Annotated in this window: 54 protein-coding genes, 1 rRNA gene and 1 pseudogene (1 of these 56 running past the window's edge); 31 read left to right on the forward strand and 25 right to left on the reverse strand. The window is 45.7% G+C overall.

Features of this window, described 5'->3' with window-relative positions:
• Positions 1 to 223 (reverse strand): 16S ribosomal RNA (locus K5Q99_RS07565); the annotation flags it as partial.
• Between the two features lie 571 nt (positions 224 to 794).
• Between K5Q99_RS07565 and K5Q99_RS07570 the strand changes: the two genes are divergently transcribed.
• Positions 795 to 1,343, forward strand: a complete 549-nt coding sequence (locus K5Q99_RS07570) for a gamma carbonic anhydrase family protein (protein ID WP_006083786.1) — start codon at positions 795 to 797, stop codon at positions 1,341 to 1,343.
• A 134-nt stretch (positions 1,344 to 1,477) separates the two neighbouring features.
• Here K5Q99_RS07570 and K5Q99_RS07575 read toward each other — a convergent pair whose 3' ends face one another.
• Positions 1,478 to 1,753: a DUF1488 family protein gene (locus K5Q99_RS07575; RefSeq protein ID WP_220776501.1), complete on the reverse strand. Its 276-nt coding sequence runs from the start codon at positions 1,751 to 1,753 to the stop codon at positions 1,478 to 1,480.
• Positions 1,754 to 1,758: 5 nt separating this feature from the next.
• Positions 1,759 to 2,607 (reverse strand): shikimate dehydrogenase, encoded by an 849-nt coding sequence (aroE, locus tag K5Q99_RS07580; RefSeq protein WP_220776532.1) that lies wholly within the window; start codon positions 2,605 to 2,607, stop codon positions 1,759 to 1,761.
• A gap of 152 nt (positions 2,608 to 2,759) precedes the next feature.
• Here aroE and K5Q99_RS07585 point away from each other — a divergent pair, with 152 nt between their 5' ends.
• Positions 2,760 to 3,197: a group II truncated hemoglobin gene (locus K5Q99_RS07585; RefSeq protein ID WP_220776502.1), complete on the forward strand. Its 438-nt coding sequence runs from the start codon at positions 2,760 to 2,762 to the stop codon at positions 3,195 to 3,197.
• 34 nt (positions 3,198 to 3,231) lie between these two features.
• Here the strand turns inward: K5Q99_RS07585 and hemF are convergent, their stop codons facing one another.
• The 6 genes from hemF to K5Q99_RS07615 all read right to left on the reverse strand — a co-directional run bounded on the left by hemF (position 3,232) and on the right by K5Q99_RS07615 (position 8,278).
• Positions 3,232 to 4,140 (reverse strand): oxygen-dependent coproporphyrinogen oxidase, encoded by a 909-nt coding sequence (gene hemF, locus K5Q99_RS07590; RefSeq protein WP_220776503.1) that lies wholly within the window; start codon positions 4,138 to 4,140, stop codon positions 3,232 to 3,234.
• Positions 4,141 to 4,165: 25 nt separating this feature from the next.
• Entirely contained in the window at positions 4,166 to 4,732 is a 567-nt protein-coding gene (gene tsaC, locus K5Q99_RS07595) for an L-threonylcarbamoyladenylate synthase type 1 TsaC (RefSeq protein ID WP_220776504.1), read from the reverse strand.
• 156 nt (positions 4,733 to 4,888) lie between these two features.
• The gene (locus tag K5Q99_RS07600) at positions 4,889 to 5,452 is read right to left on the reverse strand and encodes a DNA topoisomerase family protein (RefSeq protein ID WP_220591587.1); all 564 of its coding nucleotides are present in this window, start codon (positions 5,450 to 5,452) and stop codon (positions 4,889 to 4,891) included.
• 119 nt (positions 5,453 to 5,571) lie between these two features.
• Complete coding sequence (locus K5Q99_RS07605) at positions 5,572 to 6,045, reverse strand: DUF494 family protein (protein WP_006083793.1); 474 nt, start codon at positions 6,043 to 6,045, stop codon at positions 5,572 to 5,574.
• Between the two features lie 2 nt (positions 6,046 to 6,047).
• A complete protein-coding gene (gene dprA / locus K5Q99_RS07610) occupies positions 6,048 to 7,064 on the reverse strand; it encodes a DNA-processing protein DprA (protein WP_220776505.1) in 1,017 nt (338 codons plus the stop codon).
• An 83-nt stretch (positions 7,065 to 7,147) separates the two neighbouring features.
• The gene (locus K5Q99_RS07615) at positions 7,148 to 8,278 is read right to left on the reverse strand and encodes a LysM peptidoglycan-binding domain-containing protein (RefSeq protein ID WP_220776506.1); all 1,131 of its coding nucleotides are present in this window, start codon (positions 8,276 to 8,278) and stop codon (positions 7,148 to 7,150) included.
• 125 nt (positions 8,279 to 8,403) lie between these two features.
• Here K5Q99_RS07615 and def point away from each other — a divergent pair, with 125 nt between their 5' ends.
• The 5 genes from def to K5Q99_RS07640 are packed head-to-tail and all read left to right on the forward strand — an operon-like array spanning position 8,404 to position 14,056.
• Positions 8,404 to 8,910, forward strand: coding sequence for a peptide deformylase (gene def / locus K5Q99_RS07620; protein WP_220776507.1), 507 nt, complete (start codon positions 8,404 to 8,406; stop codon positions 8,908 to 8,910).
• Between the two features lie 14 nt (positions 8,911 to 8,924).
• Positions 8,925 to 9,881 (forward strand): methionyl-tRNA formyltransferase, encoded by a 957-nt coding sequence (gene fmt / locus K5Q99_RS07625; RefSeq protein WP_220776508.1) that lies wholly within the window; start codon positions 8,925 to 8,927, stop codon positions 9,879 to 9,881.
• A 1-nt stretch (position 9,882) separates the two neighbouring features.
• On the forward strand, positions 9,883 to 11,169 hold the full coding sequence (gene rsmB / locus K5Q99_RS07630) for a 16S rRNA (cytosine(967)-C(5))-methyltransferase RsmB (protein ID WP_220776509.1): 1,287 nt from the start codon (positions 9,883 to 9,885) through the stop codon (positions 11,167 to 11,169).
• A 15-nt stretch (positions 11,170 to 11,184) separates the two neighbouring features.
• Entirely contained in the window at positions 11,185 to 12,594 is a 1,410-nt protein-coding gene (trkA, locus tag K5Q99_RS07635; protein WP_106648741.1) for a Trk system potassium transporter TrkA, read from the forward strand.
• Between the two features lie 19 nt (positions 12,595 to 12,613).
• Complete coding sequence (locus K5Q99_RS07640) at positions 12,614 to 14,056, forward strand: TrkH family potassium uptake protein (RefSeq protein ID WP_106648743.1); 1,443 nt, start codon at positions 12,614 to 12,616, stop codon at positions 14,054 to 14,056.
• Positions 14,057 to 14,131: 75 nt separating this feature from the next.
• Here the strand turns inward: K5Q99_RS07640 and hemG (K5Q99_RS07645) are convergent, their stop codons facing one another.
• Entirely contained in the window at positions 14,132 to 14,683 is a 552-nt protein-coding gene (hemG, locus tag K5Q99_RS07645) for a menaquinone-dependent protoporphyrinogen IX dehydrogenase (RefSeq protein ID WP_220776510.1), read from the reverse strand.
• Between the two features lie 200 nt (positions 14,684 to 14,883).
• Between hemG (K5Q99_RS07645) and K5Q99_RS07650 the strand changes: the two genes are divergently transcribed.
• Positions 14,884 to 15,192, forward strand: coding sequence for an ArsR/SmtB family transcription factor (locus K5Q99_RS07650; protein ID WP_006083802.1), 309 nt, complete (start codon positions 14,884 to 14,886; stop codon positions 15,190 to 15,192).
• A 65-nt stretch (positions 15,193 to 15,257) separates the two neighbouring features.
• On the opposite strand, the gene hemG (K5Q99_RS07655) is transcribed toward K5Q99_RS07650, so the two are convergent.
• From hemG (K5Q99_RS07655) to pepQ, 4 genes are all read right to left on the reverse strand, one after another.
• Positions 15,258 to 15,782 carry a menaquinone-dependent protoporphyrinogen IX dehydrogenase gene (gene hemG, locus K5Q99_RS07655; RefSeq protein WP_220591581.1) on the reverse strand — a complete coding sequence of 175 codons (525 nt, stop codon included), beginning with the start codon at positions 15,780 to 15,782 and terminating at the stop codon, positions 15,258 to 15,260.
• 2 nt (positions 15,783 to 15,784) lie between these two features.
• Complete coding sequence (locus K5Q99_RS07660) at positions 15,785 to 17,242, reverse strand: TrkH family potassium uptake protein (protein WP_106648749.1); 1,458 nt, start codon at positions 17,240 to 17,242, stop codon at positions 15,785 to 15,787.
• Positions 17,243 to 17,319: 77 nt separating this feature from the next.
• Positions 17,320 to 17,934, reverse strand: coding sequence for a YigZ family protein (locus K5Q99_RS07665; RefSeq protein ID WP_220776511.1), 615 nt, complete (start codon positions 17,932 to 17,934; stop codon positions 17,320 to 17,322).
• Positions 17,935 to 17,960: 26 nt separating this feature from the next.
• Positions 17,961 to 19,283: a Xaa-Pro dipeptidase gene (pepQ, locus tag K5Q99_RS07670; protein ID WP_220776512.1), complete on the reverse strand. Its 1,323-nt coding sequence runs from the start codon at positions 19,281 to 19,283 to the stop codon at positions 17,961 to 17,963.
• A 490-nt stretch (positions 19,284 to 19,773) separates the two neighbouring features.
• Between pepQ and fadB the strand changes: the two genes are divergently transcribed.
• The 6 genes and pseudogenes from fadB (at position 19,774) to K5Q99_RS07700 (ending at position 28,876) form a co-directional block, all read left to right on the forward strand.
• Positions 19,774 to 21,924 (forward strand): fatty acid oxidation complex subunit alpha FadB, encoded by a 2,151-nt coding sequence (fadB, locus tag K5Q99_RS07675; RefSeq protein ID WP_220776513.1) that lies wholly within the window; start codon positions 19,774 to 19,776, stop codon positions 21,922 to 21,924.
• A 22-nt stretch (positions 21,925 to 21,946) separates the two neighbouring features.
• On the forward strand, positions 21,947 to 23,110 hold the full coding sequence (fadA, locus tag K5Q99_RS07680; RefSeq protein WP_220776514.1) for an acetyl-CoA C-acyltransferase FadA: 1,164 nt from the start codon (positions 21,947 to 21,949) through the stop codon (positions 23,108 to 23,110).
• A gap of 243 nt (positions 23,111 to 23,353) precedes the next feature.
• Positions 23,354 to 24,513: pseudogene (locus K5Q99_RS07685) on the forward strand (diguanylate cyclase domain-containing protein).
• 170 nt (positions 24,514 to 24,683) lie between these two features.
• Positions 24,684 to 24,929, forward strand: a complete 246-nt coding sequence (gene tusA / locus K5Q99_RS07690; protein WP_006083810.1) for a sulfurtransferase TusA — start codon at positions 24,684 to 24,686, stop codon at positions 24,927 to 24,929.
• A 47-nt stretch (positions 24,930 to 24,976) separates the two neighbouring features.
• Complete coding sequence (locus tag K5Q99_RS07695) at positions 24,977 to 25,423, forward strand: MOSC domain-containing protein (RefSeq protein ID WP_106648758.1); 447 nt, start codon at positions 24,977 to 24,979, stop codon at positions 25,421 to 25,423.
• 264 nt (positions 25,424 to 25,687) lie between these two features.
• Positions 25,688 to 28,876, forward strand: coding sequence for an amidohydrolase family protein (locus tag K5Q99_RS07700; protein ID WP_220776515.1), 3,189 nt, complete (start codon positions 25,688 to 25,690; stop codon positions 28,874 to 28,876).
• 179 nt (positions 28,877 to 29,055) lie between these two features.
• Here K5Q99_RS07700 and K5Q99_RS07705 read toward each other — a convergent pair whose 3' ends face one another.
• Positions 29,056 to 29,652, reverse strand: a complete 597-nt coding sequence (locus K5Q99_RS07705; RefSeq protein ID WP_220776516.1) for a DNA-3-methyladenine glycosylase I — start codon at positions 29,650 to 29,652, stop codon at positions 29,056 to 29,058.
• 117 nt (positions 29,653 to 29,769) lie between these two features.
• Here K5Q99_RS07705 and glyQ point away from each other — a divergent pair, with 117 nt between their 5' ends.
• Both glyQ and glyS read left to right on the forward strand, forming a co-directional pair.
• Positions 29,770 to 30,675, forward strand: a complete 906-nt coding sequence (gene glyQ / locus K5Q99_RS07710) for a glycine--tRNA ligase subunit alpha (protein WP_006084781.1) — start codon at positions 29,770 to 29,772, stop codon at positions 30,673 to 30,675.
• A gap of 10 nt (positions 30,676 to 30,685) precedes the next feature.
• Positions 30,686 to 32,755, forward strand: a complete 2,070-nt coding sequence (gene glyS, locus K5Q99_RS07715) for a glycine--tRNA ligase subunit beta (protein WP_220776517.1) — start codon at positions 30,686 to 30,688, stop codon at positions 32,753 to 32,755.
• A 100-nt stretch (positions 32,756 to 32,855) separates the two neighbouring features.
• Here glyS and K5Q99_RS07720 read toward each other — a convergent pair whose 3' ends face one another.
• Positions 32,856 to 33,896 carry an HDOD domain-containing protein gene (locus tag K5Q99_RS07720; protein ID WP_220776518.1) on the reverse strand — a complete coding sequence of 347 codons (1,041 nt, stop codon included), beginning with the start codon at positions 33,894 to 33,896 and terminating at the stop codon, positions 32,856 to 32,858.
• Positions 33,897 to 34,230: 334 nt separating this feature from the next.
• Here K5Q99_RS07720 and K5Q99_RS07725 point away from each other — a divergent pair, with 334 nt between their 5' ends.
• A complete protein-coding gene (locus K5Q99_RS07725) occupies positions 34,231 to 35,151 on the forward strand; it encodes a 5-oxoprolinase subunit C family protein (protein ID WP_220776519.1) in 921 nt (306 codons plus the stop codon).
• 91 nt (positions 35,152 to 35,242) lie between these two features.
• Here K5Q99_RS07725 and K5Q99_RS07730 read toward each other — a convergent pair whose 3' ends face one another.
• Genes K5Q99_RS07730 through K5Q99_RS07745 form a run of 4 tightly spaced genes read right to left on the reverse strand, consistent with a single transcriptional unit; the run spans position 35,243 to position 37,488 of the window.
• Positions 35,243 to 35,578, reverse strand: a complete 336-nt coding sequence (locus K5Q99_RS07730; RefSeq protein ID WP_220591571.1) for a c-type cytochrome — start codon at positions 35,576 to 35,578, stop codon at positions 35,243 to 35,245.
• The gene (locus K5Q99_RS07735; RefSeq protein ID WP_220776520.1) at positions 35,575 to 35,958 is read right to left on the reverse strand and encodes a cytochrome C; all 384 of its coding nucleotides are present in this window, start codon (positions 35,956 to 35,958) and stop codon (positions 35,575 to 35,577) included. The genes K5Q99_RS07730 and K5Q99_RS07735 overlap by 4 nt, the downstream gene beginning before the upstream one ends.
• Positions 35,958 to 37,184 carry a sulfite oxidase gene (locus tag K5Q99_RS07740; protein WP_220776521.1) on the reverse strand — a complete coding sequence of 409 codons (1,227 nt, stop codon included), beginning with the start codon at positions 37,182 to 37,184 and terminating at the stop codon, positions 35,958 to 35,960. Before K5Q99_RS07740 ends, K5Q99_RS07735 begins: the two co-directional genes overlap by 1 nt.
• A 1-nt stretch (position 37,185) precedes the next feature.
• The gene (locus tag K5Q99_RS07745; RefSeq protein WP_220592983.1) at positions 37,186 to 37,488 is read right to left on the reverse strand and encodes a c-type cytochrome; all 303 of its coding nucleotides are present in this window, start codon (positions 37,486 to 37,488) and stop codon (positions 37,186 to 37,188) included.
• A gap of 241 nt (positions 37,489 to 37,729) precedes the next feature.
• Between K5Q99_RS07745 and K5Q99_RS07750 the strand changes: the two genes are divergently transcribed.
• Complete coding sequence (locus K5Q99_RS07750; RefSeq protein ID WP_220776522.1) at positions 37,730 to 38,392, forward strand: glutathione S-transferase family protein; 663 nt, start codon at positions 37,730 to 37,732, stop codon at positions 38,390 to 38,392.
• Positions 38,393 to 38,473: 81 nt separating this feature from the next.
• On the opposite strand, the gene gyrB is transcribed toward K5Q99_RS07750, so the two are convergent.
• The 4 genes from gyrB to dnaA form a co-directional block, all read right to left on the reverse strand.
• Positions 38,474 to 40,891: a DNA topoisomerase (ATP-hydrolyzing) subunit B gene (gyrB, locus tag K5Q99_RS07755; RefSeq protein WP_220776523.1), complete on the reverse strand. Its 2,418-nt coding sequence runs from the start codon at positions 40,889 to 40,891 to the stop codon at positions 38,474 to 38,476.
• A 16-nt stretch (positions 40,892 to 40,907) separates the two neighbouring features.
• Complete coding sequence (recF, locus tag K5Q99_RS07760) at positions 40,908 to 41,990, reverse strand: DNA replication/repair protein RecF (RefSeq protein ID WP_220776524.1); 1,083 nt, start codon at positions 41,988 to 41,990, stop codon at positions 40,908 to 40,910.
• A gap of 201 nt (positions 41,991 to 42,191) precedes the next feature.
• Complete coding sequence (gene dnaN / locus K5Q99_RS07765; RefSeq protein ID WP_106648780.1) at positions 42,192 to 43,292, reverse strand: DNA polymerase III subunit beta; 1,101 nt, start codon at positions 43,290 to 43,292, stop codon at positions 42,192 to 42,194.
• Between the two features lie 19 nt (positions 43,293 to 43,311).
• Positions 43,312 to 44,700 (reverse strand): chromosomal replication initiator protein DnaA, encoded by a 1,389-nt coding sequence (gene dnaA / locus K5Q99_RS07770; RefSeq protein ID WP_006083826.1) that lies wholly within the window; start codon positions 44,698 to 44,700, stop codon positions 43,312 to 43,314.
• Positions 44,701 to 45,146: 446 nt separating this feature from the next.
• Here dnaA and rpmH point away from each other — a divergent pair, with 446 nt between their 5' ends.
• The 5 genes from rpmH to mnmE all read left to right on the forward strand — a co-directional run bounded on the left by rpmH (position 45,147) and on the right by mnmE (position 48,998).
• Positions 45,147 to 45,284, forward strand: a complete 138-nt coding sequence (gene rpmH / locus K5Q99_RS07775) for a 50S ribosomal protein L34 (protein WP_006083827.1) — start codon at positions 45,147 to 45,149, stop codon at positions 45,282 to 45,284.
• 15 nt (positions 45,285 to 45,299) lie between these two features.
• The gene (rnpA, locus tag K5Q99_RS07780; protein ID WP_105250802.1) at positions 45,300 to 45,656 is read left to right on the forward strand and encodes a ribonuclease P protein component; all 357 of its coding nucleotides are present in this window, start codon (positions 45,300 to 45,302) and stop codon (positions 45,654 to 45,656) included.
• On the forward strand, positions 45,623 to 45,877 hold the full coding sequence (gene yidD, locus K5Q99_RS07785) for a membrane protein insertion efficiency factor YidD (protein ID WP_006083829.1): 255 nt from the start codon (positions 45,623 to 45,625) through the stop codon (positions 45,875 to 45,877). Before rnpA ends, yidD begins: the two co-directional genes overlap by 34 nt.
• A gap of 3 nt (positions 45,878 to 45,880) precedes the next feature.
• Positions 45,881 to 47,509: a membrane protein insertase YidC gene (yidC, locus tag K5Q99_RS07790; protein ID WP_220776525.1), complete on the forward strand. Its 1,629-nt coding sequence runs from the start codon at positions 45,881 to 45,883 to the stop codon at positions 47,507 to 47,509.
• A 127-nt stretch (positions 47,510 to 47,636) separates the two neighbouring features.
• Positions 47,637 to 48,998: a tRNA uridine-5-carboxymethylaminomethyl(34) synthesis GTPase MnmE gene (mnmE, locus tag K5Q99_RS07795; RefSeq protein WP_220776526.1), complete on the forward strand. Its 1,362-nt coding sequence runs from the start codon at positions 47,637 to 47,639 to the stop codon at positions 48,996 to 48,998.
• 90 nt (positions 48,999 to 49,088) lie between these two features.
• Here mnmE and K5Q99_RS07800 read toward each other — a convergent pair whose 3' ends face one another.
• On the reverse strand, positions 49,089 to 50,642 hold the full coding sequence (locus K5Q99_RS07800) for a POT-type proton-dependent oligopeptide transporter (protein ID WP_220776527.1): 1,554 nt from the start codon (positions 50,640 to 50,642) through the stop codon (positions 49,089 to 49,091).
• 250 nt (positions 50,643 to 50,892) lie between these two features.
• Between K5Q99_RS07800 and mioC the strand changes: the two genes are divergently transcribed.
• The 8 genes from mioC to atpE all read left to right on the forward strand — a co-directional run.
• Positions 50,893 to 51,333: an FMN-binding protein MioC gene (gene mioC / locus K5Q99_RS07805; RefSeq protein WP_220776528.1), complete on the forward strand. Its 441-nt coding sequence runs from the start codon at positions 50,893 to 50,895 to the stop codon at positions 51,331 to 51,333.
• Between the two features lie 439 nt (positions 51,334 to 51,772).
• Positions 51,773 to 53,662, forward strand: a complete 1,890-nt coding sequence (gene mnmG, locus K5Q99_RS07810; protein ID WP_220776529.1) for a tRNA uridine-5-carboxymethylaminomethyl(34) synthesis enzyme MnmG — start codon at positions 51,773 to 51,775, stop codon at positions 53,660 to 53,662.
• Between the two features lie 117 nt (positions 53,663 to 53,779).
• Entirely contained in the window at positions 53,780 to 54,400 is a 621-nt protein-coding gene (gene rsmG / locus K5Q99_RS07815) for a 16S rRNA (guanine(527)-N(7))-methyltransferase RsmG (protein ID WP_006083835.1), read from the forward strand.
• Positions 54,401 to 54,473: 73 nt separating this feature from the next.
• Positions 54,474 to 55,262 (forward strand): ParA family protein, encoded by a 789-nt coding sequence (locus tag K5Q99_RS07820; RefSeq protein WP_012090674.1) that lies wholly within the window; start codon positions 54,474 to 54,476, stop codon positions 55,260 to 55,262.
• Positions 55,263 to 55,271: 9 nt separating this feature from the next.
• The gene (locus K5Q99_RS07825) at positions 55,272 to 56,150 is read left to right on the forward strand and encodes a ParB/RepB/Spo0J family partition protein (protein ID WP_006084765.1); all 879 of its coding nucleotides are present in this window, start codon (positions 55,272 to 55,274) and stop codon (positions 56,148 to 56,150) included.
• 225 nt (positions 56,151 to 56,375) lie between these two features.
• Positions 56,376 to 56,759, forward strand: a complete 384-nt coding sequence (locus K5Q99_RS07830) for an ATP synthase subunit I (protein ID WP_126493379.1) — start codon at positions 56,376 to 56,378, stop codon at positions 56,757 to 56,759.
• Positions 56,760 to 56,771: 12 nt separating this feature from the next.
• The gene (gene atpB / locus K5Q99_RS07835; RefSeq protein ID WP_220776530.1) at positions 56,772 to 57,566 is read left to right on the forward strand and encodes a F0F1 ATP synthase subunit A; all 795 of its coding nucleotides are present in this window, start codon (positions 56,772 to 56,774) and stop codon (positions 57,564 to 57,566) included.
• A 64-nt stretch (positions 57,567 to 57,630) separates the two neighbouring features.
• Positions 57,631 to 57,671: the 5' end (the start) of a F0F1 ATP synthase subunit C gene (gene atpE, locus K5Q99_RS07840; RefSeq protein ID WP_006083840.1), read on the forward strand. 211 nt of this gene lie beyond the right edge of the window; only the first 41 of its 252 coding nucleotides appear in the window; the start codon lies at positions 57,631 to 57,633; the stop codon falls past the right edge of the window.

The following is a 57,671-nucleotide window of genomic DNA, read 5'->3' on the forward strand; positions in this document are numbered from 1 at the left end:
TCGCGGAAGGCCCGAAGGTCCCCTCCTTTCCCCCGTAGGGCGTATGCGGTATTAGCAGTCGTTTCCAACTGTTATCCCCCTCGACTGGGCAGATCCCTAGGCATTACTCACCCGTCCGCCGCTCGCCACCTCAGGAGTAAACTCCCTTGTGCTGCCGCTCGACTTGCATGTGTTAGGCCTGCCGCCAGCGTTCAATCTGAGCCATGATCAAACTCTTCAATTAAAGTTTTGTTGCTTCCGTCTTACGACTTCAGCGGCTCAATGAATTCTGATTTTTTGTTTCTCGCTAAAAGAAACAAACTGTACATATTGCTATGAACACTCATTGTTACATTGATTTAAATTTTTGACTGCCAACCCGAAGGTTAAGCAGTTTCGATTAACTCAACACCTGTGAGTGCCCACACAGATTTCTTGTTTTATCTTGTTAAAGAGCAACTCAATATTCGTAAGAGAACTTGAGTACCACACTGAGCGCCGAACGCTTCCAGGTGGCTAGGGCTGCGTATTCTACGCATTTCCCGTTTCGCGTCAAGGAGTATTTTCAACTTCTTGCTGCGCTTGAATTAAGTGCCATTCTCAACAGAGAGTAAGCCACTCAATTCAACTTAACTCGTCAGCTGGCTTTCGCTGTCTGCCGTGTCAGTGGATGCGCATTATAGGGAGATTGAGAAAGTGCGCAACCCCTATTTTTAAGATAATTGTCATTTTCTCACTGTTCGTTGGATATTTGACCTGACCAGCTAGTTTTTAACCTTTATAATGCAAAAAACCACTCAATTAGGGACTTTTCTATGTCAGGGCCACTCAGAACTTACCAAGGTATTCATCCTCAATTAGGCAATAATGTGTATGTAGATGAAGCTTCGGTGCTTGTTGGCGATATTGCGTTAGATACTGATGCCAGTATTTGGCCTATGGTGGCGGCGCGTGGTGATGTTAACCATATTCGTATTGGTAAGCGCTCGAACGTGCAAGACGGTAGCATATTGCATGTGACGCGTAAGTCAGCTGCTCGTCCCGATGGTCATCCACTGATTATTGGTGATGATGTGACTATTGGTCACAAAGCGATGCTTCACGGTTGCAAAGTCGGTAACCGAGTATTAGTGGGCATGGGCGCGATTATTCTCGACGGTGCGATTTTAGAAGATGATGTGATCTTAGGTGCGGGCTCTTTAGTGCCACCGGGCAAGGTATTACAAAGCGGCTATTTATATGTAGGCAGCCCAGCTAAGCAGGCTCGTCCATTAACACCTGCCGAAATGGCCTTTTTGCCAGAATCTGCCGACAACTATGTCAGACTGAAAAATGAATACTTAGTTGAGTTACAAAACATCTAGTCACTTAGCGCAAATATCTTATAGTTAGTTGCTTAGTATCACTATCGCTATATAAGAAAGGCGGTAGAGACTTAATCAGTCTCTACCGCCTTTTGCTATTCGCTGATTCAAAAAACTATCTGAGTCCGATAAGTTTAGCCTAAGTGTACTGCGCCAAACTCATCAAACTCTTCGGCTTCAATTAAGTTTTCTGCCATTTCTTCGGCATCAAATCTCACCGCATCAAACAATGCCAGCATAGCGGCGGCTTCATCGGTGCTCGGCTGCTTGGAGAAATCATTCAGCTCGGCCAACTTATTCGCACTGATATAACACTTGATGTTCATCCCCTGCGACTGAGCGATAAAGCAGACTCGCTTGTGGGCATCGTCCCAATATTGCAGATCGGGGAAAAGAATACTTTGATTCATGCTTCCTACTTAGGCTCTGCCATTAGTTTGTCCCGCAAAAGCGTCAACACCACTTGGGTGTCGGGCTCAATACCTCGCCATAGGGTAAAACTCTTAGCCGCTTGTCCGACTAACATGCCGAGCCCATCAATAACCTTAGCTGCACCTTGAGATAGCGCCCATTGGTTAAACGCGGTGACCGAGGCGCCATACATCATGTCATAACACACTGTTTGGGTGGTGATGATATGTGCTGGCAAAGGTGGCAACTCGCCCGCAAGACTCGCCGAGGTTGAATTGATGATGATATCGAACTCGCCCGCAAGCTCATTCATTTCTACGGCGGTGACTCTATTTGCGAAAGCACCGTTATCCACCGAAGTAAAGATATCGACCAGAAGCTGTGCCTTAGTGTGAGTGCGATTGCTGATGGTCAGTTGCGCAATTCCCGCATTTAATAACGGCAGAACACAACCGCGCGCCGCGCCACCAGCACCAATAAGTAACACGCGCTTATCTTGCAAGCTGCCTAAGTTAGCGATGAGATCGGTCACCAGCCCTAAGCCATCGGTGTTATCACCGCGAATAGTGCCATCGGCCAATAAACTTAAGGTGTTTACCGCGCCAGCAAGCTTGGCCTCTGGGCTGAGACTGTCACACAGCGCAAAAGCTTGCTCCTTAAAAGGCACTGTCACATTCGCGCCCTTGCCGCCCGCATTGAAAAACGCCGTCAGTGAGGCTTCAAAACCATCGACCGGCGCGAGAATGGCTTCATAGGTTAATAACTCTTGGGTAGGCGCGGCAAATTGTCCATGGATGAACGGCGATTTACTGTGGCTAATTGGATTGCCAAACACTGCGTATCTGTCTGTCATAGCGATATGAAATTTTAGGTTCAATGGCTTTGCAGTCTACCGCGCTTTTGAGCCCACGCAAGACGAATTATGCTCAACTAAATTTCACGCTGGGTTTCACGCTATAATGCGCCATCGGCTCAATACACTCTATTTAGTGAACGACTATTCCAATGAACTGGCTTAAAAAGATTTTTAGTAAACACACTCCACCGCAGGATGATCGCGATCCGAGTCAGTCTAACGCCTATGACTTAATCGGCGGCGAACAGGTAATCCGTGCTATCGCAAAATGCTTTTATCAAAAGATGGCAAGTTCGGCAGAAACGACAACTCTGCTTGCCATTCATAGGGCACCCATTGCGGAGTCTGAACAAAAGTTGTTTGAATTTTTAAGTGGTTGGCTCGGCGGGCCGCAGCTCTATCAGCAGAAATATGGTCATCCGGCATTGCGAGCACGACACATGCATGTCGATATTGATGAGGCGATGCGCGATCAATGGCTGTTTTGTATGAAATTTGCGATTGAAGAACACATTAAAAAGCCAGAGCATCGAGCCGCCATCTTTGAGGCGATTTCAACTCTGGCCGATCATATGCGTAATCAATAAAGTGGATGCTGTATCCACTTCATAAGATTACTGGCTAAACCCAGTCGCGGGGTTTGAGGTAGTTATCGTACAAATCTGCCTCTGGGCTTCCCGCCTCTGGCGTATAAGCATATTGCCAACGCACTAATGGCGGCATCGACATTAAGATAGACTCGGTACGGCCGCCTGTCTGCAGACCAAACAAGGTGCCTCTGTCGTAGACTAAGTTGAACTCAACATAACGACCACGGCGATAGAGTTGGAACTGACGCTCGCGCTCACCGAACTCAGTATCCTTACGACGCTCAACAATCGGCGCATAGGCCGTTAAGAAGCCATTGCCCACGGCTTGCATAAAGCTAAAGCTTTGCTCGAATCCTGCTTGATTCAAGTCATCGAAAAACAGTCCGCCCACACCGCGGGTTTCATTACGATGCGGCAGGAAGAAATACTCATCGCACCATTTCTTATACTTGGGATAAACCTCATCCCCGAAAGGCGCACAAATATCCTTAGACGTCTGGTGCCACTCGCGCACATCTTCTTCAAATGGATAATAAGGTGTTAAGTCAAAACCACCGCCAAACCACCACACGGGATCGGCACCCTCTTTTTGCGCGATAAAGAAGCGCACATTGGCGTGAGTCGTCGGTATATACGGATTGTTAGGATGGATCACTAAAGACACACCCATAGCTTCAAAACTGCGACCCGCCAGTTCTGGGCGATGCGCCGTTGCCGACGCTGGCATAGCTGCGCCAGTCACATGGGAAAAGTTAACTCCAGCTTGCTCGAATACTGCACCTTGGGTTAATACTCGGCTCGTGCCACCACCGCCTTCGGCGCGGGTCCATGAATCAGCGGCAAAGGTCGCTTGACCATCTAACTTTGCTAAACCGGCACAAATTCGGTTTTGTAAATCGAGTAAATACGCTTTTACCACTGCAGCATCAGGCACACTCATCTTGTTATCCTTATTATTGGTTTGCTCATTGTCCATTTCGTAAAATTTTGCCGCTACGCGCATCGATAATGGTCGAGGGTTGACGTTGTTCGCCGAGTTCGCCTAATACGAGTGCATCGATTTTACCGGAAAAATCAGCGAGGATTTCAGCGGTAGTTAATGCGGGATCTTCACCTGCAAGGTTAGCGCTGGTCGACACTAAAGGTTTATTAAGCGCGCGGCACAGGGCTTGTACCCCAGCGTGGGCCGACACTCGCACTGCGATAGAGTCAAATTCGCCACAGAGGTATTTTGAAACATGCGCTTTGATTGGCATGACAAAGGTAAAAGGCCCTGGCCACTTGGAAAATGCAAATTCAAGCTGCTCAGCCGTTAATTGCGATTCATCAACATAAGCTAAAAGCTGCTGAAAATCACTGGCGACTAAGATCAGTCCTTTCTGCCATGGGCGCTGTTTTACCGCCAATAACTTTTGGATAGCAGTGTCGTTATCTGGGTCGCAACCTAGGCCATAAACCGCCTCGGTTGGATAAGCGATAACACCACCGTTAAGCACAATATGTTTTATGTCAGATGGGTGCAGCTGCAACATCTTAGGATCACCTTTTAAGTATTGTCGATTTCAACAATCAAATTATTGGATAAATTCGAATACTTCGAATACTGACCGCCCCATCAGCGGTCAGCCGAGGATTATACGCAAGCCACTTTCATCGGCCAAATATTAAGATGCAGGTCACACAATAAACTAAAGTGGTCTTTTGTATTTACAGCTTTTTTGCGGGCATTCTAAACGCATCCCTGCCGCACCTTTACGCTCGACTAAGATCCCAAAACCACAACTCGGGCAAGCTTCAGCAACCGGAGGATAATTCACAATAAATTTGCACTTAGGGTAAGCGCTACAGGCATAAAAACTTTTTCCGAAGCGGCTCGTTCTGTGCTCCAGTTTACCCGTTTTGCATTCTGGGCAAGAGATATCAGGCTTGTCGCTCGCTTGATCCTGTTTTTCAATATGCGTGCAGCTAGGATATTGAGTACAACCGATAAAGATCCCAAATCGCCCAGACTTGACCGCCAACTCGTGGCCGCATTCAGGGCAGACAGAACCTTCAATCACTTGAGTTTCAATGGATTCGTGCTGCACTAATGGGCGAGTGTAATTACAGCTAGGGTAATTATTACAACCAATAAAACCGCCGTGCTTACTGTGTTTGACCGATAACTCGCTGCCACATTCAGGGCAAAGTTCGTATTCTTTTTCCAGTGCGTGTTCGTGGGCACTAAATAATTGTTCATCAATCTTAGACATAATCATTCACCACCTGTCGTAGCGCATTAAGATATCAAGCGCAGTGCCACCAAGGAATTTATGGCATCAAAAAAGGAGGTCTTAGCCTCCTTTCTCTCATAATTCATCTTTCACAACGATTAAGAATGTAGTCGGCCTTCGGGCTGTTCGAAGATTAAATCTTCCATTTGCTCATAAGCGGACTCATGACCAGGAGCGTTAAACAACACCATTAAGATAACCCATTTGAGATCTTCTAAAATCAGGGTTGGCTCATCCAACTCCATGACTCTATCGATCACCATTTCACGGGTTTCGACATTCAGCACTTTAACTTGCTCTAAAAACAGCAAGAAACCGCGGGATTCCACATCCAGCTTGTCCATTTCGTCCTTTGTATAGATACGAAACGAATGCTGATCGTGATTACAAAGATAAGGTTTATCCCCTTCTTGTAATTCTGCTAAGCGCTCTAACCAAGTTAACGCTTTTAAAATCTCGGATTGATGAAATCCGGCACGAGTGAGTTCCTTGGTTAACTCGTCTTCATCAACTAGTAGTTCAACTTCACTGTGAACATAGTTTTCAAATAGATACATGAGGATATCAAACATGGCTAGCTCCTCTTTACTCTGACGTAACCACCGGGTACTGCAATCACCCAACCTTGCAACTCAAGTTCAAGCATTTGTTCTAACACCAGATCTATCGTTTTCCCACTATGTTCAACTACTGCATCAATGGATGTAGTTTCATAACCTACACTAGCTAACAGAGACGAAAATGGCAAATTACAAATCTCGCCTTGCTGTATATGGTGGCATAACTTCAATTCTTCAAGGTGGTAAGCGGTTAAACTTGCCAACTCCTCCACTATATCGGCGGCTGTTTCCACAAGTTTTGCCCCATCACGTAATAAATCATGGCAGCCTTGATGGTAACCGCCCAAGATTGAGCCCGGAACGGCAAACACCTCACGCCCTTGCTCCATCGCCAATCTCGCTGTGATTAAAGAACCGCTTTTACGGCAGGCTTCAACCACAAGTGTCCCTAAAGAAAGACCGCTAATAATCCGATTTCGTTTCGGGAAATTCCCCGCAAAGGGACCGACATCTGGCCAAAACTCGCTAAGTATACAGCCTTGCTGCTGAATATCATGATAAAGCTGCCGATGTTTTCGTGGATAAACAGTCTCAATGCCAGTCCCAAGCACAGCAACGGTTCGCCCTTGATGTTCAACACAGGCTTTATGGGCAGCGCCATCAATCCCCATCGCCATACCGCTGCAGATACCAAATCCCATTGAAGACATTTCAGCAGCCAGCTGATAAGCGACCTGCAATCCGCCTGGTGAAGCATTACGGCTGCCGACAATGGCAAGATAAGGCAGGACTAACGCCTCCAAACAACCTTTAACGAACAGGACGACGGGCGGATCTGAGAGTTGTTTTAATAACGGAGGATAAAGCGGATCGGAGAAACTAACGAGATGATGGTCAGCGGCTTGCTGCTGCCATTCGAGGGCGATATCGACTTTTTGATAATCAATAGCGAGGCTATGGAGCAGATGGTCAGATAAAGGTAGCGCTTCTCGCTCGTGCTCTAACCTTTGCCTGAGGTCGTCCACTTCCATGTGCGTTAATAATTGTTGGATCCGAGCGGGTCCTAGCCCAGATACAGCACAAACAACTAACCAATCGACCAAATGTTCAGATATTACTGACCTCTTAAGGCTAAAGACTCTGGGGCAATTAACTTATCGTCGACACGCACAGGACGCTCGGTGGAAACAATCAAACCTAAGCTCGCTTTGTCGAATACTTTGAAAACTAACAGCTTGCCATGATAGATATCCGGCATTTGAATAGCACGATCCGATGAGACAGATGCCATCAGGTTATCGTAGGCGGTGCGCTCAGTGGCAGGCACTGGCAAACCATCATTGTTGATGACAATGACCTCACCATCACGGTAAATAGAGAACACGACTCCGGGCTCAACCCCATCTTGGGTGCCTTTATCTAAGTACACCACATCCAACTTACCCGCTTTACGCATCTTCGATTCGATAGCAAGCACAACAGCTGGTGTCTTTAACTCTGCAGGCTTTGGGGTGAAATAAGCTGACATCAAGGAATCACTTTCCATCGGCATGACTCTGAAACCTGCTTTGGTTTCACGAAAGCTGGTTAACAACTTAATTTTTGACACCTTACCAGACTCAACCACTTGCCCAGTTGAGGCTAAAATAGCTTCTTGTCCTATCGCCTCGCCAGACTCCTTATTGAAAAACTCGCGACCACGTTCGTAAACACCGTACTTTTGATTCATCGGCAGTTCAGCATCGATATAAATGACATCACCCACAATATGATGACGCGATGGGCTTTCACCTGCCAATACCATAGGTTGCTCGGCAAGCCAGTCGGTTGCGACAACGCGATTCTGCACTAAATACTGTTCAATCAAGGCCAAGTCAACGGCAGGAATCGCATTGCTCTTCGCAATGACCCGTCCTTCAGGGCTCTTCTTTACATGGGGTTTAGCAGTATCGAGTATGTCGCCGTTGCGCACGAGTCGAGGCTGACCATCAACAAACACTAGGGTGAGTTGATCGCCAGGGTAAATAAGATGGGGATTGGCAATCTGCGGGTTTACATCCCAAAGACGTGGCCATTTCCATGGATCATTTAGAAACGCTGCGGAGATATCCCAAAGAGTATCGCCCTTTTTCACTACATATGACTCAGGATGCCCCGCTTTCAGGGTAAGGGTATCGGCGGCAACAAACGTGCAATTGAATGTCATTAACGCGAGTAAAATTAACCGTTTCATGGGTATTTCCATGTTGTTTGGCTCTTAGTTTGAGCTTTTACTGTTATTGATAGGCACTAAAGATTAAAATTAACCCATTAGCATCAGTCAGTATAACTAACTGGCAGAGATTTGACAGACTTGTTAAGAGTTTATGTATGACACTATTAAAAGTATTACAATTCCCTGACGAAAGATTGCGGACACAAGCGACCCCCATCACAGAGTTTAATGCCGAGCTGCAGACTCAAATTGATGATATGTTCGAAACCATGTATCAAGAGAAAGGTATCGGTCTGGCCGCAACCCAAGTGGATTACCATAAACAACTTATTGTCATGGACTTACAAGATGAAGTCGAACGACCTAAAGTGTTTATTAATCCCGAAATTATCGCCAGCAGCGGCGACTTCTGCAATGAAGAAGGCTGCCTGTCGGTGCCGGGTATTTATGCCAAAGTCGATCGCGCCGAATTTGTTACGGTAAAAGCCTTAGACAGGCACGGCAACGAATTTATTGTTGAGGCCGATGAGCTTTTTGCTATCTGCATTCAACACGAAATGGATCACCTCAAAGGCAAATTGTTTGTCGATTATCTGTCACCGCTAAAACGTCAGCGGATCAAACAAAAACTTGAAAAAGCGGCCCGATTGGACGCCAAATAAGCATAGGATCAGATTTGAAACCACTCAACATCATCTTTGCCGGAACACCGGATTTTGCCGCTCGCCACTTACAAGCACTGCTTAACTCACACCACAATGTGATTGGCGTTTACACTCAGCCCGATAGACCCGCTGGCCGCGGCAAGAAACTGACCGCCAGCCCAGTAAAAGAACTCGCCGTCGCCAACAATATTCCTGTGTACCAACCGGGTTCATTACGTAAAGAACCCGCGCAACAAGAACTTGCCGCGCTGAATGCCGATATTATGGTGGTAGTTGCCTACGGTCTGATCTTGCCAAAAGTCGTATTAGATACACCACGTTTAGGTTGTATTAACGTTCACGGTTCTATCTTGCCACGCTGGCGCGGTGCTGCACCAATCCAACGCGCACTTTGGGCCGGCGACAAAGAAACTGGCGTGACCGTTATGCAGATGGATGTGGGTTTAGATACCGGCGATATGCTACTGAAAACCACTCTGCCGATTAAAGATAGCGACACCTCAGCCAGCCTTTACGAGAAATTGGCTGAACAAGGTCCTGTTGCCCTATTGCAAGCCCTAGAAGGTCTAGCAAACGGCACCTTAGCAGCTGAAAAACAAGATGAAGCCCTAGCGAACTACGCAGAAAAACTCAGTAAAGAAGAAGCCAGACTCGATTGGAATAAATCTGCCAAGCAACTCTGGCAAGAAGTCCGAGCCTTTAATCCTTGGCCTGTGAGTTACTTTGAGCACCAAGGCAATACTATTAAAGTGTGGCAGACCCAAGTCAGCGAAACCACCAGCACAGCCGCTCCGGGCACTATTATCAGCGCCAGTAAAAAAGGCATAGAAGTCGCCACTGCCGACGGCGTATTGACCCTGCTAAGTATGCAGCTGCCAGGGAAAAAGCCGCTCAATGTTGCCGATATTCTCAATGCTCGAGGTGAATGGTTTAGCCCGAATACTCGCCTCGCAAACGAGGCACAATAGTATGAACTTGCGCGCGCTGGCTGCGAAAGCCATCTTCGAAGTATTAGAAAAAGGCGTGTCACTCTCGGTCGCCCTGCCCGAACAACAAAAACACCTGACCAGCGGCAAAGATAAAGCCCTACTTGCCGAGATCTGCTATGGCGTGATGCGCACTCTGCCGCAAATAGAAAAACGCATCAGTGAATGCTTAGCGAAACCACTCAAAGGTAAGCAAAGGATTATTCACCAGCTGCTGATCATAGGTTGCTATCAACTTTACTTCACTCGTATTCCAAGCCACGCCGCGATTTCAGAAACCGCCGAAGCCTGTCGCCAGTTAAAGTTTGAAGGCATGGTTAAGGTCGTTAACGGTGTACTGCGCAACATTCAGCGCCAGCTTTCGCCGCTCAGCACTGAGTCAGATACCTTAAGCTACAACACACCCGCTTGGTTGATTAAGCGCTTAAAAGAAGCCTATCCCGAGCAGTGGCAAGACATCATTCAACAAAGCCATGAACGCCCACCTATGTGGCTGCGTAATAATCGCTTATCCCAAGGCCGTACCGAATACCTAGCCGCTTTAGCCGACCTCGAAATTGAAGCAAGTGAAGGCAGCAGTGCAGATGCCATTCTTTTAGCGCATCCAAAGGATGTTGCCACACTGCCACGCTTCCATGACGGTGCAGCCTCAGTGCAAGATGGCGCGGCGCAATGGGCGGCGACATTACTGGCACCACAAGCGAATGAATTAATCCTCGATGCCTGCGCTGCGCCCGGTGGTAAAAGCTGTCATCTACTCGAACTTGAGCCAAGCATTAAACTGGTTGCCGTCGACTTTGATGCTAAACGTCTCGAGCGGGTGCAACAGAACCTTGACCGCTTGTCATTAAAAGCGGAGCTTATCCATGGCGATGCGGCCAATATTGACTCATGGTGGCAAGGTGGACAATTTGATCGTATCTTACTGGACGCGCCATGCTCGGCCACGGGAGTGATCCGCCGCCATCCCGATATCAAATGGTTACGTAAAAACCATGACATCGAAGAGCTGGCTGAACTACAACAGCAAATTCTCGATCATTGCTGGAAGTGGCTCAAACCCGGTGGCACGCTACTTTATGCTACTTGCTCGATTTTACCGCAGGAAAACCGCGACCAGATCAGTGCATTTTTGGCCAGAACCACAGATGCTAAGCTAGACACACTCTCCCAGCAACATTCGCCACAGGATATAGGTTGGCAAATCACGCCAGGACAAGACAATATGGATGGGTTCTATTACGCCCGTTTATTAAAAGCGACCGATTAGGAAGTAAGCAAGGCCATGAAAATTATCATATTAGGTGCGGGTCAAGTCGGGGGAACCTTGGCCGAGAACTTGGTCGGTGAGAATAATGACATCACTATTGTAGATAGTGACAAATCCCGACTACGCGCCCTGCAAGATAAATATGACCTTCGCGTTGTGGCGGGCCATGCGGCCCATCCAGACGTACTTAGAGAAGCAGGCGCAGAAGATGCCGACATGCTGATCGCGGTAACCAATAGCGATGAATGCAACATGGCCGCCTGCCAAATTGCTTACACCCTCTTCGGCACACCAACAAAAATTGCCCGTATTCGCTCAGAACCTTATCTGGCGATGCGCGATAAACTTTTTATCGACAGTGAAACCAAAAATAGCGACGGCCGCCCCCGCGGCGGCTTCGTGATCGATGAGTTAATCGCCCCTGAACAGTTAGTGACCGCTTACATCCAACGACTCGTTGAATATCCCGGCGCACTGCAAGTGCTCGAATTTGCCGAAGGACGGCTAAGTCTAGTGGCCGTTCGTGCCTATTATGGTGGTCCACTGGTAGGTAATGCGTTAGCGGCACTGCGCGAACACATGCCAAATATTGATACCCGGGTTGCGGCAATTTTCCGCCAAGGCCGCCCTATCATGCCTCGCGGTACCACGATTATCGAAGCCGATGATGAAGTCTTCTTCGTCGCCGACAGTCGCCACATTCGCGCTGTGATGAGCGAAATGCAGAAGCTCGATAACTCCTACCGCAACATTATGATCGCCGGTGGCGGTAACATAGGCTTAGGTTTAGCCAAACGCCTCGAGCGTACCCACTCAGTTAAACTGATTGAGCATAAGTATGAGCGCGCTGAAGCCCTATCGGAGCAACTGGAAAATACTACCGTGTTCTGCGGTGACGCTTCAGATCAAGAATTACTGCTCGAAGAACACATAGATCAAACCGACGTATTTATTGCGGTAACCAATGACGACGAAGCCAACATTATGTCAGCATTACTGGCAAAACGTATGGGCGCAAAAAAGGTCATGGTGCTGATCCAGCGCGAAGCCTATGTCGATATCGTCCAAGAAGCTAACATCGATATTGCTATCTCACCCCAACAAGCCACCATTTCGGCACTGTTAACCCATATCCGTCAAGGTGATATCTGTAACGTTTACTCCCTACGTCGCGGCGCCGCCGAGGCAATTGAAGCGATTGCCCACGGGGATGCCAGCACGTCTAAAGTGGTTGGCAAAGCCATTGGCGATATTAAGTTGCCACCGGGAACCACCATTGGTGCTATTGTCCGCAACGACGAAGTATTAATGGCTCACGACAAAACCGTGATAGAACAAGGGGATCACGTGATCTTATTCCTAGTGAATAAAAAGTTTGTCGGCGAAGTCGAGAAGCTTTTCCAACCAAGTGCTTTCTTCTTCTAAAACCTAAGTAAGCCAACTTATGCTGAACTTTAGACCACTATTGTTTATTTTAGGGCTGTTTTTGTCCATGCTGACAGCCTTCATGTTGATCCCACTGCTCCTCGCCGTATTCAATGCCGAGGAAACAGTAGGCTCTTTCATGCTGTCGGCGTTAGTGACAGGTATTAGTGCCAGCTTGTGTTTACACAATGGCCAGAGCAAAGCCATTAACCTCAATATCCGCGATATGTTCCTGCTGACCAGCTTGACGTGGTTGATCGTTAGCTTGTTTGCAGCCATGCCCTTTACCTTGTATCACGGGATTGGTTATACCGACGCCTTCTTTGAGACTATGTCCGGCATCACGACCACAGGTTCTACCGTGCTCTCGGGGTTGGATACCATGGATCACAGTATCTTAATCTGGCGCTCTTTATTGCAGTGGCTAGGCGGAATTGGCTTTATCGTGATGGCGGTGGCCATTCTGCCCTTCTTAAACGTTGGTGGTATGCGGCTGTTCCGCACTGAATCTTCGGATTGGAGCGATAAAGCCGTACCACGTACCCAAAGTATGGCTAAGTACCTATTCTTTATTTATATTTTGCTAACAACTGCTTGTTGCGTTGCCTATCATCTGGCAGGGATGACGTGGTTTCAAGCAGTCAATCATGCCATGACCACCCTATCAACCGGCGGTTATTCCACCTCCGATAGCTCTATGGCCGCGTTTTCTAACTCGGCCCACTGGGTTGGCGTGTTCTTTATGGCTGCAGGTGGTTTGCCACTACTCATGTTTGTACAAACCATACAGCAAAAGGATCTGCGGATTTGGAACGATGCTCAGGTCAAAGGCTTCTTATTTTTCCTGACCTTTGTGTCCTGTTTTATTGGCTTTTGGCTGTGGCAAACCCGCGACATTGAACTCCTCGATGCGCTGCGTTTATCCAGCTTTAACGTGGTTTCTGTGGTGACCACCACAGGTTATGGCTTAACGGATTACGGTGCTTGGGGCGCCTTTGCCAACATCGCTTTCCTGTTTTTAATGTTTGTCGGTAGCTGCTCTGGCTCAACCTCGGGCGGGATTAAAATCTTCCGCTTTCAAATTGCTGGCGCCATTATGCGCGAGCAATTGAAACAGCAATGTCATCCAAACGGTATCTTTAGGGAACGCTACAACAATCGCATCATAAGTGAAGATATCGTGCGCTCGCTGATCACTTTCGTGCTGTTGTTTGTGATGGTGATTGTTGGCTTGTCGGTAATTTTAGTGCTCACGGGGCTCGACCCTATGACCAGTTTTACTGGCGCTATCACGGCGGTCACCAACGTAGGCCCAGGTTTAGGCCCAATTATTGGCCCTGCGGGTAACTTTTCAACTCTGCCCGACGTAGCGAAATGGGCCTTGTCACTCGGTATGCTCCTCGGCCGTTTAGAGATTCTGACCGTAGCAGTGTTATTCCACCCGAGTTTTTGGAAGTATTAATGCAGTAGAGCTTGGATACTAAAAAGGCGCTTAACTTAACTCGTTAAGCGCCTTTTTTATTAAGCCTGACTCGTCCTAAATAGCGGTAACTTCAGCCAATTCCAACAGATGATCGGCATAGACCTTCACATCTGCCCAGTCGGTGTAATCGATAACCGACTTAGGATCGGTTGGGCCTTTGGTCATCTTCATAATCAACAGGATCATCCACCTGTCGTACCAAGGCCATGAAGGATAATCCACTTTCCCCGCAATAATTTTAAGATCGGCTGGCGTCCACGGCGATAAGGCGATGAACTTTTGCAGATATTTATTATTCTCAGGAATACGTTTTTCTGGATTTCTCGCCACCACGTTGACGCAGAAGAAACTGTTTGGCAATGCCCCCAAAGCTTCTGCATGCTGCTCGATAAACTGGAACACACTCTTATCATAAGTGCCATAAAGAACGCAGGCACCTAAGGCGACGACATCATAATCGGGCCAATTAATACAAGTTGCGGCAGCACTATTGATATCAACGAGATCGACCTTAGCGCCACGAAAAGTTAATTGGTCGGCAATTGCATTGGCAATCTTGGCCGTGTGGCCACCACGGGTAAAATAAAGTACGAGAACGCGTGTCATAGGGAATTACCGATCAACTGAGTTAATGTCACTATTGTGGCAAGATTAGGTTAAATAAACCTCTGATAGGATCACAAATCAGCCGTATCTCATATTCTGAGATGCAAAAATTGAGATCTGCATGGCTGAGCAGTATGATTGCGTAAACACAGGTGTTCAATTAGAATTATCTAATCAAAAGCGATGAAGTGAGTGACCTTATGCAAAATGACATAGATGTAGCTGCAATGGTAACTAATGCGGAAAGTGCGGCTAAATGGCTTAAGGCCATAGCGAACCCTTATCGCCTAATGATTTTATGCCTATTACTAGACAAAGAGTTGAGCGTAACTGAACTCAATGCCACTGTGCCATTAAGCCAATCGGCACTATCCCAGCATTTAGCCGTATTACGCGCAGAAGATCTGGTGGATACCCGTAAGAGCTCGCAGATTGTTTACTACAAGCTCAAGAACGAGCAAGTCACCCAAGTGATTTCTATTCTGCATAGCCGCTACTGCGCAGTGTAAACGGCGGTAAAGCTAGCTTAAATCTAAGCCCTAATCACTTGCAGGTGATTAGGGCTTAATGATTTTTAAGATTGGCTAAAGCGGTTAGCGAAGGCGTCGACTTTTTCCCAATCGGTAAACTCAAAGGTGCCACTGATATCGGTTGGTCCTTTAGTCATCCACATAATGAAACGTATCATAGTGCGATCGAACAAACCGTATTTAGGATAATCAATCTTGCCCGCAAACACTTCAAGCAACTGTGGCTGCCATAGTGATAATTGCAGGAACTTTTGCATATAAGGATTGGTTTCAGGCGTATTCTTTAAGGGTTTGCGCGCCACGACATTAACGGTAAAAAAGCCATTAATCTTAGTATCGAGCACCGCATGGTGGCGGTTCACAAACTGGTAAAGTTCAGGTCTATGTTTACCATAGCGAATACTGGCGCCAATCAGCACTTTATCGAAATCCGCTAAGCTCAGCGCTTCTGCTTGCGCTAATGTGACCAGCGAAACCTGCTCTCCCGCTTGCTCAGCAATCGTCTTCATTTTTTGGCAAATTGCCAATGTTTGGCCATCAATTGTCGAATAAATTATTAACGTCTGCATGATTAATTCTTCCAAAAAGTTGGCGTAAACAAAATCAGTAAGGTAAATACTTCGAGGCGACCAAACAGCATAGCCACGACCAATACCCATTTGGCCCCATCGCCAATACTGGCGTAGTTACTGGCTACTGCACCTAAGCCTGGGCCTAGGTTGTTTAAGCAAGCTGCGGTAGCACTAAAGGCGGTAATATCATCTAATCCCATCGCCATGAGTGCAAGCATACAGATCACAAACACCAGCGCATAGGCAGAGAAGAACCCCCACACGGCATCAACAACGCGATCAGGCAAGGCTTTAGAACCAATACGGATAGAGAACATCGCCTTAGGATGAACCAGTCGCTTTAATTCGCGCGAGCCCTGTAACAGCAGCAAAATGACCCGAATCACCTTAATCCCACCCGCAGTCGATCCGCCACAGCCACCGATAAAGCTTGAAAATATCAATAGAATAGGTAAAAACAGCGGCCACATGTGGAAGCTTTCAGTACCAAACCCTGCGGTAGTGGCCACGGAAACCGCCTGAAATAAGGCATGATCTAAGGTTTCTTCCGGCGAATCATAAATGCCCGAATGATAAAGCGTGAGGAAACAAATCGCGGTAAGAATGAGTTGAATCGCCACCAACATCTTAAATTCGGCATCTTTAAAATAGACTTTAACGTTAATCCCTCGCCGCGAAAATGCCGCAAAATGCACGCTAAAGTTCACCGCTGAAACGATTAAAAAGAACACGCAAATAAGGTTAATCACTGAGCTATCGAAATACCCCATGCTGGCATCGTGGGTCGAAAAACCGCCAATAGCGATAGTAGAAAATGAATGACAAACCGCATCGAACACACTCATGCCCGCCAGCCAATAGGCGGTCGCACAGGAAATGGTTAGCAATAAATAGATATACCACAGTGCCTTAGCGGTTTCGGCTATCCGCGGGGTCATCTTACTGTCTTTGACGGGGCCCGGAATTTCAGCGCGATAGAGCTGCATTCCCCCGACGCCAAGTACAGGTAAAATCGCCACTGCGAGCACAATAATCCCCATACCGCCGAGCCATTGCAGCATATGGCGGTAAAACAAAATGGCCTTAGGTAGGAAATCGAGCCCGACAATGACAGTGGCTCCGGTGGTGGTTAACGCAGAAAAAGATTCGAAGAAACTATCAGTCCAACTGAGGTCGGGTTGGCTCGAGAAGATAAACGGTAAGGCACCGATAGAACCCAGCACGGTCCAGAATAGGACCACAATCAGGAAACCCTCTCGGGTACGCAATTCTTCTTTACAGTGGCGATTGGGATACCAGAGCCAGAAACCAATAAATAGGCTGACAAAAAATGCCTGCATAAACGCCGTGCCGCCGCCATCGTTATACCAAACAGCGATCAGTGCTGGTGGCAGCATAGTGATTGAAAATAAACCAATCAGCAGGCCTATGATTCTTATTATGGTTTTATATTGCATTAAGCGAGTTCAATCATTCCATTGGCTGCAAAGGTATTTTCAGCATTAGGGCTATTTTGGCATAATTTACGCAGGCATCACAGCTCAAACTCAGGCCTCAAACTTCCCTGACTGAGCGTCGCCAGCGACTCACACAGCAATGCCTGTTGCTGCCGGCCTATCTCAAACACAATATCGACCGCTGCGGCAAATTGCTTATCGATAATCACGGCATCCATTTGTTGTAATAGATGCTCCACATCGCGTAGCTGCGCATAATCACAATGCAACTTGGCGGGATAACGTAACTGTTTAAGTCGCGTCGGTAATTGAACCAAACCTTGCCGTAAGCCCGACGTATAAGCCCGAACGAGTCCACCGACACCCAGTTTAGTGCCGCCATAATAACGCACCACAACAGCACCCACTTCGCCGATATTTGCCCCTTGCAACACAGCTAACATGGGGCGACCAGCACTGCCGGCGGGTTCACCGTCATCACTCGAACCAATCAAGACGCTATCATCCGGTGCGCCAGCAACAAAAGCTGAGCAATAATGGCTGGCGCCGGGATAATCACGCTTTATGTCAGTGAGTACTAACTTAAATTTATCAAAGCTATCGCAATGAAACAGAAAAGAGATAAAGCGGCTATGCTTTATCTCTTCTTCAATCACGATATCTTCACAGGGAACACTATAACTTTCGAGCACACATCCGCCCTAATCTTTACCCTATATCAATCAGCCAAGCCGAGTTCACGGGTCATGTTCTCATTTCTATCTTGATGCACTATGACGTTATCTTCGATACGAATACCGCCAAAAGGCCTTAACTCATCCACCGTTTGCCAATTGATCTGTTGGCCACGACTATCTTGTTTAAGCTCATTGAGCAGAGTATCGATAATGTATAACCCAGGTTCCATAGTCAGCACTTGGTTTGGCGCTAAAATGCGGGTGCAACGTAGGAATGGATGAGCCTCTGGCGCCGCAATATGAGTTCCGCGTTCATCGTGGGAGAAGCCGCCAACATCATGCACTTGTAGGCCTAACATATGGCCTAAGCCATGGGGAAAGAAAGCACTGGTTATGCCTTGATCGACCAAACCTTGGGTATCACCTGTGGCTAAATCAAAATCCAATAGCATTTGTGCGACTTTAGCGTGGGTGGCCAAGTGTAAATCGGGATAACGCACGCCCGGACGCATCATGTCGATAAGCTCTAGCTGTGCCTTGTTCATCGCAGTGATCAATTCATCGAAACGATTCTTCTCGAATGCGTAGGTTCTGGTGATATCAGAGGCATAGCCAAAGTAACTCGCGCCGGCATCGATAAGAAATGACAAACGTTTCGCAGGGCTTTGGTGTTCAAGTGCGGTGTAATGCAAAATCGCCGCATTTTGGTTAAGGGCGATGATATTGCCATAGGGCACTTCATTCTCGCTCTGGCCTACGGCAGATAAATAGTGCTGCTGGATTTCGAACTCGCTCGCACCATTATAAAAGGCATTTTTAGCCGCCAAATGTCCCTGCACCGCAATTTGATTAGCGCGACGCATACATTCCAACTCATATTCGGTTTTAGTGGTTCTGTGGTAATGCAGATAACTCATCACAGCATCGGGATTACGACTGGTAAAACCCAGCACTTCGGCCACATCTAAATGCTCACCTAAATAGGCCCAATTGGCGATAGCTGTCGGTAAAAACTCAGCGACCTTATCAGCCTTGGTCAGCAGCTTAATATCGAAATACTCAGTCCAAAACATATCAGGCACATCAGACACTTTGTGCCAAAAATCCACAGGACGATAAAAAATCAGTTGCGGCTTATCACGGCCGTTAACCACTAACCAGCAATTCGGATTATCCAACACTGGCAACCATGCCTTGAAGTGCGGGTTTGCCTTAAAGGGATAATTGATATCATCCAAAAACATCCGATGCGGCTGACCCGAATGAATCACTAAACCAGACAAGGCTTCTCGAGACAAAATCTCTGCGACTCGACGGTTTAACTCGGCAATATGGGCACGATAGTGATGAGCCAACTGATCCATTTGTCATCTCCTGCAATGAATAAAAGTTAATAATATGAGCCGAATTTGCTCACATAATCTTAATCTGATCATGAACAACAGATTCAATCAAAACATTAAACTGTCACTCTATCTAAAATACATGACTGCGGAACAAAGAACATTAAAGCGATAACGTCATGATTATCTTTAAGAGTTCAGTTCAGCCCTAGCATAGCTGCAGCGTTTAAACGTCTAAGGTAAACAGCCACAAAGACCTATTTATCCGCCAAGTGATTTAACGCATTCTAGGTGTTCTACACTCTGTGCAGTGTATCACAAAGGTGAAAAATCACTCTAGCCGACAAGAAATTAAACAGTCGTTTAAATTGGGTGTTGTAATTTATCGAATTTCGAAGCACACTGGCATACAACTGGTCAAATGATGGCCGAAGCTGCTGTGAGATAGAGAGTCGTACTAGCACCAACACATAATGGTGGGTATCACTTTTAAGCCAAAAGGAAGCAAGCAATGATCTACCAAAGTCCTACAATTCAGGTTGAGTTACTCGAGGATAATATTGCCAAGCTGTGCTTTAACGCACCCGGTTCGGTGAACAAATTCGACAGAGAAACTCTCGCCTCGCTCGATGCGGCATTAGACAGCATCAAGCAAGATTCCAATATCAAAGCGTTAGTGCTGACCTCAAGTAAAGATACCTTTATTGTGGGCGCTGACATTACCGAATTTTTAGGCCTGTTCGCACAAGATGACGCCGTATTGCTCTCTTGGGTTGAACAAGCTAACGCCGTCTTCAACAAACTCGAAGACTTGCCTTTCCCAACCGCATCAGCAATCAAAGGCTTTGCCTTAGGTGGCGGCTGTGAAACCATTCTGGCAACCGATTTCCGTATCGCAGACACCACAGCCAAAATCGGTTTACCCGAAACTAAACTCGGCATCATCCCAGGTTTTGGCGGCACAGTTCGTCTGCCACGTGTGATTGGTGCAGATAACGCACTTGAGTGGATCACGACCGGTAAGGACCAACGCGCTGAAGATGCACTGAAAGTCGGCGCTGTTGATGCCGTGGTTGCACCACAAGCGTTAGAAGCTGCTGCGATTCAAATGCTCAAAGATGCTGTTGCTGAAAAGCTGGATTGGCAAGCACGTCGTAACCGTAAACTGTCTGCGCTAACACTGCCAAAACTTGAAGCTATGATGTCATTCACCACAGCCAAAGGCATGGTGTTTGCGGTTGCGGGTAAACACTACCCTGCACCAATGGCTGCTGTAAGCGTAATTGAGCAAGCATCGACTAAAGGTCGTGCTGAAGCACTGCAAATCGAACATCAAGCCTTTATCAAACTGGCGAAAACCGACGTTGCTAAGGCACTTATCGGTATTTTCCTTAATGATCAATTTGTTAAAGGTAAAGCGAAGAAAGCCGGCAAGTTAGCGAAAGAAGTCAACAACGCGGCCGTATTAGGCGCAGGCATTATGGGCGGCGGCATCGCTTACCAAAGCGCCAGCAAGGGCACTCCTATTGTCATGAAAGACATCGCCCAGCCAGCATTAGATTTAGGCCTCAATGAAGCCGCCAAACTGCTGTCTGCCCAAGTCGCCCGTGGCCGTTCAACGCCAGAAAAAATGGCCAAAGTGCTGAACAATATCACGCCTTCATTAGATTATGCCGCGATTAAACACAGTGATGTTGTCGTTGAAGCCGTTGTTGAACATCCAAAAATTAAAGCACAGGTTTTAGCCGAAGTTGAAGGCTATGTGAGTGAAGATGCAATTATCGCGTCAAACACCTCAACGATTTCAATCAACTTGCTCGCCAAGAGCATGAAGAAACCTGAGCGTTTCTGCGGTATGCATTTCTTCAACCCAGTGCACAAAATGCCGTTGGTAGAAGTTATCCGTGGCGAGCACAGTTCTGAAGAAACCATCGCCTCTGTTGTGGCTTACGCCAGCAAAATGGGCAAAACGCCAATCGTGGTAAACGATTGCCCAGGCTTCTTCGTTAACCGCGTACTCTTCCCTTACTTTGCAGGCTTTAACGGCTTACTTGCCGAAGGTGGCGACTTTGCTGCAATCGACAAGGTAATGGAAAAACAATTCGGTTGGCCAATGGGCCCTGCTTACCTGCTCGACGTAGTGGGTTTAGACACAGGTCATCACGCCCAAGCCGTTATGGCTGAAGGTTTCCCTGATCGCATGGGTAAATCAGGCACTGACGCGATTGATGTGATGTTTGAGAACAAACGTCTTGGCCAGAAAAATGGCAAAGGTTTCTATGTCTATTCAGTCGATAGCCGTGGCAAGCCGAAGAAAGATGTCGATCCAACGAGCTACGGCCTATTGAAAGATGCCTTTGGCGACTTAAAAGCCTTTGAAGCCGATGACATTATTGCCCGTACTATGATCCCTATGATCATCGAAACCGTGCGCTGTTTAGAAGAAGGTATTGTCGCATCACCAGCCGAAGCGGATATGGGCCTAGTTTATGGCTTAGGTTTCCCGCCATTCAGAGGCGGCGTGTTCCGTTATTTGGATACCATGGGTGTCGCAAACTTTGTGGCCTTAGCAGACAAATATGCTCACTTGGGCGGTCTGTATCAAGTCACAGATGCGATGCGTACATTAGCAGCCAATAACGGTAGCTACTACCAAGCCTAATTAGCGGGAAAGGAATTTAATCATGAAACAAGCTGTTATCGTAGACTGTATTCGTACTCCGATGGGCCGCTCAAAGGCTGGCGTATTTCGTAATGTACGTGCAGAAACTCTCTCTGCCGAATTGATGAAAGGTCTGTTGCTGCGTAATCCGCAACTCGACCCAAACCTAATTGAAGACGTGATTTGGGGTTGTGTGCAACAAACCCTAGAGCAAGGCTTCAACATTGCCCGTAATGCTTCACTATTAGCCGGCATTCCAAAGACAGCAGGCGCTGTGACGGTTAACCGCCTATGTGGTTCGTCAATGGATGCTATCCATCAAGCTGCGCGGGCGATTATGACTGGCATGGGCGACACCTTTATTATTGGTGGCGTAGAGCACATGGGCCATGTACCTATGAGCCATGGTGTCGACTTCCACCCAGGTCTTACTAATAACGTGGCAAAAGCCTCTGGCATGATGGGGTTAACGGCTGAAATGCTGGGTAAATTGCACGGTATTACCCGTGAACAGCAAGATGCTTTTGCAGTACGTTCTCATCAACGTGCTTATGCTGCGACGATTGAAGGCCGTTTTGCCAAGGAAATCTATGGCATTGAAGGTCACGATGCTAACGGTGCCTTAATTAAAGTCCTCCAAGACGAAGTGATCCGCCCAGAAACCACAATGGAATCTCTAGCAGCACTGCGTCCGGTATTTGATCCAGTTAACGGTACTGTCACTGCGGGTACTTCTTCTGCACTGTCTGATGGCGCTTCAGCCATGCTGATCATGGAAGAATCTAAAGCGCGCGCACTTGGCTTACCAATTCGTGCACGTATTCGCTCTATGGCGGTTGCGGGTTGTGATGCGGCTATCATGGGTTACGGCCCAGTGCCAGCCACGCAAAAAGCGCTGGCTCGTGCCGGTATCACAGTTGCCGATTTAGATGTGATTGAACTGAACGAAGCGTTTGCTGCTCAGTCTTTACCTTGTGTAAAAGATTTAGGCTTAGCGGATGTGGTTGACGACAAAATCAACCTTAACGGCGGCGCGATTGCGCTCGGTCACCCACTGGGTTGTTCAGGTGCGCGTATCTCTACGACGCTGATCAACTTGATGGAAGACAAAGACGCGACCTTAGGTTTAGCGACCATGTGTATTGGTTTAGGCCAAGGTATCGCAACCGTGTTTGAACGTGTTTAATTCGTTAATCGAATAATTATCAAAACCGGAGCTTGTTCCGGTTTTTTTATGCCAAATCTTCTGCCATCGTAAATATTAATATTTCTCATTTCTTCTGCTGTTCATTTGAAAATCAGTCCGTTATCGACTTAACTACAAGGGCATTACTGGCTATTGTGGACGACAGCAGGCAAGCAATCATCAGCCAAATCTAGGCAGTGTAGTGCAAGGATGCAATTCGTTGTTTTACCAGAGGAATGCCTGATGCTACAAACGGAACAGACCCTTTTCGAACAAATGCGGATCACTGAGTTGGAGATCGAGTCTCGTAAGGCGCTCTTCTCTTTTACTGGGGGGATATAAAGGCCCTACAATCCTTTAAGCCCATCATCGAAGAAAACATAAATAAAATCGTCGATGACTTTTACGGCTTACAAACCAGTGTGTCAGAAATTGCGCTCTTGATTGGAGACTCAGACACCCTTGCCCGCCTGCGTACCGCACAGAGAAGATATGTGCTTGATTTATTTAATGGTGTTTATGATCTTGAGTACGTAAACAATCGCCTACGGATTGGTTTAGTCCATAAACGCATTGGTGTTGAGCCCAAACTTTACCTGTCTGCGGTACACACACTCAAGGAGTTGATCTATGCAGTGATCAACGGCTCAGTACAAGATGTACGTCAAGCCGAACGTATTCGAGCCGCAATTGATAAACTCGTGCTGTTTGATGTCACACTAGTATTCGATACTTATATTCGCAGTTTAGTCTCCGAGATTGAGAACGCTAAGGATAAAGCCGAAAAATATGCCCAAAGCATGGAAAGCAAAGTCAAAGAGCGAACCCAGCAGTTAGAAGAACTGTCGCAAACCGATCCCTTAACAGGTTTGCTCAATGTAAGGCACTTGCAAGAAACCGCAACTCGCATACTCAGAGCAGCCCAAAGACGCGCCGAGCCCGTATGTGTCATCTACTTAGATGTAGATGATTTTAAATTATTTAATGATACCCAAGGCCACAGATCGGGTGATGAAGTACTGTGCGCCGTCGCCAAAGCAATTAAAGCCACTACTCGTGCCGAAGATTATTGCTTTCGTTATGGTGGAGACGAGTTCTGTATCATCATGCCTAACTGCCGTGAAGAACAAGCCCGAGATAATTTCATCACTCGCTTCAATCAACAAATAAAACTCAGTTTAAACAATATTTCCTTAAGCTTTGGCATTATTGATACTGGCCCATATGAGTATGAAGAAGCCAACAGCTTAATTCATAAAGCCGATCAGCGAATGTATAGCTATAAACGTACGTCCAAACAGCAGCAAACTATGGCGGCGGCAAATGACTTAGTATCAGAGAATAGTACCGCAGAAGTCCATCCAATCACTCAATCTCGCAGCATTGATAAAGCCGTCGAGTAACGTTGAAACCCACATTCGCCATTAATGTTCCACGTGGAACATTAAATATCTAACATTCTATTGATAGAACATAGATGAAACCACATCACAAATTGAAACCACCAACTTGGTTTATCATGGGGGCTGGAGTAACATTAGATAATTCTGCTTAACCGTTCAGTAGAGGTAATATGAACGACGCTTTCTCAACCGCACAGCATAGACTCGATGCTCTTGGTTTACGCTGCCCAGAGCCTGTAATGATGGTGCGTAAAACGGTAAGACAAATGGCTGCTGGCGAGACTCTGCTGATCATTGCCGATGATCCTGCTACAACGCGCGATATTCCAAGCTTTTGTGAATTTATGGATCACACCTTAATTGCCAGTGAAACCACACAAACGCCATATCAATATTTGATCAAAAAAGGACTTTAAGTCGTATCCGTTAACGACTTAATCATGAACAAAGGATGTGAGAAACTATGCCAAAACTGCTGGCGATTGCCTATAAAACTGTAAAGCGCGGCCCAATGAATGAAGTTCTCTGTGCCAATGTCACCCAACTCAGTGGCGTAGAGAAAGATGTGTTTGGTCGTCCAGGCAAACGCCAAGTCACTGTGCTTTCTAAACTTCAGTGGCAACAGGCCTGTCATAGCATCGAGGCAGATTTACCTTGGACGACACGTAGAGCAAATCTTCTGGTTGATGATCTCGTATTCAGCAGTGCCGATGTGGGTAAACATTTACAGATCGGTGAGTTGCGACTTGAAATCACAGGTGAGACCGACCCCTGTAAAAAGATGGAAATAGCGCATGTCGGTTTAGAAGCCGCGCTCACGCCAGATTGGCGAGGTGGTGTAACCTGCCGAGTATTGAATGATGCCATGATCCACTTAGGCGATGAGATCACTCTGCTTATTCCAAGCTAATTTTATTCCCAGCTATTCAGCCACTCTTAGCAAAATATCCATACTCCTCAGTAAAAAGAACCAAGTGACTTGGTTCTTTTTCTGCTATGCCCGCTTTCTTATCTATATCGCCGTTACTTTTCCATTCCCTCGGTCATCAATTGAAACAGTATTTACGTTTTCCTTCTTTCCTATTTATGCGATAACTAGACTAAGTATTAACAAAAGTTCATCTTAAAATTAATACCACTCAAGCAGTCCATAAGAACGATAACAGGAAGTGACATGTTGAAATCTAAACTGACCCCGCTTTATATCGCCCTCGCTCTAGGGATGAATACCCTCGCCGTTAACGCAGTAGAAACTAAGGAGGCCGAATGGAATGTTAACGCTCCAGCGAATGCACCCTTAGAGCAAGTCAAAATTGATGTGAATGAAGGCACTTGGATGAACCTGAGTGTTAGTCCAGATGGCAAGCATATTGTATTCGACTTACTCGGCGACATTTATCAAATCCCAGTATCAGGCGGTGAAGCTAAGCCATTAGCCCAAGGTATTGCTTGGCAGATGCAGCCCGTCTATAGCCCAGATGGTAAACATATTGCCTTTACCTCGGATGCCGATGGCGGCGACAACATTTGGATCATGGATGCCGATGGCAGTAATCCACGAACTGTTACTCAAGAAACATTCAGGCTGCTAAACAGTCCCGCTTGGAGCCCAGACTCCCAGTATCTTGTTGCCCGTAAGCATTTTACCGCCAGCCGCAGTTTAGGTGCGGGCGAAGTATGGCTATACCACGTAGCGGGCGGCGAAGGCGTTAAACTGACTGAACGACCAAATGATCAAAAAGATTTAGGCGAACCCGCGTATTCACCCGATGGTCGCTATATCTACTTCAGCCAAGATGATACGCCAGGCAAAACCTTCCATTACTCAAAGGACTCAGTTAACGGTATCTACAAAATCAAACGTTATGATACCCAAACCGGTGATATTGAAATCTTGATAGAAGGAACTGGTGGCGCGATTAGACCAACACCGAGTCCTGATGGCACTAAACTCGCCTATATAAAGCGTGATGACTTTAACTCATCACTCTACCTGCTCGACCTCAAGTCTGGTGAAACCACTAAACTATTTGGCGAACTAGACCGTGATATGCAAGAGACTTGGGCAATCCACGGCGTCTACCCGACTATGGCGTGGACTCAAGATAACAAGGATATTTTCTTCTGGGCTAAAGGAAAGATTAACCGCCTGAATATTGCTAGCAAAACACTCACAGATATCCCATTTAGCGTAAAAACTGAGTTAGCAGTACAACCCTCAGTACGCTTTAAGCAAGACATTGATAAAGACGTTTTCGATGTAAAAATGCTGCGTATGGCACAGGTTTCTCCCGATGGCAGTAAAGTCGCCTTCGAAGCACTGGGGAAGATTTGGTTAAAATCATTGCCCGATGGAAAAATGTCGCGCTTAACTGAACTCAGTAATGGGATTGAAGAACTGTATCCCCAATGGTCCCGCGATGGCAAAAATATTGTGTTCACCACTTGGAATGACCAAGACCAAGGAACAGTGCAAGTCATTAGCGCCAAAGGTGGCAAATCTAAGCAGCTAACATCTGAGCCAGGGAAATACGTTGAGCCCACCTTTTCACCCGATGGTGAACTCGTGGTGTATCGTAAAACCCAAGGTGGCAATCTCACACCTAAAACTTGGTCGCAAGAACCTGGACTCTATAAAGTCGATATCAAAGGCAAACAAAATAGCAAGATCAGTGCCGATGGCTACCAAGCTCAATTCGGTGCCAATACCGATCGCGTCTTTTTTATGAATAGCAGCGAAGATGATACACCACAGTTATCATCTATCAACTTAGATGGCTTCGATAAGCGAGTTCATTACAGCAGCAAGCATGCGACTGAATTTAGGGTTTCACCCGATGGTGAACAACTCGCCTTCGCTGAACGCTTTAAGGTTTGGGTGACACCTTTTGCTAAACACGGTGAAACCGTTGAGATTGGCCCCAATGCCAACAATCTGCCCGTAAGCCAATTAAGTGTCCGTGCCGGTGAAAGTATCAGTTGGAACAGTAAAAGCAACCAACTGTATTGGACGCTTGGCCCAGAACTTTATCAAGCCAAGGTTGATACTCGATATCTCAATAAAGATGAAAAGACTCAGCCAAGTATTATCAATTTGGGCTTTACCGAAAAAGCCGATGTTCCACGTGGAACAATCGCCTTCGTCGGCGGCAAAGTGATTACGATGGAAGACGACCAAGTCATAGATAATGGCGTGGTCATAGTTAAAGACAATCATATTGTCGCCGTAGGTAATGCCAATATCGCGATTCCTAAGGATGCGCAGATCATCGACATCAAAGGCAAATCCATCATGCCAGGACTATTCGATGCCCACGCCCATGGACCGCAAGCTGATGATGAAATTGTGCCACAACAGAACTGGGCGCTTTATTCTGGTTTATCTTTGGGTGTCACCACGATTCACGATCCCTCGAATGACACGACAGAGATTTTTGCCGCTTCCGAACAACAAAAAGCCGGCAAAATCGTCGGTCCACGCATATTCTCCACCGGCACCATACTATATGGAGCGAATGCACCTGGCTACACATCACACATAGACTCGCTGGATGATGCCAAATTCCACCTTGAGCGTCTGAAAAAAGTCGGGGCCTTTAGCGTAAAAAGCTACAACCAACCACGTCGTAATCAGAGGCAACAAGTCATTGCCGCCGCTCGTGAACTTGAAATGATGGTTGTTCCTGAAGGTGGTAGTTTACTGCAGCATAACCTAACCATGGTTGCCGATGGCCATACAACGGTTGAGCACTCTTTGCCTGTCGCGGCGATTTATAACGATATCAAACAATTCTGGAGCCAAACTAAAGTCGGTTACACGCCAACCTTAGTGGTTGCCTATGGCGGTATTTCAGGCGAAAACTACTGGTACGATAAAACCGATGTGTGGGCGCATCCACGTCTGTCTATGTATGTCCCCGCCGATATCTTGCAGGCGAGATCCATGCGACGCCCGCATGCACCAGATGGCCACTACAATCATTTCAATGTTGCAAAAGTCGCTAACGAGCTCAATAAGTTAGGTGTTCATCCTAATATAGGCGCTCACGGTCAACGTGAAGGTTTAGCGGCACATTGGGAAATGTGGATGTTCGCCCAAGGCGGCATGAGCAATATGGAAGTTTTGAAAACGGCCACCATTAATCCAGCGACGACCTTTGGCATGGAACAGCAACTCGGTTCTATCAAAGAAGGTAAGCTCGCAGACTTAATCGTTATTGATGGTGATCCATTGGCTGATATACGCGTCACAGATAAAGTCACTCATACTATGGTCAACGGCAAGCTTTTTAATGCTGAGACGATGAATGAGCTTAATGGGGATAAGGAAAAACGTAAGCCATTTTTCTTTGAGAAAATCTAAACTCTATCCTCAAGGCTAGAATGGGAGAGTCGCTTTCCTGTTTTAATTATTTGGTTTAACCAGATATCACTCATAAAATAAAAAAGCATGTTCCACGTGGAACATGCTTTTTTATCTCTAGACTTCTATTACCACAAGCCCCAACCCTACTTCAATATCGGCAAGCTCTGCGATTAATGTTAATCGTGGTTATGCTGAACGGTACAGGAATCAACACAGGCCTGATAGGCAACACACTCGACCAGGTGATCATTCACCATACCCACTGCCTGCATAAAGGCATAACAAATTGTTGGGCCGACGAAATTAAATCCGAGTTTCTTTAAGGCTTTTGACATGGCTTCAGATTCTGGCGTTTGTGCAGGAACCTGTGACATGGCTGTAAACTGATTCACTATGGGCTTACCACCTACAAAGCTCCATAAGAAGGCAGAGAAATCCTTTCCATCGGCAGTATAGGCCAAATATCCTTTGGCATTCTTGATGATAGAGTTCACCTTCAAGCGATTACGCACTATGCCGGGATTCAACATAAGTTCCTCCACTTTCGCCTCATCAAAGCCAGCAATCACTTCTGGTTCAAAATTAGCAAAGGCCTGTTCATAGTTTTGTTGTTTCTTCAGGATAGTTATCCAAGATAATCCTGCCTGTTGACCGTCTAAACACAACTTAGCAAACAGCTCCTTAGGATCATAAACTGGTCGCCCCCACACTTTGTCGTGATACTCACGATATAAGGGATCATCACTTACCCAGCCACAACGGATCTCTTCCATGGCATATAACCTTATTGTTTTAATTAAGAAGGTAAAAAATAACCTACATAAGCAGATATCTACAAGGTATAATCGAACCCATTTTCTATTCAGGCTGACGGCAGTAGACAAGTAGACATGACGACAAAACACGACGTAAAAACATTTCAGGGTTTCATTCTCACCCTGCAGGAATATTGGGCACAGCAAGGCTGTGCAATCGTTCAACCTCTAGATATGGAAGTCGGCGCGGGAACATTCCACCCACAAACTTTCCTGCGTTCTTTAGGGCCAGAACCTATGAGCAGTGCCTATGTGCAGCCATCGCGCCGCCCTACGGACGGTCGTTACGGTGAAAACCCTAACCGTCTGCAGCACTACTACCAATTCCAAGTCGTGTTGAAGCCTTCACCTGACAATATTCAAGAGCTGTATTTAGGCTCACTGCAAGCGTTGGGTATCGATACTCAAATCCACGATATCCGCTTTGTGGAAGATAACTGGGAATCACCAACACTAGGTGCTTGGGGCTTAGGCTGGGAAGTCTGGCTTAACGGTATGGAAGTAACTCAGTTTACTTACTTCCAACAGGTTGGCGGCATCGAATGCAGCCCAGTCACAGGTGAAATCACCTATGGCCTAGAACGTCTGGCTATGTATATCCAAGGTGTTGATAGTGTTTATGATCTCGTTTGGACCGATGGTCCACTAGGCCTAATCACCTATGGCGATGTGTTCCATCAAAACGAAGTCGAGCAATCGACCTATAACTTCGAGCACGCGGATGTGGATTTTATGTTCACCCTGTTCGATCAGTGCGAAAAAATGTGTCAGCATTTATTGTCGCTAGAAAAACCCTTACCTCTGCCCGCCTACGAGCAAGTGATGAAAGCCTCACACGCTTTCAACCTGCTCGATGCCCGCCATGCCATTTCAGTTACTGAGCGCCAACGCTACATCTTACGCGTTCGTACTATGGCGAAAGCGGTCGCTGAATCTTATTATCAGGCACGCGAAGCGCTTGGCTTCCCAATGTGTAAGTAGAGGTAAAAACATGAATTTTGAAAACTTACTCATAGAGTTAGGCACGGAAGAATTACCACCTAAGTCACTGCGTAAACTGGCTGAATCCTTTTTAGCTAACTTTACTGAAGAACTCACCAAAGCCGATTTAGCGTTCAGCTCAGCCGTTTGGTACGCAGCGCCACGTCGTCTGGCAATTAACGTCACTGAACTTGCCCTTGCACAAGCTGACAAAGTCGTTGAAAAACGCGGCCCAGCAGTGAGTTCAGCATTCGATGCTGAAGGCAAACCGACTAAAGCCGCCGAAGGTTGGGCACGTGGTAATGGTATTACTGTTGAACAAGCCGAACGTTTAGTTACAGATAAAGGCGAATGGTTAGTCCATAACGCCAAAGTTGAAGGCGTCGAAACCAAAAGTTTGATCGCTGCTATGGCTCAACGTGCACTCGATAAATTGCCCATTCCTAAGCCAATGCGTTGGGGCAATAATAAAACCCAATTTATTCGCCCTGTGCACACAGCAACTATGTTGTTAGGCAGTGAGTTGATTGAAGGTGAATTGCTGGGTATCAAATCGGCGCGCACTGTTCGCGGTCACCGCTTTATGGGGCTCAAGCAGTTTGAATTAGCCCATGCTGATCACTACCTTGCCGACCTAAAAGAAAAAGGCAAAGTCATCGCCGATTACGAAAGCCGTAAAGCATTAATCAAAGCCGATGCCGAAAAAGCCGCCGCTAAGATTGGTGGCACAGCCGACATCGAAGATAGCCTACTTGAAGAAGTCGCCTCGTTAGTTGAATGGCCAGTGGTATTGACCGCCAGCTTCGAAGAAAAATTTCTAGCCGTACCGTCTGAAGCTTTGGTCTACACCATGAAGGGCGATCAAAAATACTTCCCAGTCTTTGATGACGCGGGCAAGTTACTGCCAAACTTCATCTTTGTCGCTAACATAGAATCAAAAGATCCCGCGCAAATTATCTCTGGTAACGAGAAAGTCGTTCGTCCACGTTTGGCTGATGCAGAGTTCTTCTTTAATACCGATAAGAAGCACACGCTGGAATCACGTTTACCTAGCTTAGAAACCGTCCTGTTCCAACAACAGCTTGGTACCTTAAAAGACAAAGTGACTCGTATCTCTGCCCTAGCCGCCTTTATTGCCGAGCAAACTGGCGCGAATGCGGTTGATGCAGCCCGTGCGGGTTTGTTATCTAAAACCGATTTGATGACCAATATGGTGATGGAATTTACCGATACTCAAGGCACTATGGGCATGCATTACGCCCGCCTCGATGGTGAAACCGAAGCGGTTGCGGTTGCAATGGAAGAGCAATACAAACCTAAGTTCTCTGGCGATACAGTGCCTAGTGCTGGCGTATCTTGCGCAGTCGCATTAGCAGATAAGCTCGATACTTTAGTCGGCATCTTTGGTATTGGCCAAGCGCCAAAAGGCGCAGCCGATCCCTTTGCCCTACGCCGCGCGGCGATTGGCGTGCTGCGTATTATCGTTGAGAACAAACTGCCACTGGACTTAGTAACGCTGATTGCTAAGGCTCAGGAACTCCACGGTACTAACTTAAGCAACGCAAACGCAGCAGAGGAAGTGCTTGAATTCTTAATGGCTCGTTTCCGTGCTTGGTATCAAGATAAAGGTATTGGTGTTGATGTGATCTTAGCCGTGCTAGCACGTCGCCCAACACGCCCTGCTGATTTTGATAGCCGTATCAATGCGGTATCACACTTTAGAAGCCTAGAAGCTTCTAGCGCCCTTGCGGCAGCGAACAAACGAGTATCCAACATTCTGGCTAAGGTTGAAGGTGCTTTACCGACAACGATCAATGCGAGTCTGTTAACCGAAGCCGCAGAGCAAGCATTAGCGGCCAAGTTGAACGAGCTGCAACCACAGTTGGCGCCTTTGTTTGCCAATGCCGATTACCAGCAAGCCTTAACTTTGTTGGCTGGCCTACGTGAAAGCGTGGATCAGTTCTTCGAAGATGTGATGGTAATGGCAGATGATGAAGCGTTGAAAAACAATCGCTTAGCATTGTTGAATAATCTACGCGAGCAGTTCCTGCACGTAGCGGATATTTCACTACTGCAATAACGATACTAACGTTTTTAAAATATCGCTTTATAAAAAACGCGCTCATTAGCGCGTTTTTTATTGCCCTGATTTCTTATATCAAACGTATTACATGGCCTAATCAAAACTGCAGTAGTTTTTGATGTAAGCCATCAAATTGAGTTTGATCTAAGTTAACTTGCTGCAGTAAATTCGCCAGAATCTCAGGGGACAATTGCCCTGCTTGATGCAGCATAGAAATCTCGCTGATCACATTCGCCCGCCATACCACAGCAGCTAGCCCAGCTTGCGGGCGCGAGTTCACACTGGCAAGCTTGTCTAATTCTGTTTCAAAGGTATTGGGTAACTGCCAATGCTTAGCGAGCAATGAACTTAAGGCTAACGATTTCGTCGTCATCACTTGTCTAAATAAACCAGAATTAGGCTGTTCTCCCGGCTCTGCCTGTACAAATGCATCGAGAAACATTTTAAAAATGGCCAGCTTGCCGACATCGTGTAATAAACCCAATAAAAAAGCCGTATCTTGATCTTCATCGCTTAACTCACTAGCAAGAAAAGCAACCTGCATCGAATGGCGCCAAATTTCAGCCCCAAAACGACGGAAATAGATTGGCTTGATATCCAACATTTCACGCACTAGACAAGTGGTAACAAACTTTCTCAACTGTTCACGACCAAGCTGTACCAAAGCCTGCTGCAAACTGGTGATATCCCTATCGCTACGTTTAAATGCAGGGGAATTACATAACTTAAGCACCTCAATACTCAGTAAAGGATCTTGCTCGATGAGCGCTAATAGGTCCTTAATATCAAATTGTGGATCGGCCAGTTTACGATCTAATTCCAATACTTTTGACGGTAGCTTTAACACTTTCTCGGCGATCACTTGTGGTGATGCCAAAGCCTGCTCTATCTCCGCCATGACTCGACGTTCAAGATTATTGGCTACGCCGCCAGTGTCCTTAACCCGTGTAGGAAATAACAAACTATAAAAGAGTGCAGATAAATCAACAGATACCACGCTAATATCTTCGAGAGATTTAGCTGGCTTTCGCGCAGGTTCAAACGACTTACCTAAGTCCGTCGTTGAAAAACTTTTGGGTCTCTCTACCGTCGCCGAATCACGAATATTAAAGAGCTTATTAAAAAGTGATTTAATCAAGAAGCATCAACCTGTCATTATAGATAATTGTTAAAAAGTCAGTTAAATATTGCCCATCTCAAATCCATTTTGATCAAGCTTAAGCGATACATAAACACGTTACAGACATGCTAATAGCTCGCTTAAGTGTAACATATTCAATTCATTTCTGACGCCAGCAATCCCATGATTGTAGCCTCTATTAGGACAATCTTGGTTACAACTTGAAACCTCAAAAAACTTACATTTCAGCATCATTTAACTGACAATATGCCCAGCCTTCATAAAGTGATACGTATTTAGTCTCCCTTTAAGCCATTCACGACATACTTGCCAGCTAACGACGGAATATTTGATGATCGAGGTAATAAAAGCGGGTGCACTAACCACAGTTCAAGATCTCGGACGCATGGGATACCGACATTTAGGTGTAACCCAAGCTGGCGCCTTAGATAGACCTGCCCTGTGTTTAGCAAACCGCCTATTATCAAACCCAGACAATACACCCGTATTGGAATTAACCTTCGGCCAATCGATTTTTTTGTTTAAACGCGACGCTTGGATTGCCTTAACGGGTGCCGATTTCGATGCTCGTATAGACAATAAGCCCATAGTTTGCGGCTGGCGTTACTCCATTAAGGCAGGACAAAAACTCAGCCTTAGAGGGGGAAATAAAGGCATGCGTGCTTATATTGCCGTTGATGGTGGCGTTAAAGTACCGCTAGTGATGGATTCTGCCGCTACCGATTTAACCTCAGGTATCGGTGGATTTCATGGCCGCGCATTAGAAGCGGGCGATCGCCTGAGCTTAGGTTTAGCTCACCCACTCAGAAGACAAGTTGGTGCAATTCAAAAAAGTTGGGATGGGCATATTCGCGCACTCGCGACCAAGCACACTCAAGCCTTCTCGTTGAAATCTCAGCAAACATTCTGGCAAACACAGTGGCAACTTTCGGCAGAAAGCAATCGTGCAAGTGCAATACTCAACGGGGAAATATTGACCTTAGCAAAACCATTTCCCGTTCAATCCCATACAGTCACGCCCGGAGTGGTTCAAGTGTCCGCTTCAGGGCAACCACTCGTGCTCCTTGCCGATGCGCAAACCACCAGCAGTCATCCTCAAATCGCCGTGATTATTGAAGCCGATCTGTGGAAACTCGCGCAAACTCGCCCAGGACAAACAGTTAAATTCGAATTAGTTGACGATGAACAAGCGGCAACGGCACAAGCGGAATGGCATGACTACTTCTATCGCTTACAACGCAGTCTAGGTTAACGAGTCGCTTAATCATAGCGGCCAAAAAACTCATCCCGCATTCCTAGCAAGCCGCATTCGACTTCATTCAAATAGTCCCCCCACAATAATGCTAATTCGCACTTAAGTTTGGTGTAACTTGCTGGCTATAAAACAGCGCCACATCTTGCAATTGCTCAGAGCTTAACGCGCTGACTTGCGCCTGCATCAAAGGATCGACTCGCAAACCAGTTTTAAAATCAACAAGCTGTTTATTGAGATAAGCTATTTTCTGTCCCTTCAAGTTTGGGAATTGTTTAGCCATAGTGATCACCACATTGCCATGGCATGACTCACATTGAGCCGTAGCCAGCACCTGACCACGTTCAATATCTGCTTGATAACCTTCTGCATAAACCGCTGTGGATAAGCCGCACAAGACAAGCAAACTGACGATAAACGCTTTCATTGAGATTCCTTAACGGCAGGCTTAACAGGCGGAGGCAACTGGCTTGATTCAATGGGCAGACGCCTAAAGATAGTCATATCCATTTCAGCTTGGCCATAATAAGTACTGAGATAGCTCAATGTCGGCTCCCAAGTATCCGACAAGTCCCATAAGCCTTGAGTATCCACCATCCATTGCAAGGTTTCTTGCCAAAACGCTTTATCACCGCGATTTTGGGTAACAATCATGCTGGTGTGACAGACATTGCATTGATAATTAACCAACTCCCAACCGGGTGCCATAATGAGGCCCGATTGAGGGTCCACGGGATACTCTGCAGCGAACGTCGCCCCAGTGAAAAGTAACCCGCACACTATCAATTGATTGATATGCGATTTCATCACACCACCCTCACGGCAATACGGTGGCAGCCGTTAAACATATATCCCTTAGGATTCCATTGCGGTTGTACGACTGGCTGACTATCACCTTCACTATCGATCGCTTTGGCCCAGATTTCATAATAGCCCTGCGACGGTAATTGCAATTCAATCTTCCACTGCTGCCATGCCGCTACGTTTTTAGGTTTTTCTAACTCAGCAGTATACCAACGGGTGCCATAGTCATAACTCACTTCCACTTTAACGACTTCCCGTAATCCCGCCCAAGCGTGGCCTGCGATGGCTATCTTCTGGCCCACGGCTAATTCTGTTCCCGATTGAGGATCGGTAATCAAGGACTTCACTATCATTTCTTCTATGATTTTATAGTCTTTATCATCAACGGACTCACCTGGCGCTATCGGATATTTAGGGAGTTGATACGCTGGCGCTGCCATTTTATGTCCATCATGCACTTTATTGCGCACACTGATCCCCGTAGCGGCTTTTTGCGAAACGGAGCCCGGCCGTCCACCAAACACAATACGCAAGGGATATCCATGTAGATAAGGAATGTCCTCGCCGTTCATCGACCATGCAATGAGTCCCAGCTCTTCGAGCGCCGCCTTTATTGGCACACCGCGTGAAATCGCCTCACCTTTACCGCTCAAATGCCGATCAACACCATGATGACCCGTATAAACAGCATCGGCTTTAATACCGCAATCCTTAAGCACATCACTCACTAACACACCCGTCCACTCGGAGCAAAATACGCCGGCATTATTCCATTGATTGCCTTTCGTGCTTGGAAAGAAGCCTGAACGACTATTGCCACCACATTCAATCAGTAACTCTAATGTGTAATGCTTAAAACGGCGCTTAAGTTCATCGATTGTGTAGGTTTTTGGAGTGATAACAGACTCGCCATCCACTTTAAAAGTCCAAGTCTTAGCATCCAGCGCCTTAAAATCGGGCACTATGCCATTCCAACGGATAAATGAGGCATCAGCAGGCGTCACGGCAGGAGCGAGTTTATGCTCCGGCGGAAACGCATTCAGTGGATGAGTGTTTAGCACGTTGAAGTAACCCGGTAAATCCTCAGCCTTAGTCCAAGTTAATGCTGATATATCCAGAGGAGTGACGGCTGCGGGAAGCTGATCGGCAAATACCCACTTAACGGGTAAGGCAGATAACACAGACGTCGCTACCGCCCCTTTAATAAAAACCCGACGATTAAGATCCATGTTATTTATCCTTTCCGAGGTAAAAGTAATCCGCCATCAGCTGCATATCAGCCTCACTCAACAATTGAGCGACTTTAGTCATTGTGGGATCTTGGCGATTCTCCGCCTTAAAGGCTCGCAGTTGCTTCAACAGGTAATCCGAGTTTTGCCATCCGATATTAGGGATATGCTCAAAACGACTCACACCGGATTCACCATGGCAGGCCTTACACATATTCAATAACTTATTAGCTTCATCGGCGTTTGCCACCGCTGGTAACATTAACATCAGCACGCTCACCGGATAGATCACTCGCTGCCACATCCATTTATCTCGCCAGTTAGTCTTCATCCCGACGAGTTCCCATCGAACGAAGTAATTAAGATATGGTTAAATTATCTCAATGCGGTTAGTGATTTAAATTCAATAAAAGTGATTCGAAAGCTCAAGAGAAATGACGCGTATTAGCGGATATAGAATGGGTAAAATATTCATTAGTCATAGGTGAAATGAGCCCATATAGTAGCTTTGCAGAAACACTCGGCATTTCACTCAAGGACAAACAATGGATCTTTATATTGGCAATAAAAACTACTCTAGCTGGTCACTACGGGCTTGGTTAATGGCCGCGAAATCTGGCGTGCAGTTCAACGAAATATTACTGCAACTCGATACCGACAGCTTTTATCAGCAACTCAAAGCCATTTCGCCGACGTTAAAAGTACCGACATTAGTCGATGGCGATATCACGGTATGGGATTCACTCTCAATTTGTGAATACCTCAACGACACCTATCTTGCCGGTAGCGCATGGCCGCAAGATCCTAAACAAAAAGCCAAGGCTAGATCGATAGCCAGTGAAATGCATTCTGGCTTTAATGCCGTGCGTAACGCTCTACCAATGAACATACGCGCGAGCCGTTATGTTGAGCTCACTGATGCAGTCCGCAAAGACATTGAGCGCATCGATGCGATTTGGTCAGCACAAATGGCCGAGTTTGCACCATCAAATGCCAAAGGTACTTGGTTATTTGGCGAGTGGTCGATTGCCGACATGATGTTTGCCCCTGTGGTCATGCGCTTTATCACCTACGGTGTTGAAGTCTCGCAGGCAAGCCGTGCCTATATGCAGCATGTGATCAGCTGTCCGGAAATGCAGGCGTGGATGAGTGCGGCTAAAGCTGAGACTGAAATTGTTGCAGCGGATGAAGCGGGTATTGATCAATAAAGGGATAAATCATAGAAATAAAAAAGGGAAAGCCTTGGCTTTCCCTTAATCATTTACGTACTGCTAATCACTTAACGCGCATTAAACGTCTAAGTTAGCCACGTTCAATGCGTTCGCTTCGATGAACTCACGACGAGGTTCAACTTGATCCCCCATCAAACAAGTGAACAACTGATCGGCACCCACGGCATCATCAATCGTGACTTGCAACATACGGCGTGATTCAGGATCCATTGTAGTTTCCCACAATTGCTCAGGGTTCATCTCACCCAATCCTTTATAACGTTGAATGTATAAGCCGCGTTTGGCTTCAGAAATCGTCCAATCTAGCGCTTCAAGGAAGCTGCCGACTTCTTTCACACGTTCGCCGCGTTGCACATAACCGCCTTCTTCAATCATGCCATCTAACGCCGCACCTAACTTGCCGATGCGTTGATAGTCACTTGATTGGAAGAAGTCATAAGTAAACAGATAGTTAGTATCGATACCGTGTTTACGAATAGTGATCTTAGGCAAATACACTTTACGCTCAGGATCGAGAATCGGCTCAGCAGAATACAGTACGCCACTGCTTTCCATTTCCACCAGCTCATGGATAAAGGCATCGATCCACTCTTTCATCTTGCCTTCATCGGCCAACATCTCGTTGGTGATCATTGGGTGGTAAAGCATACGGTTAGTAATGTGCGTTGGGTAGCGTTGCTCTAAACGGGCAACAATCGCTTCCACTTCACGATACTGAGTCACTAAACGCTCTAACGGCTCACCTGACATACCAATCGCACCTTGCGTTGGGTACACAATAGTGCCATCCAATGCTTGAGTCGTAAGATATTGAGTCAATGCAGGCTCGTCTTTCAAATACTGTTCTTGCTTGCCCTTTTTCACTTTAAATAGTGGTGGCTGAGCAATATACACATAACCACGTTCAATCAATTCAGGCATTTGACGGAAGAAGAAGGTCAACAGCAAGGTACGAATGTGCGAGCCGTCGACGTCAGCATCCGTCATGATGATGATGTTGTGATAACGCGTCTTATCTGGATTGTATTCGTCACGACCAATACCACAGCCAAGCGCCGTGATCAGTGTGGCCACTTCTTGAGAAGACAACATCTTATCGAAGCGGGCCTTCTCAACGTTTAGAATTTTACCTTTCAGTGGCAGAATCGCTTGGTTCTTACGGTTACGTCCCTGCTTAGCGCTACCGCCAGCAGAGTCACCTTCCACTATGTAAATTTCGGAAAGACCAGGGTCCTTCTCTTGGCAATCGGCCAGCTTACCTGGCAAACCACCTAAATCTAGCGCGCCTTTACGACGAGTCATTTCTCGGGCTTTACGCGCCGCTTCACGGGCACGGGCCGCATCGACAATTTTACCGACAATCAACTTAGCATCGGCTGGGTTTTCCAACAGATAATCGTTCAGCTTCTCACCCATGGTTTGTTCAACCGCAGATTTCACTTCACTCGAAACTAACTTATCTTTAGTTTGTGAGCTGAACTTAGGATCGGGCACTTTAACAGAGATAACGGCGGTCAAACCTTCACGGGCGTCATCGCCTGTCGCGTTAGTTTTGCCTTTTTTGTTATAGCCTTCGTTTTCCATGTAGTTGTTTAAGTTACGCGTTAAGGCGCCACGGAAACCCGCTAGGTGAGTACCACCATCACGCTGTGGAATATTGTTGGTAAAACAGAAAATATTTTCTTGATAACCATCATTCCACTGCATCGCCACTTCAACGGTAATACCATCCTCACGCTCTTGCATAAAGTGGAATACGTCTTTATTGACGGGAGTTTTATTACGGTTCAAATAATCAACGAATGCGCTAATCCCGCCTTCGTATTTGAAGAATTCATTCTTGTTGTCACGTTCATCAACTAAACGAATACCGACGCCTGAGTTCAGGAATGACAGTTCACGTACACGTTTTGCCAAAATTTCAAAGTGAAACTCAACATCGCTGAAGGTATCTTCACTTGGCCAAAAACGGATTTCAGTACCGGTTTTAGTCGCATCACCAATCTCTTTGATTGGCGCATCAGGCACACCGTGGGTATAAAACTGCTCGTACACTTTGCCCGCACGGCGAATAGTCATTTGCAGCTTTTTAGATAAAGCGTTTACAACCGAGACACCCACACCGTGGAGACCGCCAGACACTTTATAAGAGTTATCGTCGAACTTACCACCGGCATGCAATACCGTCATGATAACTTCAGCAGCCGATACGCCTTCTTCCTCATGGATAGAAACCGGAATACCACGGCCGTCATCTTTAACAGAAACCGAACCATCGACATGGATAGTAATGGTAATATCGCTGCAGTGGCCGGCTAAGGCTTCATCGATAGAGTTATCGACTACTTCGAACACCATATGATGTAGACCCGTACCGTCGTCGGTGTCACCAATATACATCCCAGGTCTCTTACGTACTGCATCAAGGCCCTTAAGGACCTTAATACTCGAAGAATCGTAACTATTCTCTGACATATTATTCTCTCAATGGTTATTCAATTACCGTTACACGTCCGTGTTCCACATGGAACATCCTACTGGGAGGTGTGTGTAACGAATCGACTATTGCTGCAGGCTCAATGGCAGTGACAAACACTTGTGCACCTGTATCCACTAACTGCTTTAGCAATAGCTGCCTATGCTGTGCATCCAACTCGGATGGAAGATCATCCACAAGATAAATACTGTGTTTATCTATTTGTTGTTTGAGCAACTTTCCCTGTGCAATACGCAGTGCACAGACTAATAATTTCAATTGACCACGGGACAGGGCATCCTGCGCCGGCAAAGTGCCTACACGAAGTCTAAGGTCAGCTTTATGGGGACCGCTGACGGTATGACCTGTGGCCAAATCTCTGGAATATTGGTTTTCGAGTAGTTCTGCAAAATCCGTTTTACTATCCCAGCCGCGGGTAAATGAAACCTTCACATCTACACTCGGTAAAAACTCCCCGATTATACCCTTAAGTAGCTCATTTAACGAGTCTACATAATGGTTTCGTATTTCAGTAACCTGCTCGGCATAACGCACAAACTCTTGGTCCCAAAATTGAATATGGCTATAAGCTGAACCATTCCTAAGTAATTGATTTCTTTGTTTAAGAACGCGGCGAACATTCGTCCAAGCGCCATAAAACTGTGGGTCAGCATGAAATGCGCCCCAATCGATAAATTGTCGACGTGATTTTGGGCCTTCAAACAGCAGCGAAAAGCTTTCAGGCGTGATCACTTGGATAGGTAAGGTTTCGGCTAAAGTCGACAGACGTTTGACTTTTTCACCATCGATTCTTACTTCAGTCTCACCACTGCGAAATCGGCGTAAACCGATTTTACTGTCACCGCGCGCTAAATTTAAGGTCGCAAACAGGGTTAACTTATCGTCGTCGTTATTAATCACTCGCTGGGATAAATGGCTGCGAAACGAACGCCCCATACCGAGGAAATATATCGCCTCAAGAATACTGGTTTTGCCACTGCCATTTTGGCCATAAATCAAGTTAATCCCAGGTGCAGGGATTAACTGTGCGGACTGAATGTTGCGAAACGCTTCGATATTGAGACGGGTCAGGCTCATGCATTACTCATTAAGCCGCGTAAACGGCGAAGGCAAGGATTCATAACACTTAACAGGCAACTCAATCGCTGCCACAGGCTAAGGCTATCGGTAAATGAGTGAAGGAATGGCCAATGCTGCGTATTAAACACTGTGCCGCAATTAAGCGGCATAGCTATCGGAGACTGAGCTACAGACACGGGTAACGTAAAAGTCGATGGTTTATAAGCGCATCGGCATAACCACATACATGGAATCTTCTTCCAAATGGTTTTCGATTAAGGCGCTGGAGTTACCATCAATGAGCGTAATACGCACATCATCGGACTTTAGGTTGTTGAGTACGTCGAGCAAATAACTGACGTTAAAACCAATTTCTAAGGCTTGGTTGTTATATTCCACATCGATGATCTCTTCCGCCTCCTCCTGTTCAGGATTGTTAGCGGTGATCTTGAGCAAACCATTTTCGAGTTGAATACGCACACCACGGAATTTTTCGTTCGATAAAATCGATGCACGGGTCAGCGCTTGCTTCAGGTGATTACGACTCGCAATCACGATTTTATCACCGCCCTTTGGCAATACACGGCGATAATCAGGGAAGCGGCCATCAACTAATTTACTGGTAAATACAGTGTTAGCCGTAGTGGCACGAATGGCATTATCACCAATGGCAATCGCAATATCGAGATCGTCCGACTCCAATAAACGCGCCATTTCCATTACGCCTTTGCGCGGAACAATGACTTGTTTTTCAGGTAATTGTGCTTCAATCGTGCGGTGGCTTAAGGCTAAACGGTGGCCGTCGGTCGCAATAGCGCGCAATACGTTACCTTCAGTTTCAAACAATAAACCGTTGAGGTAATAACGCACATCTTGGTTAGCCATCGAAAATTGCGTTGAGTCGATAATCGACTTCAATACGCCCTGCTTTAAGCTAAATTCAATCTCAGCTTGGAAGGCTTCAACGTTAGGATATTCTTCTGCGGGCAAGGTCGCTAAGGAAAAACGGCTACGGCCCGAACGCAGCAACCATTTATTATCTTGTTGTTCGACTTTCAGTTCGCTTTGTTCTGGCAAAGATTTAACAATATCGAGCAGCTTTTTAGCCGGAACCGTAGTACGACCTTCTTCAATATCACCGTGAACCACAGCTTGGCCCACCAGTTCAACTTCTAAATCTGTACCAGTCAGCTTAAGTGAGTGACCACTTACTTCTACAAGGAGGTTAGACAAAATGGGCAAATTATGGCGTCTTTCTACCGCACCACACACCAATTGCAACGGCTTTAATAGGGCATCCCTATCAATGGAGAATTTCATAGTGTCCAAATTCCTTGTTCTAAGAAGATAAGGTTCTAATCAAATTAGCATAATCTTCTTTAATGTCGTGGCTCTCTTCCCGTAGCTGAGCAATCTTACGACAGGCATGCAACACTGTGGTGTGATCTCTACCACCAAAAGCATCACCAATTTCCGGCAAGCTTTGGTTAGTTAATTCTTTGGATAACGCCATTGCCACTTGTCTAGGCCGCGCGACACTGCGTGAACGGCGCTTAGACAACATATCAGCCATCTTGATCTTGTAGTATTCAGCTACGGTTTTCTGAATATTGTCTATAGTGACTAATTTTTCTTGAAGTGCCAAGAGGTCACGTAAGGCTTCACGAACAAAATCAATGGTAATTGGTCGACCCGTGAAGTTGGCGTTGGCGATAACGCGGTTTAACGCCCCTTCTAGCTCACGCACGTTTGAACGTAAACGTTTAGCAATAAAGAAGGCCACTTCATCGGGCAAGTTAATGCCGCTCTCTTGGGCTTTACGCATCAAAATCGCCACGCGGGTTTCTAACTCTGGTGGCTCAATAGCCACAGTTAAACCCCAACCAAAACGCGATTTCAATCTGTCTTCAACACCGTCGATCTCTTTTGGATAACGATCTGAAGTCAAAATAATTTGATGATTCCCCTCCAGCAAGGCGTTGAAGGTATGGAAGAATTCTTCTTGGGATCTGTCTTTATTAGCAAAAAATTGAATATCATCGATAAACAAGGCATCGACGCTACGGTAGTAACGTTTAAATTCTTCGATCGCATTGTTTTGTAGCGCTTTAACCATGTCTTGAACAAAACGCTCGGAATGCATATAAACCACTTTAGCATTCGGATTATTTTTAATGATCCCGTTACCGACAGCGTGCAACAAATGAGTCTTACCTAGACCTGTTCCGCCATATAAGAATAATGGATTATAAGCACCACCTGGATTTTCAGCCACTTGCAACGCCGCAGCCTTACCTAATTGGTTCGACTTACCTTCTACGAAGTTATCAAACTGGTAGCTTGGATTGATGTTACTGCGGTGATTCGCGTTCGCCATCGGCTCGGCTTGGACGTTAAACGTCGTGCCTACCGTCGCTTTTGTTTGCGTATTTGCGACTCGAGTTGGCGCTATAGGTGCTGGCACACTTGGCTTTTTCGCCGAAGGACGACTACCTATATCGAAGCGCAATTTAGGTGCATCGCTGCCCATCTGCTCAGTAAAGAACTGATTAATGATATTGATGTACTTATCTCTGACCCAATCAAGCACGAAGCGGTTGGGCGCATACAGCACCAGAGTATCTCCATCCATTTCGGCTTGTAACGGTCTGATCCACATACTGAACTGCTGAGCAGAAAGCTCATCTTGCAGTCGTCCGATACATTGTTGCCAAAGTGAAACAGCCACTTAGTTATCCCCAAAAGATCATCAAAAAAGAGGTGTATTCTATAGCGAGATCTCAAGGATCGCTATCCTTAAAAAATATTTATCCCCAGCGAGATCATTCTATGTGGATATCCTCGATCATCAAAGATCCAAAACGATCCTTTTATTCAACACTATCCGCAAATCCTGCTTTATTAAGCGATCCACATTGATCTATAATGGCGCCCCTTCGATCGGCTCGAAGATCCCCTGCACTACTATATGTAGTGTCCGTACACAGAGTTATCCACATCTTATGGTGTATTCAGGGGGTTGATCTAAGGATACGCTGGCAGAAATAAAGCACTTACTTACTTTCGTTGTTGACGTGACTAAGTATTGTGATTACAATTCGGCCTCTTTTTTGCCCTTACCTCTATCCTAGAGATAAGGATATGTTCACTAATTAACAAAGACGGATTGCCATCATGAGTAAACGTACTTTTCAACCTAGCAACCTGAAGCGCAAGCGTTCTCACGGCTTCCGCGCTCGTATGGCTACTGTAGGCGGCCGTAAGGTGCTTGCACGTCGTCGTGCGAAAGGTCGCGCTCGTTTATCTGCTTAATAAGTAGGTAACTAGTTGACTAGCTATACCTTTTCGCGGGAGTTACGTTTGTTAACTCCCGCGCAATTTAAATCTGTATTTTCCAATCCCATCAAAGCATCTTCTGCTGAAATTACCTTGCTCGCTATTCCTAACACGGAACAACATCCGCGTATGGGCCTTACTGTTGCCAAACGCTATGTAAAACGCGCCAATCAACGTAACCGTATTAAGCGCGTGATCAGAGATAGTTTTCGCTTAAATCAACACGACATTCCTCATCTTGATATTGTTGTGCTTGTCAGAAATGGCGTGATGGAAATGGAAAACGCTGAAATCAACAAATTGATAGAAAAGCTATGGCGCAAACTCAGTCGCCGCTACAATGGCTAGCGACCACGTTAATTCGTGGCTATCAAGTATTCATAAGCCCTATACTGGGCCCTCGATGCCGTTTCAATCCCACCTGCTCTCACTATGCTATTGAAGCAATAAAAGTGCATGGAACCGCGAAAGGTTGTTGGTTTGCATTGAAACGCATATTAAAATGTCACCCTTTACATCCCGGCGGTAGTGATCCCGTCCCCCCTAAAAATGACAGGTGTAATAAATAGGCTATGGAATCTCAACGCAATATATTGCTCATAGGACTACTGTTTGTCAGCTTTTTGCTGTGGCAACAGTGGCAAGCAGACAAAGCTCCTAAACCCGTTGCAACCGAATCGTCCTTAGTGGCGAACGCGGCAAGCTCACACAGTGCCGATGTTCCAGAAGCTGATACAGGTGTTCCTGCTGCAGCAGTTACTGCAAACAGCAAACTGATTACGGTAAAAACAGATCAGTTAGACATTCAGATCAATCCAGTGGGTGGTGACATCGTTTTTGCTGCGTTAGTTTCGCACAAAAAAGAACTAGAGAAAGATCAACCATTCGTATTGCTTGAGCAAACGAATGATTTCACTTATATCGCTCAAAGCGGCCTAATTGGTCGCGATGGTATCGATAGCAGCGCAAAAGGCCGTGCCGCATTTAGCACAACGGCAACTGAATATACCTTAGCCGAAGGCCAAGATACCTTAGAAGTACCGTTAACTTATATCGCTGACAATGGTGTGACTTACACTAAAGTGTTCGTATTCCATCGCGGTAAGTTCAACATAGATGTTGACTATAAAATCAACAACACTTCAGCAGCACCACTGCAAGTTCAGATGTACGGTCAGATTAAACAAACGATCAAGCCATCTGAAAGCAGCATGATGATGCCTACCTATCGTGGTGGTGCGTTCTCAACGAATGATGTGCGCTATGAAAAATACAACTTTGACGACATGGCCAAAAGTAACCTGAACCAAGCCACTTTAGGCGGTTGGGCAGCCATGTTACAACACTATTTCGTTTCAGCTTGGGTGCCACCCGCAACTGACAGCAACACTATTTTCTCTAGTGTCAGTGCGGGCGGTTTAGCCAATATTGGTTTCCGCGGTGCGGTATATGATATTGCACCTGGTGCAACCCAAGAAATTAGCTCACAGTTCTATGTCGGTCCTAAGGATCAAAAAGCGCTGTCAGCCATCTCTGATACCTTAAACCTAGTGGTCGATTACGGCTTCCTATGGTGGTTAGCCGTACCAATCCACTGGTTATTGATGTTCTATCAATCATTCGTCGGTAACTGGGGTGTGGCGATTATTCTGATCACCTTAACCGTTCGTGGTTTACTGTTCCCGCTAACAAAAGCGCAGTACACCTCAATGGCGAAAATGCGTAACCTGCAACCTAAACTGACTGACTTGAAAGAACGCTTTGGTGATGACCGTCAAAAGATGGGTCAGGCCATGATGGAACTGTATAAGAAAGAAAAAGTTAACCCTATGGGTGGCTGTTTACCTATTATTTTACAGATGCCAATCTTCATTGCCTTGTACTGGGTATTGTTAGAAAGCTTCGAATTACGTCACGCACCCTTTATGTTGTGGATCCACGATTTATCGGTACAAGATCCTTACTACATACTGCCATTATTGATGGGCGTATCTATGTTTGTGATGCAGAAGATGCAACCTATTGCACCGACTATGGACCCTATGCAAGTGAAAATGATGCAGTGGATGCCAGTAATCTTTACCGTATTCTTCCTCTGGTTCCCAGCAGGTCTAGTACTGTACTGGTTAGTGGGTAACATAGTTGCTATCACGCAGCAGAAGATTATTTATGCAGGTCTTGAGAAAAAAGGCTTAAAATAAGCCTAAGATTTCCAAGACTCTAGCGCATCGTTACAGATTAATGTGAACGCATGACACTAAAAGGCGGCTTAATTGGCCGCCTTTTCCTTTACATGATTTAGTAGATATTAGTTTGGTGGGTATTTCCATGACAACTGACACTATTGTGGCTCAAGCCACCGCGCCCGGACGTGGCGGCGTAGGCATCATTCGAATTTCAGGCGACAAAGCCAGTGATGTCGCTATGGCCGTATTAGGTCATCTTCCTAAAACCCGATATGCCGATTATTGCGATTTTAAAAGTGCATCGGGCCAAGTGATAGACCAAGGCATAGCACTATTCTTTAAAGGACCTAATTCCTTTACTGGCGAAGATGTACTGGAACTTCAAGGCCACGGCGGCCAAATCGTCCTCGACATGCTGATCAAACGGGTAATGGAAGTCGGTGGCATTCGTATCGCAAAACCAGGCGAGTTCAGCGAACAAGCCTTTATGAACGATAAACTCGACTTAACCCAAGCCGAAGCCATTGCCGACCTTATCGACGCTACCAGTGAGCAAGCCGCTAAAAGCGCACTACAATCGCTACAAGGTGAGTTTTCTAAGGAAGTCCATGAGCTGGTGGACCAAGTCACTAACCTGCGTTTATACGTTGAAGCCGCAATTGATTTCCCCGATGAAGAAGTCGACTTTTTAAGTGACGGCAAGATTGCCAATGCTCTCTATAAAATCATCGACAAACTCGACCTAGTGCAAGCCAGCGCTAAACAAGGTTCTATCATTCGTGAAGGGATGAAAGTAGTGATAGCCGGTCGCCCCAATGCCGGAAAATCAAGCTTATTAAATGCGTTAGCGGGTAAAGAGTCGGCCATTGTGACTGAAATAGCCGGTACAACACGCGACGTATTACGTGAACATATCCATTTAGATGGTATGCCGCTGCACATTATTGATACCGCAGGCCTGCGTGATACCACTGATACGGTAGAACAAATTGGTATTGAACGCGCATGGAATGAAATAAACAGCGCCGATCGCGTGCTATTTATGGTGGATGGCACAACAACCGCAGCCGTCGATCCCCATGCGATTTGGCCAGACTTTGTCGATCGCCTGCCCTCCAATTTAGGTGTAACAGTGATCCGTAATAAAGCCGATCTTACTGGCGAAGACTTAATGATGACCGAAGAACAAGGTTATAGCGTCTACCGGATCTCGGCAAAAACAGGCTTAGGTGTTGAAGAATTAAAGCAACACTTGAAGTCACTTATGGGTTATCAGAGTAATCTCGAAGGTGGCTTTATCGCCCGGCGTCGTCACTTAGAAGCCCTTGAACTCGCCGCAAGCCATCTGCAATTGGGTAAAGAACAATTAGAAGTGTATCTAGCAGGAGAACTGCTGGCGGAAGAGTTACGCATGTGCCAATTAGCATTATCAGAAATCACTGGCCGCTTCACTTCTGACGATTTACTCGGCAAGATTTTTAGCTCTTTCTGTATAGGAAAATAACTAACCTTAATATTATTTCCAGATAAATCAGCCCATGCAATATGGGCTGATTTTTTATCTACAACCGAATATTTCCACTCATCGACTAACTCAAGATTCTACGTGGCGGTAATGATCTTGCATTTGATAGGATCTTGCATAAAGCGCAAACATCAATGCCGCCAAGATGGCAAAACCAGCAAAGAAAAACATCTGAAATGCGGTAATGCTGATCCCTGTCTGGGCAATTTGTTCGGTCACAGCTGTGCTTTTCACACTGACGTTCGCTAGTAGCACCCATAAGTTACCTACGGTCACCGATAAGGTCCAAAAACTCATGATAGTGCCTTTCATGGCTTTAGGCGCTTGGCTGTAGGCAAACTCTAGCCCAGTGGCAGAGACTAATACTTCACCAAAGGTGAGCAAAGCATAGGGCACAATCTGCCAAAATATTGATAATACCGAGCCGCCATCCATCGCCAATTGAATGCTACCAACGACTATCCAACTCACGCCCGTGATGGCAATCCCAGCCCCCATTTTACGCAAAGCAGTTAACTTTATACCCATGCGCTCAATCGCCGGATATAACACAAAGTTATTAAATGGGATAAGTAACATAACTAATAATGGGTTTAACGCTTGCATCATGGCAGGTTCAAACCATGCCGGTTTTGACATGTCATTGGCTTGCAATATCCAAGTGGACGCTTTCTGATCGAACAAAGACCAAAAGGGAGTCACTAACGCAAATAAGATTAAGATCCGTAGTACTGAACGCACCCCATCAACGGCGATATCCGGATGGATCCCCCTAGCCCGTTCGAGTTGCAATGAAGCCCCTGCGCCAACAAATCCCATCACGAGCACTAACGCACAGCACAAACCAGCAACGATACCTAAGGTTGGAATATTGACTAAGGCATACGCTGCAGAAATGATCCCAACTAAAGCTAACACTAAACCTATGTTGGCTTGGCCCGCGATTTTAGTGAGCAATGCGGTACGAATAACGGGTAAAAAACCATGAGGATTTTTCGGTTCTGGTGGCATATGCACATAACGTTTGCGGCCTAACCAGAAGAACACAGTTGCAATAAACATCAAGACACCAGGGATCCCAAATGCGACCGCAGCACCATAATATTTCAATAGTAATGGCATAGATAACGAGGCAAAGAAGGAGCCAAAATTAATCGTAAAATAAAACAGATCAAACGCTTTCTGCGCCAATGTTTTATTGGTTTGATCAAATTGATCTCCCATAAAGGAAGAAACCAAGGGCTTAATCCCACCCGATCCGAGCGCAATTAAAAATAATCCCGTATAAAACCCTTGAATGCTGTGTTCAAAAATAGCGAGAAACGCATGACCAACACAGTAAATTAAGCTTAACCATAAGATAGTATTGTATTTACCGAAAAAACGATCAGCAATCCAACCACCGAGTAATGGGAAAAAGTACACTCCAATGACAAAGGAATGGAACACATCCTTAGCCATAGTTCCACGTAGTTCTTCTGGAATAGACAACAAAAGTGCTGTCATCAAGAATGGGGTAAGAATATTCCGCATACCGTAAAAGCTAAAACGTTCACAAGCTTCACTGGCGATGATGTAAGGAATTTGCCGTGGCCACTGGGGCGCATTTACGGGTGTTGTCATAGAACATCCTATTATAATTATTTGATTTAAAATGAAATTAAATTGGTAAATATATTAATTTTGTATCAAGAAGCTAAAGGTAACATGTAAGCCAAACCAACATTATATAAAGGATGCAAAAACTGCAAAAATCACGTATTGCTTCTGTGGTCCGATCCACATTTCCTTTATGATGAACATAATAATAGCCATTGAGCTATCTATTTAATTGAAATTTGTTTTAAAAACAACAACACATTGAGAAATCATAATGGCAAAGATTGAAGTAATAGTTGGCACAACATTGGGCAGTGCAGAGTATGTTGCTGACGAAATGATGGCGCAATTAACGGATCAAGGGCACCAAGTTCAAGTGCATTTAACTCCAACACTGTGCGAAATCGACACCCATGCACTATGGATTATCGTGTCATCTACCCACGGCGCGGGTGATCTTCCAGATAATATCCAGCCCTTTTTCAACGAAATTTCCGAACAAAAACCAGATCTCAGCCAAGTGAACTTTGCCTTATGTGCAATTGGCGACTCAAGTTATGACACCTTTTGCCAAGGCCCTGAAAAACTCATTTCAGCGATTCAAGACTGCGATGCAAAAGCCTTTGTGGATAAGATCCAGATCGATGTACAGCTTGATCCAGTGCCAGAAGACCCAGCGCTTGCATGGTTAGCACAATGGCAACAGGATATTTAAGATCGCTTATTGGATAAGGTCGAGATCTATGTACAGTTTAGATCCTATTTATCCACAATTTACTTATTTAAAGTATAAACATGTGGATAAGGTATTATTTAGATCTGATCAACCTCTGTACTATTCACAGTGCGATCTGCTTAATGATCCGCCTTGTGGATAAGTAGGCGATCTATCCCCATGTTTAATGGCGTTAGATCGCGATCAAATCACAGGATCAAGATCGCGCTAATTAATGATTTATATACTTAATTTGGGTTATACACAGAAAAATGCGATCTTAATAGTAAACATAATAAGAAGATCTATATAAAGATCTTAAGATCTATTAGTCCGGATCATCTCGATCGATCAAGGTAAAATGATCATTCACCTAGCGCAAAGCAAATGCTAAAATACTCGGCTCGTACTGAGTCTCTTAGCAATTGAAGGTAGTGGCATGCATTTTCATGAACGGTTTGATGTTATTGTTGTTGGTGGTGGTCATGCCGGAACTGAAGCCGCGTTGGCAGCAGCAAGAATGGGATCAAAAACATTATTACTAACGCACAATATCGATACGTTAGGACAAATGTCATGTAATCCAGCAATCGGTGGCATAGGCAAAGGCCACCTAGTGAAAGAAATTGACGCCTTAGGCGGTGCAATGGCGATCGCAACCGATTATGCAGGGATCCAATTTAGAACCTTGAATTCAAGCAAAGGCCCAGCAGTACGAGCGACACGTGCACAAGCTGACCGTGCGCTGTATCGTCAAAAAATCCAAAACATATTACAAAACCAACCTAACTTACGTATTTTCCAACAAGCAGTTGATGACTTAATTGTTGAAAATCATCAAGTTGTTGGCGTAGTGACTCAAATGGGATTAGCCTTTGAATCTCCAGCAGTTGTGTTAACAACAGGCACATTCTTAAGCGGCAAAATCCACATAGGGTTAGAAAACTACAGCGGTGGCCGTGCAGGCGATCCACCAGCCATTGCCTTAGCCAATCGTTTACGTGAGTTACCGATCCGCGTGGGCCGTTTAAAAACAGGTACACCGCCACGTATCAATGCAAACACGATCGATTTTTCTCAAATGGCTGAACAAAAAGGTGATTCTCCGTTACCTGTCATGTCATTTATGGGTGATGTCAGTCATCATCCAAAACAAATATCTTGCTGGATCACTCACACCAATGAAAAAACCCATGAAATTATTCGTGGTGGTTTAGACAGAAGCCCTATGTATTCAGGCGTCATCGAAGGTATTGGTCCACGTTATTGCCCATCGATTGAAGACAAGATCCACCGCTTTGCGGATAAATCTTCGCATCAGATCTTCATCGAACCTGAAGGTTTAAATACCAATGAGATCTATCCTAACGGGATCTCTACTAGCTTACCTTTCGATGTACAGTTGAACTTAGTACGTTCGATCAAAGGTATGGAAAACGCAGAAATTGTGCGTCCAGGTTATGCGATCGAATATGATTATTTCGATCCAAGGGATCTGAAAAACTCACTAGAAACCAAAACGATCAACGGGTTATTCTTCGCTGGCCAAATAAACGGTACTACAGGTTATGAAGAAGCCGGTGCTCAAGGTTTATTAGCGGGCATGAATGCGTCTTTGCAAGTGCAAGGCAAAGAAGCTTGGTGTCCACGCCGTGACGAAGCGTATCTTGGGGTGCTGGTTGATGATCTGTCGACTCTAGGTACCAAAGAACCGTACCGCATGTTTACTAGCCGTGCCGAATATCGCTTATTACTCCGTGAAGATAACGCCGACATTCGCTTAACGGCCAAAGGTCGCGAACTTGGCTTAGTCGATGACACTCGTTGGGCGGCATTTAGTGAGAAGTTAGAATCCATTGAACTTGAACTGCAAAGACTGCGTGGCCAATGGGTGCATCCAAATTCACCTTTGATCCATGCGTTGAATCCACATTTGAATACGCCGATCTCACGCGAAGCGTCATTTGAAGAGTTACTGCGTCGTCCAGAAATGGATTACAGCAAGTTAATGCAAATTGAAGGTTTTGGTCCTGGACTTGAAGATCCACAGGCGGCTGAGCAAGTTCAGATCCAAGTGAAGTACTCTGGCTACATTCAACGTCAACAGGAAGAGATCAACAAAGCCGTGCGTAATGAGAACACAGGCTTACCTTTGACGCTCGATTACAAAGAAGTACCGGGCTTGTCGAACGAAGTGATTGCAAAGTTAAATAACCACAAACCTGAAACCATAGGTCAAGCATCACGGATCTCTGGTATTACCCCTGCGGCTATTTCAATTTTGTTGGTTCACCTTAAAAAGCGTGGCTTATTACGTAAGAGTGCGTAAAAGCTAGCTTTATCGCTGCTTAGGTCATAGAAGGGAAGCATTCAGGCTTCCCTTCATCGTTTTCGGGCTTCATAATAGCCTTCGCGTTCATAATCGTATCTTTGTTGAGGTTGCTCAGTGTTATCTGCCCAGTTAGAGGCTTATTTAGCCGAAATTAATTTGCCCGCAACCGCCGAGCAAAAAAAACAACTAATTGATTTTGTTGGCATGCTCAACAAATGGAATAAAGCCTATAACCTGACATCGGTGAGAGATCCCGAAGCCATGTTGATCCGCCATATCATGGACAGCTTAGTGGTTTCAAAACATCTGCAAGGTGAACGTTTTATCGATGTAGGCACAGGACCCGGTTTACCTGGGATCCCGTTAGCGATTATGAATCCCGATAAACAATTTGTGTTATTGGACAGCTTAGGTAAACGCATTCGTTTTCAAAAACAAGTGTCCTTTGAACTAGGCATACATAACATCAGTTCGGTTGAAAGCCGCGTAGAAGCTTATCAACCAGAGCAAAAATTTGACGGCGTATTAAGTCGTGCATTTGCTTCAATCCAAGATATGCTCACTTGGTGCCATCATTTACCTGCCGAACATGGGCAGTTTTATGCCCTTAAAGGCCAGTTGAATGATGAAGAAATGCAACATATTCCAAGTGGATTTGCAGTGAAAGAAGTCATCGAACTTAAGGTGCCTAAACTCGATGAACAAAGACATTTATTGAAAATAATCAAAGAATAACAGGCTTAAAAGTGATGAATAAATCATTTTTAGGTAAGGGCAATAAACCAGCATTTACATACAGGGTGATATTGTGGGTAAAGTGATTGCCGTGGCTAACCAGAAAGGTGGCGTAGGAAAAACAACTACTTGCGTTAACCTCGCCGCTTCGTTAGCAGCAACAAAACGTAAAGTCTTATTGATCGATCTCGATCCCCAAGGTAATGCGACTATGGGTAGTGGTGTCGATAAATATGAGGTCGAAAATACGGCCTACGAATTATTGGTTGAAGAAAAATCCTTCGACGAGATCGTCATTAAAAACACTGCGGGTAAGTATGATCTGATCGCCAGTAATGGCGATGTGACAGCGGCAGAGATAAAACTGATGGAGTTTTTTGCGCGTGAGATCCGTTTGCGTAACGCGCTTGCACCGATAAAAGATCAATATGATTATATTTTTATCGACTGCCCTCCTTCATTGAACATGTTAACTGTGAACGCTATGTCTGCGGCCGATTCTGTGCTTGTGCCTATGCAGTGCGAATATTATGCCCTCGAAGGCTTAACGGCGCTGATTGATACCATCACTAAGCTTGCCGCTATGGTTAACCCTGGGCTTGGCATTGAAGGCATTTTACGCACTATGTACGATCCGCGTAATCGTTTATCTAATGATGTGTCCGATCAGCTAAAACAGCATTTTGGTGACAAGGTATATCGTACTGTGATCCCACGTAATGTGAGGCTGGCTGAGGCGCCAAGTTTTGGTGCGCCTGCTATGTATTACGATAAATCGAGTGCCGGCGCTAAGGCGTATCTCGCGCTTGCGGGTGAAATGATCCGTCGTTCAGAACAACAAACTCAGGCTAAGCAAGCGTAAAGGATCACCATGACGTTAAAGAAAAGAGGATTAGGCAAAGGGTTAGATGCCCTACTGAGTAACAGCCATGCCGCCAGTAAAAAACACACTGACGAAGCTAATGTTGTCGATAAAAAAGAAGAGCTTATCCATCTCGATTTAGACTTATTACAACCGGGTAAGTATCAACCTCGTAAAGACATGTCTCCCGAAGCGTTGGAAGAACTGGCGCACTCTATCCGGAATCAAGGCATTATTCAGCCCATCGTTGTGAGACAAGTGGCAAACGACATGTATGAGATCATTGCGGGCGAACGTCGCTGGCGTGCTTCTCAACTTGCTGGCTTAAATAAAATCCCCTGCATAGTCAAACAAGTACCCGATGAGGCCGCCGTTGCTATCGCTTTGATTGAAAACATCCAGCGTGAAGATTTAAATGCCATGGAAGAAGCCATAGCATTACAACGTTTAATGCAAGAATTTGAACTGACTCACCAACAGGTTGCCGATGTTGTGGGAAAATCCAGAGCGAGTGTATCTAACTTGTTACGTTTAAACGGCTTAAATGAGCCAGTAAAACGTCTACTCGAGTATGGCGATATCGATATGGGTCATGCTCGCGCTTTGTTAGCAATTGAGGGAGAAGAACAAACAAATCTTGCGAGATTAGTGGCCGCTAAGGAATTAACCGTTCGCGAAACTGAACGATTAATTAATCAAACCTTAAATCCGCCTAAACAAGCCGAAACTACGACTAAAGATCAAGATGTTTGTCGTTTAGAGCAGCAGTTAATTGAAAGATTAGGTGCCAAGGTTTCTATCGCTCATAGCAGTAAGGGCACAGGTAAAATTGTAATTAACTATCAGAATCTGGCTGAATTAGACGGAATTCTTAGTAAAATTCATTAATGTCTGTAGATTAACAGTTTTTAATGTAAATTTGTGACAGATGCTAATCTTACATTTTAACTCGTTTGGCGCTAGATCACGTTAAAAGTGTTGTTTTTCCTTATCTCAAAGTTGCAATGAAGGCGTGAAAAGGTATACTTTCGCAAGCTTTTTGTGCATCGACATAAATACGGGTATTTGTCATCCGGTCATCGAAACAAAAAGTATGAGTGCGGAGAGGATGAATTGAGTAAGGTTTTAGCGCGTCGTGGCCGGTGGTCAGCCTATAAATTGGTGATGATGCAGGCGGCGGTCGCTGGGGGTGCTTCAATTCTCTTTTTCGCCGTGTGGGGAGTTCAGTTTGGCTATTCTGCGTTAGCAGGTGGTTCAATCGCTGTGCTCCCTAATTTTGTATTCGCAACCCTCGCTTTCTCCCACACGGGAGCAAGTTCAGCTGCAAAAGTCATAAAGACTTTTTACTGGGGGGAAGCGGTAAAGTTGCTGTTAACCATCGCAATGTTTTCGTTTGTATTTATCAATATTAAGGTCGCTTTTATGCCGCTTTTTGTTTGTTATGTGCTGACGCTAATCGTGCATTGGACAGCTCCTTTATACTTCAAGCAAAGTTAAGTGGGATGAATCATGGCTGCAACTGGTGAAGCGTTAACACCGCAGGGCTATATCCAACATCACCTTACCAACTTAAGTGTTGGTGAAGGCTTTTGGACATGGCACATTGATTCGTTGTTCTTTTCGGTTGGTCTTGGTGTTCTGTTCCTGTGGATTTTCCGCAGCGTTGGTAAAAAAGCGACTTCCGGTGTTCCTGGCAAACTGCAATGTTTTGTTGAGATGATCGTTGAGTTCGTAAATAACAGCGTGAAAGAAAGTTTTCATGGTCGCAATGCTCTGATCGCACCTTTAGCTCTGACCATTTTTGTATGGGTATTCATGATGAACTTCATGGATATGATCCCTGTAGATTGGCTGCCTTACGCAGCAAGTTTAATGGGTATTCCATATCTTAAAGCGGTTCCGACGACTGACGTTAACATTACCTTTAGCTTAGCTATTGGTGTGTTCGTGCTGATTATTTTCTACAGCATTAAGGTCAAAGGTGTGTCTGGGTTTGTTAAAGAATTGACACTACAGCCCTTTAACCATAAGGCAATGATACCCGTCAACCTCCTATTAGAGACAGTTACTTTGATAGCTAAGCCAATTTCATTGGCATTGCGACTCTTTGGTAACTTGTACGCAGGTGAGTTGATCTTCATCCTTATTGCGCTGATGTATGGTACCAACTTGTTATTATCTTCCCTAGGTGTGACTCTGCAACTGGGTTGGTTAATATTCCACATTTTGGTTATCACACTGCAAGCGTTTATCTTCATGATGTTGACCATTGTTTATTTAAGCATGGCGCATGAAGATCATTAAGGATTGCTGAAGAAATTTTAAACTAAATCATCAACTAATACAGATTTAGATACTGGAGATACAGATGGAAACGATTTTAGGCATGACAGCTATCGCTGTTGCTCT

It is taken from the genome of Shewanella hafniensis (assembly GCF_019655335.1).
Classification (GTDB): Bacteria; Pseudomonadota; Gammaproteobacteria; order Enterobacterales; family Shewanellaceae; genus Shewanella; species Shewanella hafniensis.

Bases quoted from the DNA above. Each gene is read 5' to 3' on its own strand.
- pepQ (WP_220776512.1), bottom strand. From the start codon at position 19,283: ATGGATCAGTTGGCTCATCACTATCGTGCCCATATTGCCGAGTTAAAC.
- K5Q99_RS07745 (WP_220592983.1), bottom strand. From the start codon at position 37,488: ATGTGGCAGCGAGTGATCTATCCGGTGAGCGTGCTGATGTTAATGTTA.
- yidC (WP_220776525.1), top strand. From the start codon at position 45,881: ATGGAATCTCAACGCAATATATTGCTCATAGGACTACTGTTTGTCAGC.
- K5Q99_RS07585 (WP_220776502.1), top strand. From the start codon at position 2,760: ATGAACTGGCTTAAAAAGATTTTTAGTAAACACACTCCACCGCAGGAT.
- fadA (WP_220776514.1), top strand. From the start codon at position 21,947: ATGAAACAAGCTGTTATCGTAGACTGTATTCGTACTCCGATGGGCCGC.
- hemF (WP_220776503.1), bottom strand. From the start codon at position 4,140: ATGAGTGTGCCTGATGCTGCAGTGGTAAAAGCGTATTTACTCGATTTA.
- K5Q99_RS07640 (WP_106648743.1), top strand. From the start codon at position 12,614: ATGCTGAACTTTAGACCACTATTGTTTATTTTAGGGCTGTTTTTGTCC.
- K5Q99_RS07750 (WP_220776522.1), top strand. From the start codon at position 37,730: ATGGATCTTTATATTGGCAATAAAAACTACTCTAGCTGGTCACTACGG.
- K5Q99_RS07575 (WP_220776501.1), bottom strand. From the start codon at position 1,753: ATGAATCAAAGTATTCTTTTCCCCGATCTGCAATATTGGGACGATGCC.
- K5Q99_RS07615 (WP_220776506.1), bottom strand. From the start codon at position 8,278: ATGGAAATACCCATGAAACGGTTAATTTTACTCGCGTTAATGACATTC.
- glyS (WP_220776517.1), top strand. From the start codon at position 30,686: ATGAATTTTGAAAACTTACTCATAGAGTTAGGCACGGAAGAATTACCA.
- atpB (WP_220776530.1), top strand. From the start codon at position 56,772: ATGGCTGCAACTGGTGAAGCGTTAACACCGCAGGGCTATATCCAACAT.
- K5Q99_RS07825 (WP_006084765.1), top strand. From the start codon at position 55,272: ATGACGTTAAAGAAAAGAGGATTAGGCAAAGGGTTAGATGCCCTACTG.
- K5Q99_RS07695 (WP_106648758.1), top strand. From the start codon at position 24,977: ATGCCAAAACTGCTGGCGATTGCCTATAAAACTGTAAAGCGCGGCCCA.
- dnaN (WP_106648780.1), bottom strand. From the start codon at position 43,292: ATGAAATTCTCCATTGATAGGGATGCCCTATTAAAGCCGTTGCAATTG.
- K5Q99_RS07705 (WP_220776516.1), bottom strand. From the start codon at position 29,652: ATGGAAGAGATCCGTTGTGGCTGGGTAAGTGATGATCCCTTATATCGT.
- rsmB (WP_220776509.1), top strand. From the start codon at position 9,883: ATGAACTTGCGCGCGCTGGCTGCGAAAGCCATCTTCGAAGTATTAGAA.
- yidD (WP_006083829.1), top strand. From the start codon at position 45,623: ATGGCGCAAACTCAGTCGCCGCTACAATGGCTAGCGACCACGTTAATT.
- dprA (WP_220776505.1), bottom strand. From the start codon at position 7,064: ATGGAAGTGGACGACCTCAGGCAAAGGTTAGAGCACGAGCGAGAAGCG.
- K5Q99_RS07570 (WP_006083786.1), top strand. From the start codon at position 795: ATGTCAGGGCCACTCAGAACTTACCAAGGTATTCATCCTCAATTAGGC.
- recF (WP_220776524.1), bottom strand. From the start codon at position 41,990: ATGAGCCTGACCCGTCTCAATATCGAAGCGTTTCGCAACATTCAGTCC.
- mnmG (WP_220776529.1), top strand. From the start codon at position 51,773: ATGCATTTTCATGAACGGTTTGATGTTATTGTTGTTGGTGGTGGTCAT.
- K5Q99_RS07700 (WP_220776515.1), top strand. From the start codon at position 25,688: ATGTTGAAATCTAAACTGACCCCGCTTTATATCGCCCTCGCTCTAGGG.
- hemG (WP_220776510.1), bottom strand. From the start codon at position 14,683: ATGACACGCGTTCTCGTACTTTATTTTACCCGTGGTGGCCACACGGCC.
- hemG (WP_220591581.1), bottom strand. From the start codon at position 15,782: ATGCAGACGTTAATAATTTATTCGACAATTGATGGCCAAACATTGGCA.
- tusA (WP_006083810.1), top strand. From the start codon at position 24,684: ATGAACGACGCTTTCTCAACCGCACAGCATAGACTCGATGCTCTTGGT.
- trkA (WP_106648741.1), top strand. From the start codon at position 11,185: ATGAAAATTATCATATTAGGTGCGGGTCAAGTCGGGGGAACCTTGGCC.
- K5Q99_RS07740 (WP_220776521.1), bottom strand. From the start codon at position 37,184: ATGGATCTTAATCGTCGGGTTTTTATTAAAGGGGCGGTAGCGACGTCT.
- glyQ (WP_006084781.1), top strand. From the start codon at position 29,770: ATGACGACAAAACACGACGTAAAAACATTTCAGGGTTTCATTCTCACC.
- K5Q99_RS07725 (WP_220776519.1), top strand. From the start codon at position 34,231: ATGATCGAGGTAATAAAAGCGGGTGCACTAACCACAGTTCAAGATCTC.
- rpmH (WP_006083827.1), top strand. From the start codon at position 45,147: ATGAGTAAACGTACTTTTCAACCTAGCAACCTGAAGCGCAAGCGTTCT.
- tsaC (WP_220776504.1), bottom strand. From the start codon at position 4,732: ATGTTGCAGCTGCACCCATCTGACATAAAACATATTGTGCTTAACGGT.
- fadB (WP_220776513.1), top strand. From the start codon at position 19,774: ATGATCTACCAAAGTCCTACAATTCAGGTTGAGTTACTCGAGGATAAT.
- K5Q99_RS07730 (WP_220591571.1), bottom strand. From the start codon at position 35,578: ATGAAAGCGTTTATCGTCAGTTTGCTTGTCTTGTGCGGCTTATCCACA.
- mioC (WP_220776528.1), top strand. From the start codon at position 50,893: ATGGCAAAGATTGAAGTAATAGTTGGCACAACATTGGGCAGTGCAGAG.
- K5Q99_RS07800 (WP_220776527.1), bottom strand. From the start codon at position 50,642: ATGACAACACCCGTAAATGCGCCCCAGTGGCCACGGCAAATTCCTTAC.
- K5Q99_RS07735 (WP_220776520.1), bottom strand. From the start codon at position 35,958: ATGAAATCGCATATCAATCAATTGATAGTGTGCGGGTTACTTTTCACT.
- aroE (WP_220776532.1), bottom strand. From the start codon at position 2,607: ATGACAGACAGATACGCAGTGTTTGGCAATCCAATTAGCCACAGTAAA.
- K5Q99_RS07605 (WP_006083793.1), bottom strand. From the start codon at position 6,045: ATGTTTGATATCCTCATGTATCTATTTGAAAACTATGTTCACAGTGAA.
- K5Q99_RS07660 (WP_106648749.1), bottom strand. From the start codon at position 17,242: ATGCAATATAAAACCATAATAAGAATCATAGGCCTGCTGATTGGTTTA.
- def (WP_220776507.1), top strand. From the start codon at position 8,404: ATGACACTATTAAAAGTATTACAATTCCCTGACGAAAGATTGCGGACA.
- mnmE (WP_220776526.1), top strand. From the start codon at position 47,637: ATGACAACTGACACTATTGTGGCTCAAGCCACCGCGCCCGGACGTGGC.
- K5Q99_RS07600 (WP_220591587.1), bottom strand. From the start codon at position 5,452: ATGTCTAAGATTGATGAACAATTATTTAGTGCCCACGAACACGCACTG.
- K5Q99_RS07650 (WP_006083802.1), top strand. From the start codon at position 14,884: ATGCAAAATGACATAGATGTAGCTGCAATGGTAACTAATGCGGAAAGT.
- gyrB (WP_220776523.1), bottom strand. From the start codon at position 40,891: ATGTCAGAGAATAGTTACGATTCTTCGAGTATTAAGGTCCTTAAGGGC.